This is a genomic window from Thalassospira permensis NBRC 106175 (assembly GCF_000714555.1).
Classification (GTDB): domain Bacteria; phylum Pseudomonadota; class Alphaproteobacteria; order Rhodospirillales; family Thalassospiraceae; genus Thalassospira; species Thalassospira xiamenensis.
In genome coordinates this window covers 1-57671 of the sequence record NZ_AUNC01000006.1, presented here as the reverse complement: position 1 = coordinate 57671, position 57671 = coordinate 1, and the positions used below count along the sequence as shown (strand labels likewise).

Annotated in this window: 53 protein-coding genes (1 of these 53 running past the window's edge); 26 read left to right on the top strand and 27 right to left on the bottom strand. The window is 53.6% G+C overall.

Annotated elements, in window-relative coordinates:
- The 3 genes from SMB34_RS04790 to SMB34_RS04780 form a co-directional block, all read left to right on the top strand.
- A protein-coding gene (locus SMB34_RS04790; RefSeq protein WP_037988037.1) for a M48 family metalloprotease crosses the window boundary here: on the top strand, positions 1-439 show its final stretch. It extends 908 nt beyond the left edge of the window; 439 of the gene's 1347 nt are visible here — the last part of the coding sequence; its start codon lies off the left edge, out of view; the stop codon is at positions 437-439.
- Between the two features lie 35 nt (positions 440-474).
- Positions 475-1125, top strand: a complete 651-nt coding sequence (locus SMB34_RS04785; protein ID WP_240478748.1) for a hypothetical protein — start codon at positions 475-477, stop codon at positions 1123-1125.
- An 87-nt stretch (positions 1126-1212) separates the two neighbouring features.
- Positions 1213-1974 (top strand): DsbA family protein, encoded by a 762-nt coding sequence (locus SMB34_RS04780; protein WP_051682129.1) that lies wholly within the window; start codon positions 1213-1215, stop codon positions 1972-1974.
- 112 nt (positions 1975-2086) lie between these two features.
- Here the strand turns inward: SMB34_RS04780 and thiS are convergent, their stop codons facing one another.
- The gene (thiS, locus tag SMB34_RS04775) at positions 2087-3082 is read right to left on the bottom strand and encodes a sulfur carrier protein ThiS (RefSeq protein ID WP_037988034.1); all 996 of its coding nucleotides are present in this window, start codon (positions 3080-3082) and stop codon (positions 2087-2089) included.
- Between the two features lie 243 nt (positions 3083-3325).
- On the opposite strand from thiS, the gene aroQ reads away from it, so the two are divergent.
- Genes aroQ through accC form a run of 3 tightly spaced genes read left to right on the top strand, consistent with a single transcriptional unit; the run spans position 3326 to position 5591 of the window.
- Positions 3326-3772, top strand: a complete 447-nt coding sequence (aroQ, locus tag SMB34_RS04770) for a type II 3-dehydroquinate dehydratase (protein WP_037988093.1) — start codon at positions 3326-3328, stop codon at positions 3770-3772.
- An 11-nt stretch (positions 3773-3783) separates the two neighbouring features.
- Entirely contained in the window at positions 3784-4230 is a 447-nt protein-coding gene (gene accB / locus SMB34_RS04765; protein ID WP_007090289.1) for an acetyl-CoA carboxylase biotin carboxyl carrier protein, read from the top strand.
- Between the two features lie 17 nt (positions 4231-4247).
- Positions 4248-5591 carry an acetyl-CoA carboxylase biotin carboxylase subunit gene (accC, locus tag SMB34_RS04760; RefSeq protein ID WP_007090290.1) on the top strand — a complete coding sequence of 448 codons (1344 nt, stop codon included), beginning with the start codon at positions 4248-4250 and terminating at the stop codon, positions 5589-5591.
- 84 nt (positions 5592-5675) lie between these two features.
- Here the strand turns inward: accC and SMB34_RS04755 are convergent, their stop codons facing one another.
- Entirely contained in the window at positions 5676-6290 is a 615-nt protein-coding gene (locus SMB34_RS04755; RefSeq protein ID WP_037988032.1) for a LysE family translocator, read from the bottom strand.
- A gap of 156 nt (positions 6291-6446) precedes the next feature.
- Here SMB34_RS04755 and aat point away from each other — a divergent pair, with 156 nt between their 5' ends.
- Entirely contained in the window at positions 6447-7094 is a 648-nt protein-coding gene (aat, locus tag SMB34_RS04750; protein WP_007090292.1) for a leucyl/phenylalanyl-tRNA--protein transferase, read from the top strand.
- Between the two features lie 68 nt (positions 7095-7162).
- Complete coding sequence (locus SMB34_RS04745; RefSeq protein WP_037988029.1) at positions 7163-7645, top strand: GNAT family N-acetyltransferase; 483 nt, start codon at positions 7163-7165, stop codon at positions 7643-7645.
- 67 nt (positions 7646-7712) lie between these two features.
- Here the strand turns inward: SMB34_RS04745 and serA are convergent, their stop codons facing one another.
- Positions 7713-8954 carry a phosphoglycerate dehydrogenase gene (gene serA, locus SMB34_RS04740; protein WP_007090294.1) on the bottom strand — a complete coding sequence of 414 codons (1242 nt, stop codon included), beginning with the start codon at positions 8952-8954 and terminating at the stop codon, positions 7713-7715.
- Between the two features lie 228 nt (positions 8955-9182).
- Between serA and SMB34_RS04735 the strand changes: the two genes are divergently transcribed.
- Positions 9183-10331 (top strand): GNAT family N-acetyltransferase, encoded by a 1149-nt coding sequence (locus SMB34_RS04735; RefSeq protein WP_037988026.1) that lies wholly within the window; start codon positions 9183-9185, stop codon positions 10329-10331.
- Between the two features lie 82 nt (positions 10332-10413).
- Here the strand turns inward: SMB34_RS04735 and SMB34_RS04730 are convergent, their stop codons facing one another.
- From SMB34_RS04730 to SMB34_RS04700, 7 genes are all read right to left on the bottom strand, one after another.
- Positions 10414-12096 carry a methyl-accepting chemotaxis protein gene (locus tag SMB34_RS04730; protein ID WP_037988022.1) on the bottom strand — a complete coding sequence of 561 codons (1683 nt, stop codon included), beginning with the start codon at positions 12094-12096 and terminating at the stop codon, positions 10414-10416.
- 12 nt (positions 12097-12108) lie between these two features.
- A complete protein-coding gene (locus SMB34_RS04725) occupies positions 12109-12726 on the bottom strand; it encodes a hypothetical protein (protein ID WP_007090297.1) in 618 nt (205 codons plus the stop codon).
- A gap of 506 nt (positions 12727-13232) precedes the next feature.
- Positions 13233-13787: a hypothetical protein gene (locus SMB34_RS04720; protein WP_007090298.1), complete on the bottom strand. Its 555-nt coding sequence runs from the start codon at positions 13785-13787 to the stop codon at positions 13233-13235.
- A gap of 101 nt (positions 13788-13888) precedes the next feature.
- Entirely contained in the window at positions 13889-16210 is a 2322-nt protein-coding gene (clpA, locus tag SMB34_RS04715; RefSeq protein WP_037988020.1) for an ATP-dependent Clp protease ATP-binding subunit ClpA, read from the bottom strand.
- Positions 16211-16213: 3 nt separating this feature from the next.
- A complete protein-coding gene (gene clpS, locus SMB34_RS04710; protein ID WP_037988091.1) occupies positions 16214-16540 on the bottom strand; it encodes an ATP-dependent Clp protease adapter ClpS in 327 nt (108 codons plus the stop codon).
- A 261-nt stretch (positions 16541-16801) separates the two neighbouring features.
- Positions 16802-18010, bottom strand: coding sequence for a phasin family protein (locus tag SMB34_RS20850; RefSeq protein ID WP_167332734.1), 1209 nt, complete (start codon positions 18008-18010; stop codon positions 16802-16804).
- Between the two features lie 304 nt (positions 18011-18314).
- Positions 18315-18977 (bottom strand): hypothetical protein, encoded by a 663-nt coding sequence (locus SMB34_RS04700; RefSeq protein ID WP_037988017.1) that lies wholly within the window; start codon positions 18975-18977, stop codon positions 18315-18317.
- A gap of 262 nt (positions 18978-19239) precedes the next feature.
- Here SMB34_RS04700 and SMB34_RS04695 point away from each other — a divergent pair, with 262 nt between their 5' ends.
- The gene (locus SMB34_RS04695; protein WP_240478747.1) at positions 19240-20550 is read left to right on the top strand and encodes a D-alanyl-D-alanine carboxypeptidase; all 1311 of its coding nucleotides are present in this window, start codon (positions 19240-19242) and stop codon (positions 20548-20550) included.
- 72 nt (positions 20551-20622) lie between these two features.
- Here the strand turns inward: SMB34_RS04695 and pgmG are convergent, their stop codons facing one another.
- The 6 genes from pgmG to SMB34_RS04665 all read right to left on the bottom strand — a co-directional run bounded on the left by pgmG (position 20623) and on the right by SMB34_RS04665 (position 26963).
- On the bottom strand, positions 20623-22038 hold the full coding sequence (gene pgmG / locus SMB34_RS04690) for a phosphoglucomutase/phosphomannomutase PgmG (RefSeq protein WP_037988015.1): 1416 nt from the start codon (positions 22036-22038) through the stop codon (positions 20623-20625).
- Between the two features lie 9 nt (positions 22039-22047).
- Complete coding sequence (locus SMB34_RS04685) at positions 22048-23364, bottom strand: UDP-glucose dehydrogenase family protein (RefSeq protein WP_007090305.1); 1317 nt, start codon at positions 23362-23364, stop codon at positions 22048-22050.
- Positions 23365-23438: 74 nt separating this feature from the next.
- Positions 23439-24326, bottom strand: coding sequence for a UTP--glucose-1-phosphate uridylyltransferase GalU (gene galU, locus SMB34_RS04680; protein WP_007090306.1), 888 nt, complete (start codon positions 24324-24326; stop codon positions 23439-23441).
- A gap of 114 nt (positions 24327-24440) precedes the next feature.
- Complete coding sequence (locus tag SMB34_RS04675; RefSeq protein WP_007090307.1) at positions 24441-25151, bottom strand: DnaJ domain-containing protein; 711 nt, start codon at positions 25149-25151, stop codon at positions 24441-24443.
- A 98-nt stretch (positions 25152-25249) separates the two neighbouring features.
- On the bottom strand, positions 25250-26011 hold the full coding sequence (locus tag SMB34_RS04670) for a VWA domain-containing protein (RefSeq protein ID WP_240478746.1): 762 nt from the start codon (positions 26009-26011) through the stop codon (positions 25250-25252).
- 52 nt (positions 26012-26063) lie between these two features.
- Positions 26064-26963 (bottom strand): division plane positioning ATPase MipZ, encoded by a 900-nt coding sequence (locus SMB34_RS04665; RefSeq protein ID WP_007090309.1) that lies wholly within the window; start codon positions 26961-26963, stop codon positions 26064-26066.
- 209 nt (positions 26964-27172) lie between these two features.
- Between SMB34_RS04665 and SMB34_RS04660 the strand changes: the two genes are divergently transcribed.
- The 4 genes from SMB34_RS04660 (at position 27173) to SMB34_RS04645 (ending at position 31283) form a co-directional block, all read left to right on the top strand.
- The gene (locus SMB34_RS04660) at positions 27173-28207 is read left to right on the top strand and encodes a hypothetical protein (protein ID WP_233421760.1); all 1035 of its coding nucleotides are present in this window, start codon (positions 27173-27175) and stop codon (positions 28205-28207) included.
- Between the two features lie 21 nt (positions 28208-28228).
- On the top strand, positions 28229-29362 hold the full coding sequence (locus SMB34_RS04655; RefSeq protein ID WP_007090311.1) for an NAD(P)/FAD-dependent oxidoreductase: 1134 nt from the start codon (positions 28229-28231) through the stop codon (positions 29360-29362).
- Positions 29359-30549, top strand: a complete 1191-nt coding sequence (locus SMB34_RS04650; protein WP_240478745.1) for a hypothetical protein — start codon at positions 29359-29361, stop codon at positions 30547-30549. Before SMB34_RS04655 ends, SMB34_RS04650 begins: the two co-directional genes overlap by 4 nt.
- A gap of 140 nt (positions 30550-30689) precedes the next feature.
- Positions 30690-31283, top strand: a complete 594-nt coding sequence (locus tag SMB34_RS04645) for a 2-hydroxychromene-2-carboxylate isomerase (RefSeq protein ID WP_007090313.1) — start codon at positions 30690-30692, stop codon at positions 31281-31283.
- A gap of 89 nt (positions 31284-31372) precedes the next feature.
- Here SMB34_RS04645 and SMB34_RS04640 read toward each other — a convergent pair whose 3' ends face one another.
- A complete protein-coding gene (locus SMB34_RS04640) occupies positions 31373-31606 on the bottom strand; it encodes a hypothetical protein (RefSeq protein ID WP_007090314.1) in 234 nt (77 codons plus the stop codon).
- 576 nt (positions 31607-32182) lie between these two features.
- Between SMB34_RS04640 and SMB34_RS04635 the strand changes: the two genes are divergently transcribed.
- Positions 32183-33229, top strand: a complete 1047-nt coding sequence (locus SMB34_RS04635) for a Glu/Leu/Phe/Val dehydrogenase dimerization domain-containing protein (protein WP_007090315.1) — start codon at positions 32183-32185, stop codon at positions 33227-33229.
- A 109-nt stretch (positions 33230-33338) separates the two neighbouring features.
- On the opposite strand, the gene SMB34_RS04630 is transcribed toward SMB34_RS04635, so the two are convergent.
- The 3 genes from SMB34_RS04630 to putA form a co-directional block, all read right to left on the bottom strand.
- Entirely contained in the window at positions 33339-33572 is a 234-nt protein-coding gene (locus tag SMB34_RS04630) for a (2Fe-2S)-binding protein (RefSeq protein WP_037988009.1), read from the bottom strand.
- 157 nt (positions 33573-33729) lie between these two features.
- Positions 33730-34359 carry a BON domain-containing protein gene (locus SMB34_RS04625; RefSeq protein ID WP_037988008.1) on the bottom strand — a complete coding sequence of 210 codons (630 nt, stop codon included), beginning with the start codon at positions 34357-34359 and terminating at the stop codon, positions 33730-33732.
- A 264-nt stretch (positions 34360-34623) separates the two neighbouring features.
- Entirely contained in the window at positions 34624-38433 is a 3810-nt protein-coding gene (gene putA, locus SMB34_RS04620; protein ID WP_037988007.1) for a bifunctional proline dehydrogenase/L-glutamate gamma-semialdehyde dehydrogenase PutA, read from the bottom strand.
- Between the two features lie 185 nt (positions 38434-38618).
- Between putA and SMB34_RS04615 the strand changes: the two genes are divergently transcribed.
- The 7 genes from SMB34_RS04615 to SMB34_RS04585 all read left to right on the top strand — a co-directional run bounded on the left by SMB34_RS04615 (position 38619) and on the right by SMB34_RS04585 (position 45973).
- Positions 38619-39092 carry an Lrp/AsnC ligand binding domain-containing protein gene (locus SMB34_RS04615; RefSeq protein WP_007090318.1) on the top strand — a complete coding sequence of 158 codons (474 nt, stop codon included), beginning with the start codon at positions 38619-38621 and terminating at the stop codon, positions 39090-39092.
- A 126-nt stretch (positions 39093-39218) separates the two neighbouring features.
- Entirely contained in the window at positions 39219-39827 is a 609-nt protein-coding gene (locus SMB34_RS04610) for a 2-hydroxychromene-2-carboxylate isomerase (RefSeq protein ID WP_037988082.1), read from the top strand.
- A gap of 261 nt (positions 39828-40088) precedes the next feature.
- On the top strand, positions 40089-41699 hold the full coding sequence (locus SMB34_RS04605; RefSeq protein WP_037988006.1) for a carboxyl transferase domain-containing protein: 1611 nt from the start codon (positions 40089-40091) through the stop codon (positions 41697-41699).
- A gap of 7 nt (positions 41700-41706) precedes the next feature.
- The gene (locus SMB34_RS04600) at positions 41707-42528 is read left to right on the top strand and encodes an enoyl-CoA hydratase/isomerase family protein (protein ID WP_037988004.1); all 822 of its coding nucleotides are present in this window, start codon (positions 41707-41709) and stop codon (positions 42526-42528) included.
- Positions 42529-42530: 2 nt separating this feature from the next.
- Positions 42531-44534, top strand: coding sequence for an acetyl/propionyl/methylcrotonyl-CoA carboxylase subunit alpha (locus SMB34_RS04595; RefSeq protein WP_037988002.1), 2004 nt, complete (start codon positions 42531-42533; stop codon positions 44532-44534).
- Between the two features lies 1 nt (position 44535).
- Positions 44536-45465, top strand: coding sequence for a hydroxymethylglutaryl-CoA lyase (locus SMB34_RS04590; protein ID WP_037988001.1), 930 nt, complete (start codon positions 44536-44538; stop codon positions 45463-45465).
- 58 nt (positions 45466-45523) lie between these two features.
- Positions 45524-45973 carry a GNAT family N-acetyltransferase gene (locus tag SMB34_RS04585; protein WP_223305140.1) on the top strand — a complete coding sequence of 150 codons (450 nt, stop codon included), beginning with the start codon at positions 45524-45526 and terminating at the stop codon, positions 45971-45973.
- Here SMB34_RS04585 and SMB34_RS04580 read toward each other — a convergent pair.
- From SMB34_RS04580 to SMB34_RS04555, 6 genes are all read right to left on the bottom strand, one after another.
- Complete coding sequence (locus tag SMB34_RS04580; RefSeq protein WP_037987997.1) at positions 45970-47637, bottom strand: methyl-accepting chemotaxis protein; 1668 nt, start codon at positions 47635-47637, stop codon at positions 45970-45972. The two genes, SMB34_RS04585 and SMB34_RS04580, sit on opposite strands and share 4 nt — an antisense overlap.
- A gap of 149 nt (positions 47638-47786) precedes the next feature.
- A complete protein-coding gene (locus SMB34_RS04575; RefSeq protein ID WP_240478744.1) occupies positions 47787-49166 on the bottom strand; it encodes an MATE family efflux transporter in 1380 nt (459 codons plus the stop codon).
- Positions 49167-49200: 34 nt separating this feature from the next.
- Complete coding sequence (locus tag SMB34_RS04570) at positions 49201-50550, bottom strand: hypothetical protein (protein ID WP_037987993.1); 1350 nt, start codon at positions 50548-50550, stop codon at positions 49201-49203.
- A gap of 456 nt (positions 50551-51006) precedes the next feature.
- Positions 51007-51531 carry a DUF934 domain-containing protein gene (locus tag SMB34_RS04565; protein WP_037987991.1) on the bottom strand — a complete coding sequence of 175 codons (525 nt, stop codon included), beginning with the start codon at positions 51529-51531 and terminating at the stop codon, positions 51007-51009.
- Positions 51518-53173 carry a nitrite/sulfite reductase gene (locus tag SMB34_RS04560; protein ID WP_037987989.1) on the bottom strand — a complete coding sequence of 552 codons (1656 nt, stop codon included), beginning with the start codon at positions 53171-53173 and terminating at the stop codon, positions 51518-51520. Before SMB34_RS04560 ends, SMB34_RS04565 begins: the two co-directional genes overlap by 14 nt.
- A gap of 14 nt (positions 53174-53187) precedes the next feature.
- Complete coding sequence (locus tag SMB34_RS04555) at positions 53188-53481, bottom strand: DUF2849 domain-containing protein (RefSeq protein ID WP_037987987.1); 294 nt, start codon at positions 53479-53481, stop codon at positions 53188-53190.
- Positions 53482-53551: 70 nt separating this feature from the next.
- Here SMB34_RS04555 and SMB34_RS04550 point away from each other — a divergent pair, with 70 nt between their 5' ends.
- Positions 53552-54115, top strand: a complete 564-nt coding sequence (locus SMB34_RS04550) for a DUF1489 family protein (protein ID WP_240478743.1) — start codon at positions 53552-53554, stop codon at positions 54113-54115.
- Between the two features lie 6 nt (positions 54116-54121).
- Here SMB34_RS04550 and SMB34_RS04545 read toward each other — a convergent pair whose 3' ends face one another.
- Complete coding sequence (locus SMB34_RS04545) at positions 54122-55087, bottom strand: transcriptional regulator GcvA (protein WP_037987983.1); 966 nt, start codon at positions 55085-55087, stop codon at positions 54122-54124.
- Positions 55088-55226: 139 nt separating this feature from the next.
- Between SMB34_RS04545 and SMB34_RS04540 the strand changes: the two genes are divergently transcribed.
- The 3 genes from SMB34_RS04540 to SMB34_RS04530 all read left to right on the top strand — a co-directional run bounded on the left by SMB34_RS04540 (position 55227) and on the right by SMB34_RS04530 (position 57617).
- Complete coding sequence (locus SMB34_RS04540; protein ID WP_007090335.1) at positions 55227-55460, top strand: DUF1127 domain-containing protein; 234 nt, start codon at positions 55227-55229, stop codon at positions 55458-55460.
- 132 nt (positions 55461-55592) lie between these two features.
- Positions 55593-56630 carry a polyphosphate kinase 2 gene (ppk2, locus tag SMB34_RS04535; RefSeq protein WP_037987980.1) on the top strand — a complete coding sequence of 346 codons (1038 nt, stop codon included), beginning with the start codon at positions 55593-55595 and terminating at the stop codon, positions 56628-56630.
- A 117-nt stretch (positions 56631-56747) separates the two neighbouring features.
- On the top strand, positions 56748-57617 hold the full coding sequence (locus SMB34_RS04530; RefSeq protein ID WP_037987979.1) for an NAD(P)-dependent oxidoreductase: 870 nt from the start codon (positions 56748-56750) through the stop codon (positions 57615-57617).
- Positions 57618-57671: the final 54 nt, after the last annotated feature.

Here is a 57671-nt window from a genome sequence, read left to right as displayed (position 1 = left end):
CCCGTATTTCGAGGAGCTTAAGGGTCAGGTCCTGCTGGAATTCGGCAAGGCCAGGGAAGCCACCGATCCGCTGCGCAAATCGGTCGAATTGTCCAATGGTGCCCCTTTGATCCGCCTTCTGCTGGCGCATGCCCTGATTGAAAGCGGCGATGATGCGGTTCTGGGCGAAGCCAAGGAAAACCTTCTGGGGGTTCTTTCGGTGGAACGTGGCAATGCATCGGCATGGCGTTTCCGGGCGATCATTGAAAACCGTCTTGGCAATGAGGGCGAAGCATCGCTGTCGCAGGCGGAATACAGCCTTTTGACCGGGGATCGGGAAGCGGCGAAATATCATGCTGTGCAGGCCGACCGGAAACTTGAAAAAGGTACTGCAACCTGGCAGCGCGCACAGGACATCATCCGGGCGACCGACCCGGAAGGCAAGGACAAGCCCAATTGATATCGGTTCTGTCGCCGCGGGCGGGCGTCATTTCGATGATGTCTCGCCGTCTGGGCGTTGCTTTTATGGCGGTTTACGTCCTGGCCGGATGCAGCCTGCCCGATGCCGGGGTCAGCGTCGAGGGAGACCTGAAGCTTCTTTACGCCCCCTTCTCGCTTGGCAATCCGCCGCGCTACTGGCATTACGCCGACAGCCCGGCAAAGCTTGATCAGGGTGAACAGTCAAAGGCCAACAGCCTTTACTGGGACGATATTGATGGGCGCATCGCCCTTGCCATGCGCCCGGCCATTGCCCCGTTTGAACTTGGCCGTCGAACCAATATTTCGGTTCTTGCATCCCCCTATCTATCTTTTGACTGGTTGATGAACGCATTCGCCCTGCCCGGCGATACCGAGCTTGTGCTTGGTTTCCGGTCGGAGTCACAAGGGGATTGGGGCGAAAGTGATCTGGGGGTTGGCAAGCCGCCGATTGATCATGTAATCCGCCTGCCGATCGGGGGCGATATTTCGGGCACTGTCGGCTGGCAGCGGGATTATTTCGATCTTTCGACCCTGCATCGACGATACTGGCCCGACACAGACACTGTCGATGTTCGTCTGGTATGGATCGGCGTCGCATCGTCACATGATCAGCGCCCCGATGTGGCCGGTGTCACATATCTCTCGCATATTTTACTTTCCCGTTAGGGTGCCCGTCTCGTATCAATGATCTAGAGAAATCAGGTCCTGCGCGATGTCAGAAACATCCGGGACGAAGACAACAAGGGATTTTCGATGAATTCGCATATGATCAAACGCCTTCTGGGCGGTGCCGCCATCATGCTTTCGCTGGGTTTTGCCATGGGGGTCCCGGCACAGGCAGCAGACCTTAGCGACGCGCAGAAGGCCGAGATCGAAGGCGTGATCGAGCAGTATCTGATGGAAAACCCGGATGTTCTGTTGCGCGCCATCCAGAATGTTCAGGTCTGGCAGACAACCGAACAGGCCCGTCAGCAGGCCGAAGCCATTCAGCCGGTATGGGATGCGCTGGTTGCTGACAGCTCCGTGCCATCGGTTGGCCCGCTTGATGCACCGGTTACCGTGATCGAATTTTTTGATTATCACTGCGGTTATTGCAAACGCGCCTTTGACGGCGTGAAGGAACTTGCGGAAAATTCCGACGGCAAAATCCGCACCATGTTTGTTGAATTCCCGATCCTGCGCGAAGAAAGTGCCATTGCGGCACGTGCCGCACTGGCCGCTGCCAAGCAGGGCAAATACATGAAAATCCACGCGGCCTTCATGGAAAGCCGTGGTGTGCTTGACGAAGCACAGATCAATAAGCTGGCCGAAGATGCCGGTGTTGACGTTGATCAGATGCGCAAGGACATGCAGTCGCCGGAAATCAACGGCATGTTGCAGCAATATTCCGCCATGGCGCGCAGCATCGGGGTTAATGGCACCCCCGCCTTCCTGATCAATGGTCAGATGGTGTCGGGGGCTGATATGGAACGGGTCAATGCGCTGGTCAAAGCCGGACTTGAAGAAGCGTCCTGATTTTTAAATCACCTGCGACTACGGATGCAGTCAATCCGTTTCGCAGCCTTAATAAAACAAAAGCCCCCGTTTCGGTATCGAAACGGGGGCTTTTTATCGGGCGTTTGCGCGATCAGATCAAACCGGCCAGCGGCGAGGACGGATCGGCATATTTTTTCTTGGGCATACGACCGGCAAGGAAAGATTCCCGACCGGCGATGATTGCGTGTTTCATGGCGCGCGCCATACGGATCGGGTCCTTGGCACCGGCAATCGCAGTATTCATCAGAACACCGTCACAGCCCAGTTCCATGGCAAATGCCGCATCGGATGCGGTGCCGACACCGGCATCGACGATCACGGGCACCTTGGCGTTTTCCTTGATGAGTGCGATATTGACCGGGTTCAGAATCCCCATGCCCGATCCGATCAGGGAGCCCAGCGGCATGATCGCGACACAGCCCATATCTTCAAGCATCTTGGCCTGAATGGGATCGTCGCTGCAATAAACCATCACGTCGAAACCGTCCTTGATCAGGGCTTCGGCCGCCTTGAGGGTTTCGGGCATGTTGGGATACAGCGTTTTCTGATCGCCCAGAACTTCAAGCTTCACCAGGTTCCAGCCGCCGGCTTCGCGGGCCAGACGCAGGGTGCGAACCGAATCATCGGCCGTAAAGCAACCCGCCGTATTGGGCAGATAAACGTATTTTTTCGGATCGACATAATCGACCAGCATTGGCTGCGACGGGTCGGTCAGGTTAACACGACGCACCGCAACCGTAACCATTTCGGCTCCCGAGGCATCAATCGCGATACGGGTTTCTTCGAAATCCTTGTATTTGCCGGTACCGACGATCAGACGCGACTTGAATTTATGGCCCGCGACGACAAAGCCCGCGTCATCGGCCGATGCAAGATCGGCACCCGATGAACCGCCACCAATGAAATGAACGATTTCAAGTTTATCGCCATCGGCAAGGGCGGTATCGCCATAGGCCGTTTTCGGCACGATTTCGAGATTGCGTTCCACCGCGACCTTGGTCGCCGTGATCCCGAGTTCGCCGAGAAGATCGGCAACGGTTGCTGCGGTATCGATGGTGCGGTCTTCACCGTTGATGGTCAGGCGCATCTGTTCGTCTTGTCCTTGTGGTATCAAAATATTCATCTATTGGCGCGCAGTATGCGCAGCTGCCGGGCGAGAGGCAAGCTGTGATCGGCGGATTCTGCCATGCGGGGCACACAAAGCTGTCCCGATGGCGATGATGCCAGCATGATCTTGCGGCTACAGTCATAGCCTCGTCCGAATGCAACGTTGCGTCAGACTTTGGTCGTGCTATAAACGCATCACTATATGTTGGGCATGTGGGAACGGATGACAAAACCCGTCTACATTCTGAATGGGCCGAATTTGAACCTGCTGGGACAGCGTCAGCCGGAAATTTACGGTTCGACCACCTTGCGGGATATCGACAGCATGTGTTCGGCACATGGGTCGCAAATAGGCCTGCCCGTCGTCTTTCGCCAAAGCAATCATGAAGGCGAACTGGTTGACTGGATTCAGGAAGCCCGGCAAGAAGCTGCTGGTATTATTATCAATGCTGGGGCATATACGCACACATCGGTTGCGATCCTTGACGCCTTGCTGGCATCCGATTTGCCGGTCGTCGAGGTGCATCTTTCAAATATTCATCAGCGGGACGCATTCAGACATCATTCTTACGTCTCAAAAGCTGCAAAAGGCATGATCTGTGGTTTTGGCGCGCAGGGTTACATTCTTGGCCTTGATGCCATCAGATCACTGATCCACACACCATCATAAAAGATATCGAAATGAGCAAGTTCAACATCGACAACGATACCATTCGCCAGCTCGCCGAGCTGCTGGACGAGACCAACCTGACCGAGATCGAAGTTGCCGCAGGCGACAATCGCATTCGCGTCGCCCGTCAGGGCACCATGGTTGCAGCCGCTCCGGCTGCTGCACCGGTTGCGGCTCCTGCTGCGGCGGCTGCTCCGGCGGCACCTGCTGATGCAGGTTCCCATCCGGGTGCTGTAAAATCGCCGATGGTTGGCGTGGTCTATTTCGCACCGGAACCCGGCGCTGCACCGTTTATTTCGGTCGGTTCCAGCGTTTCCGAAGGCCAGACCCTGATGCTGATCGAAGCAATGAAGACCTTCAACCCGATCCGCGCGCCGAAATCTGGCAAAATCAGCCAGATCATCGCAACCGACGGCCATCCGGTCGAGTATGACGAGCCGCTGGTCATTATTGAATAAGCCGGGGTAAACACCGCATGTTCGACAAACTACTGATTGCCAACCGTGGCGAAATCGCGCTGCGTATTCAGCGCGCCTGCCGCGAAATGGGCATCAAAACTGTCGCGGTGCATTCCACCGCCGATGCAGATGCCATGCATGTCCGCCTGGCAGACGAAGCCGTCTGCATCGGCCCGGCAGCATCGAAAGACAGCTATCTGAATATTCCGGCGATCCTGTCGGCGGCCGAAATCACCGGGGCGGAAGCCATCCATCCGGGTTACGGCTTCCTGTCGGAAAATGCCGACTTTGCCGCCATGGTCGAAGAACACGGCTTTGCCTTTGTCGGTCCGTCGGCGGAACATATCCGCATGATGGGTGACAAGATCACCGCCAAACTGACCGCAGCAAAACTGGGCATTCCGGTTGTTCCGGGGTCGGACGGGGAAATCACCACCGTTGCCGAGGCGCAGAAATGCGCCAAGGAAATCGGCTATCCGGTCCTGATCAAGGCATCGGGCGGCGGCGGCGGTCGCGGCATGAAAGTGGTCGAGCGCGACGAAGACCTTGCCGAAGCCTTTTCCATGACCCGCAAGGAAGCATTGCAGAACTTTGGCAATGCCGCGGTTTATATGGAAAAGTACCTTGGCAAACCGCGCCATATCGAACTTCAGGTTATCGGCGATTCCCACGGAAATGCCGTCCATCTGTTCGAACGTGACTGTTCGTTGCAGCGCCGTCACCAGAAAGTGCTTGAAGAAGCCCCTTCGCCGACGCTGACACCGGAAGAACGCGAACGGATCGGATCGACCGTTGCCAACGCGATGCGTGGCATGGGATATCGCAATGCCGGTACGATTGAATTCCTGTATGAAAATGGCGAGTTCTATTTCATTGAAATGAACACCCGCCTGCAGGTCGAACATCCGGTGACCGAAGCCATTTCGGGCGTTGACCTTGTGCGTGAACAGATTCGCGTTGCCGCAGGCCTTGAACTGTCCTTTACACAGGAAGATCTGGAAATTCACGGCCATGCGATTGAATGCCGCATCAATGCCGAAGATCCGGAAACCTTTGTGCCGTCACCGGGCAAGATCAAGGAATATCATGCACCGGGCGGTTTGGGCGTTCGTGTCGATAGCGGTATCTATACCGGTTATTCGATCCCGCCTTATTACGACAGCATGATTGCAAAGCTGATCGTGCATGGACGTGACCGCGAAGAATGCATGATGCGCCTGCGCCGCGCCTTGGCCGAATATGCGATTGGCGGGATCAAAACCACCATTCCGCTGCATCAGAAGCTTTTGGCGCAGCCCGATATCCAGAAAGGTGATTACGACATTCACTGGCTGGAAAAATTCATGGGCATGAAGAAGTAACCTTCTTTATCCCGATCAAAAAACGGGGCTTCCTTTCGGGAGCCCCGTTTTTGTTTGGGAATTTCCGTTAGCCCAGCAACGTCCCTAGCGAGAGGCGATGGCAACCGCCGCCCCGGCCATCACCGTTGCACTGGTGCGGTTGGCGATTTTCATAGCACGTCGGCTGCGGATCAGATGACGCAGACGCGACGCCATGAAAACCCATGTCAGGTCAACCGCGACCAGAACCACCATCAAGGCGACGGAAAGTTCGAACCAGCCAAACAGCGACACGGATGCCAGATCAATCACGGTTGGAACCAGCGCCATATAGAACAGCATGATTTTCGGATTGCCCATAGTCACCGTCATGCCCGCGATGAACATCCGGACACCGGATTTTGTATCGGGGATGGCTTCAGCATCGACATCAACAGGCGCGTGCCACATCTTCCACGCCAGATACAGAAGATAGACCACACCAACATATTTGATGATGGTGAACAGAAGATGGAAGCTGTTTGCGATGGCCGACAGGCCAAGTACGGCAAAGCTGAGCCAGATCAGTTCGCCAATCCACAATGCGGCCAGAAACGGCAGGATATCCCGGTATCCGCGTGCAAGAACCCGGGCCACCAGTGCCGCAACACTTGGTCCCGGCGATCCCGATGCCACCAGCAACGCCCCGGCAAAAATAATCAGCGAAGAAATTTCGAGCATTTTACAATTCCGGCGCGAAAGAATTAATCATACATTTCGATTATCATGCCAAACATAGTCGATGGACTGCAAGCTGCTATCTTGTCAGAACAGTGCGCGTTCACATATGTAAACAGACGATTTGCAAACAGGACCGAAACCATTATCACCGCGATCATGTCGAACCAACTGACCCCTGATCTGTTGATCCGTGCCTATTCGGTCGGCCTGTTTCCCATGGCCGAAAGCCATGATGACCCGACCCTTTACTGGATTGACCCGGAATGGCGTGGCGTATTGCCGCTTGACGGCTTCCACGTGCCCAGAAGCCTGCGCAAAGCGGTGCGCAAGGGGACATTCAAGGTCCATGTAAACAAAGCCTTTCCCGATGTCATTCGTGCCTGTGCGGAGCCAACAGACAGCCGGGATGATACCTGGATCAATGACAATATCCTTGATGCCTATTGCGCGCTTCACAAGATGGGGTGCGCCCATTCGATCGAGGCATGGCTGGATGGCAAGCTGGTTGGCGGTCTTTATGGCGTCAGCCTGGGTCAGGCGTTTTTTGGCGAAAGCATGTTTTCGCGTGCGACCAATGCATCAAAGGTGGCATTGGTGCATCTTGTCGCCCTTTTGCGGCAAGGCGGCTATACCCTGCTTGATACCCAGTTCGTCAATGATCACTTAAAACAGTTCGGGGTGGTCGAAATCCCACGGGAACGTTATCGTTCCGAACTTGCCCGCGCGCTTGCCGGACGGGCGAGTCTGCCGTTTGAAGCGGACCCCGAATTTATCGAACAGGTCTTGCAACAGGGCGACCGCTAACACCTGCCCGCGCCGTGTTATCCCCTGCCCCGCGCGGGCTTGTCCCCCACGAAAGACTGATCGTTACAATGCAGATACGCACCGCCACCCAGAATGATGTCGCGAAAATCCTTGAAATCGTTGCACCGGTCCTTCGGGCCGGTGAAACCTATGTCATGCCCACCGACATGACCGACACGGAAGTGTTGGCCTATTGGATGGGCGCGGACAGGGAAACCTTCGTTGCCGAGGAAGACGGCCAGATTGTTGGCACCTATTACCTGAGGGCCAATCAGCCGGGCAATGGTGCCCATGTCGCCAATTGCGGCTATATGACCGCCCCCGATGCGGGCGGGCGCGGGATTGCGCGGCGAATGTGCGAAGACTCGCTGATCCGTGCAAGGGATCGGGGCTTCAAGGCAATGCAGTTCAATTTCGTCATCGCCAGCAACAAGGCCGCGGTGCATCTTTGGCCGCAGCTTGGCTTTGAAATTGTCGGGCGTTTACCCGGTGCCTATATGCACCCGACCCACGGCGAAACCGACGCACTGATCATGTATCGCAAACTATAAGAAAAGGGCGGAAACAATGATGTTTCCGCCCTTCTCAGTTTGATTGCATTGCGCAACTATAGATAGATCAGAACAGGAAGCGAACCCGAAGCGTACCGTCGATGGCTTCGAGTTCCTTGCGGATGCCAAGCCCCGGCTGGATTTCCTCGTCGACTTCGACAACCACGTAACCCACGCCGCCTTCGGAACGCAGATACTGACCGCTGATATTCATGCCGCGCGTTGCAAACACGTCGTTGATTTTCGACAGAACGCCCGGAACGTTGCGGTGAATATGCATGAAGCGGGTGTGCTTGCGATCCTTGACCGGCAGCGAAACTTCCGGGAAGTTGACCGCGCCCAGCGTCGACCCGTTATCGGAATAGGTGATCAGCTTGTCGGCAACTTCGACACCGATATTTTCCTGTGCTTCCTGGGTGGAACCACCGATATGCGGGGTCAGGATCACGTTCGGCATGCCGCGAAGCGGGCTCTGGAATTCCTCGTCCTTGCCAGCAGGCTCGACCGGGAACACGTCAAGGGCTGCACCGGCCAGATGGCCGCGTTCCAAGGCCGCAGCAAGGTCTTCGATCACGATGACATTGCCACGTGCCGCGTTGATCAGATGCGCGCCCGGCTTCATCTTGGCGATTTCGGTCGCGGTGATCATGTTTTTGGTCTGTTCGTTGGCCGGAACATGCAACGAAACGACATCGGATTTCGCCAGCAATTCATCCATCGAGCTGCACGAGGTTGCATTACCCATCGCAAGCTTGTTGATCACATCATAATAAATGACGTTCATGCCAAGCGATTCCGCCAGAACCGACAGCTGCGATCCGATATGACCATAGCCGATGATGCCCAAAGTCTTGCCGCGCGCCTCGTACGAGCCCTTGGCATTTTTAAGCCAGCCACCGGCATGGGCAGCCTTGTCACGCTGCGGGATACCGCGCATCAGCATGATGATCTGACCCAGAACCAGTTCGGCGACCGAACGGGTATTGGAATAAGGCGCATTGAAGACCGGAATACCGCGCATCGCAGCGGCTTTCAGATCAACCTGATTGGTGCCGATACAGAAACAACCAATAGAGGTCAGCTTGGGTGCAGCGTCGATGACTTCTTCGGTCAGTTTGGTGCGGGAACGGATGCCCAGAAAATGCGCTTCGGAGACGACGGATTTCAGTTCATCCGCATCCAGAGCAGCAGGGTAGTGGTCGACATTTGAGTAGCCGGCCTCTTTGAACATCTTTACAGCGTTTTCATGGATACCTTCGAGCAGGACGATCTTGATCTTGTCCTTCTCCAACGAAAGCTTGCTGTTCACGGCGCACCATCCTTTTCTTTGCGAGGGCGACACGGGCATTTCCCGAGCCGTAGGGCCGTAACGTTACGCGCCCTTGGCCCAATGAAATAGGGCTTAAGGCAACGTCCGTCAAAGGCTTTCCCTTGCGCAAACATGCAATGCGCCTATCTTCTGAACGCATATACCGGCTATTGCGTATAGAATGCAGGCCCGAACGGCGACCAAGGATTGAACACAGGGGACCCCATCTTGCCTGCCGAGATAAGAACCGTTACCGATATCCATGAAATCGGCGAAGCCGACTGGGACAAATGCGCAGGCACGGCGAACCCGTTTGTCAGCTTTGCCTTTCTTTCCGCAATGGAAGATAGTGGCTCGGCCAATGCCGATACCGGCTGGCAACCGTTTCATCTGGTGGTTACCGATGATGACGATACGGTTGCCGGGATTGTGCCGCTTTATGTCAAATCGCATTCCTATGGCGAATATGTCTTCGACTGGAGCTGGGCGGAAGCCTATGAGCGGGCGGGTGGACGGTATTATCCGAAATTACAGGCCGCCGTACCCTTTTCACCGGTTCCGGGCCCACGGCTTCTGATACGGTCCGATCATCCAGCCCCTGAGCGCGTTCGCACACTTCTGATTGGTGCGCTTTGTGCCCTGCCCGAACGGCTTGGCATTGCCAGCCTGCATGTAACGTTTTGCAGTGGCGATGAAAGCCGGGCGATGGAAGATGCCGGATTTCTTCCGCGAACCGGCATTCAATATCACTGGTACAATCGTGGTTACGACAGTTTTGACGATTTCCTTGGCGCGCTGAATTCGCGCAAACGCAAAAATCTGCGCAAGGAACGCAAACAGGTGCGCGATGCGGGATACAGCTTTGAAGTTCTATCGGGTGATGACCTTAAAGCCGCCCATTGGGACCGGTTTTATGCCTTTTATCACGACACATCGGATCGCAAATGGGGCCAGGCCTATTTAACGCGGGAGTTCTTTGATCTTCTGCATGAACGGGTCCGGGACCGGACCGTTTTGGTGGCTGCCTTTCGTGACGGCGACATGGTTGCCGGGGCGCTCAACCTGATCGGCACGGAAACCTTATACGGACGCAACTGGGGCACTGTTGACCGGACCCCGCTTTTGCATTTCGAGACCTGTTACTATCAGGCGATCGATATCGCGATTGAACGCGGCCTTAAAACGGTTGAGGCCGGGGCACAGGGTGAGCATAAAATCCAGCGTGGCTATGAACCGGTTTTGACCCATTCGGCACATCTGATTGTCGATGCCGGTTTACGCAATGCCGTGGCCCGTTTTCTGGATCAGGAACGCCATCATATCGCGCAGGACCGCGAATTTATCGTCGCCGAACACAGCCCGTTCAAACAGGAATGAACCGGCCAGCTCCGCCAAGCAAAAAGGAGCACGATGCATCAGCATCGCGCCCCTTCCTGACTGCCCAACCAACTCAGTATTTTTAGACGGCTCTGACGTCGTTCAGGAAGCCATTTACATGGCTTCTAAGCTCATCATTGGCGGCCGCAAGACGGCCGACACAGTCAAGCTGACCATTCGAAAGATCACCGCTTTCGGTTGTGGCCAAGGCAACACTTTTCACCGCATTTGAAATCGCGACGTTGCCATTGGCAGCCCCTTCGACACTGCGTGAAATTTCTTCGGTTGCAGCGCCCTGCTCTTCCACCGCACTGGCAACAACCGACATCAGTTCATCAATTTGATGAATGGTTTCGGCAAAGCCGCGAACGGCTTCGGCGGCGGCACCGGTTTCACCCTGCATTTCGGTAATTTTCGCAGTGATCTGTTCGGTTGCCTTCACCGTCTGGGCAGCAAGGTTTTTGACTTCCCCCGCCACCACAGCAAAGCCCTTGCCTGCATCGCCGGCACGTGCGGATTCAATTGTCGCGTTAAGTGCCAGCAGGTTTGTCTGATCGGCAATGTCGCTGATCAGGCTGACAACTTCACCAACACTTTGCGCCGCTTCATTCAGCATTTCGACACGCTGATTGGTGCGTTCGGTTTCCGCAACGGCATGCTGGGTGATTTCTGTAACACGTGCGATCTGCGATGCGATTTCGGAAATCGACGCGGAAAGCTGTGCGGTTGCCGATGCAACGGTTTCGATGTCTCCCGATGATTCTTCGGCCTGCTCTGCCACACTTTTCGCATCCTGATTGGCGCGAACCGAATGTGACGAAAGCGTTTCCGATGCACTGCGGACTTCGTCCAGCGCAACATTAACCGCCGAAAGAACTTCCTGGATTTTATGATCGAAACCGGCAGTCAGTGTACCCATACGCTTGCTGCGTTCGATCTGGCGTTCGGCTTCAATCCGTTCCTGTTCGGCCATCCGGGCACGTTCACGGGCGTTTTCACGGAACACTTCAAGCGATTTGGCCATCGCCCCCACTTCGTCGGCGCGCTTCATATCAAGGATTTCGATATCAAGGTTGCCAGATGCCAGGCTTCCCATCGCATCCGTCATCTTGCGGATCGGTGTCGCAATAAGGCGCGACAACGTGCCACCAAACAATGCCGCCATGGCGATCAGCAAAACAACACCAATGCCCAGTGTGGTCTGAAACAGCATCATGGCCCGTTCGACACGGTTTTCGACATCCAGGTTCATCTGGTCGATATTTTCTGCCAGTTCCAGGGCAATCTTCGATACGCTGTCGGACAGTTCGCGCGGTTCGCCGGAAGCTTCAATCGCACGCGCATGGTTGACGGTCAGATAATGACGCATCAGTTTCGCCTGTTCGCTGGCGATCTCTTCCCAGCGATCAATTGCGCTGTCCATCTGTTCGATAAGATCGGCAATTGTCGGGTTAATCGTCGCGTAGGCTTTCAGAACATCGGTGCGGGTATCGATTTCAGCCAGCGATTCCTGATAACTTTCAAGTCCGGTCCGGTCACCGGTTGTCAGGAAATAAACCAGTTCCTGACGCGCCATCAGATAAGAGCGGTCCAGGTTGCGATAGTCGCGTTCGAAATCAGAAAGATAATCACGTTGATCATTGGCAGACTTGACCTGGAAAGTCGCAAACATCCCGGCACCCGCAACCATCAGGATGACCACAATCATCACAGCAAAGCAGGTCGTCAGCTTGGCTGGTATGGAAAGGTTTTTGAAGAAGTTCATTGTCCGTCTCCCTTACAACTGCTGACGACGCGCGAGTTCATTAAGATTGACCTCGATCGTGACGGCACCGATTGGTGCCCCTTGCTGATCGCTCATGGTCATATTGAGCTGCGAACGCCAGGTGTCGGATTCTTCGTTATATTCAGCTTCATCAATGAAGACGGCGTTGGCTCCGTTGGGGAAGGTGTTTTTGAACTTGGCCTCGTCCCCCTGCCAGAAATCGGAAGTGATCGAGCTTTGCCCGACATTGAGGCCGACAGCGTCCATGACAAATATTTCGGCAAACAATCCGCCGGAACGCGCCTGGATCTGCGTCAGATAACTGGAAAGAGGATTGGTCAGAATGGCTGCGACCAGCGGCTGGTCCTCGGCTTCGCGTTCCGCCACCCATTGTTTGTCGGCAGCATCAATCTGATCCTGCGTCATACCTTTGCGCAACCGGTTCTGCGACGAGATTGAAAGTTCGACCACCGGATTTGCAAGCCATTCCCGAACATCACGGATCGTGTCATCCGTAATCAACTGGTCCGGTGCCCCGGGCAAATCTGACTTGGCATTGGCGGCAGTGACACCAAACGAAGTGCCAATCATCAGACCCGTCACCAGAACAAGGTGTTTTGTTATTTTCATAACTCTTCCTACCCCTCCGTATGTAAATACTATCCCTTGGTATAGATTATACAGAGAAAAATCTGTTCATCAACTACTTTTAGACGCAGGAAAATATATACAAACACGCATACATTATCCGATATCCCCATATGGGGATGCCAGTTAAGCCATTGGAGGGCTGGATGATAAGAAAAGGGGGACAAAAGAAAAAAGCGGCGGAAAAACCGCCGCTGAGTTTGGTTGGGACACGAGCAAACTGCAGAAGATTACGTTGTTCCAGGCGCAAGATGCGCCCCTGCAAAGAACAACTGTCCGATCACACATATGCATAGGGTGTGCCAGTTTTTGGCATCATCTTAAAATCGCAGAATTTGGCCGATTATTGATTGAAAAAACTCTGATAAGACAACTACTTCAAAATTAATTCGCAATTTGCGACAGAAATATTCGCAAAATGCGATAGCCATTCTTTGCATTTTGCAAAACGCAATTTAAGTCAAATGACAGCAGGATTGATCTGCAGATCAACCGGCGTTGCGGCGTGCCGGCTTACGCTTTTTCCGATTTCCGAAATTCAGCAAAGCAGGAGCGTTTTCAATGATTTCCTGAAGAATTTCCTTGGCAATCTCAAGATCATCCTTGGCACCTTCATCAAGGTGGCTGATATATCGCGGATTGGAAATCATGCGCTCTGCCTCATAAAGCGTGCGAAGCTCGCTTTGAAACATCTCTCGCGCACCAAGCGGCAGAACCGGCTTGGCACTCATCACAAAGAAGAATTTCAGGCTGGTTTTGATCACGATGCGCAGCATCAGAATCTGCAATTTATGGAATTGCTCTTCAAGCTCGTCCTTTTTCGGATGCTTTTCAAGCTTTGCAAGGCGGTCGGTGATCACCAGCGAAAGCGCTTTGAAATTATCGACTTCCTCGCGGAAAGGCCGGTAACCTGTCACTTCCGTTGTATCGACCGTCTTCTCGATCACATCTGCCAAAGCCACAAGCCTGCGCGCCTGCGATTCAAGTTTGGACAGAAACTTCTCGACCTCATCACGGTATTTTCGCTGTGTCGCCTGGTTCATTGTTTTTATATGCCACCAAAAGCAATTGCCCGAAACAACTGTTCCGGGCAATCACAATAACGCGCCAAAACTTAATGACAAGGTAATCGATCACAGGGCAATCAGTTTGCCATTTCCGGATCTTTTTCCTTTTTCGACCCGCCACCATTTTCTTCCGGATAACGGAAGATAACGGCATCGTCTTCGATATCGACCAGAACGGCCCCGCCCTTTTCGAGTTTGCCAAACAGCAATTCCTCGGCCAGCGGCTTTTTGACGTGTTCCTGAATGACACGTCCCAATGGACGCGCCCCAAAGGCCGCATCATAGCCCCGTTCGCCCAGCCAAGTCCGCGCTGCTTCGGTCAGTTCGATCGAAACATTGCGATCTGCAAGCTGGACTTCAAGCTGCAGTATGAACTTGTCCACCACCATCTTGACGACCTCCGGCTTGAGGTTTTCAAACGGAATGACCGCGTCCAGACGATTACGGAATTCCGGCGAGAAAGTTCGCTTGATCGCCTCTGCATCCTCGCCGGTACGCATTTCACGTTTGAAACCGATGGGCGGCTTTGCCATATCCGATGCGCCCGCGTTGGTCGTCATCACCAGCACAATATTACGGAAATCAACGGTCTTGCCGTTATTATCCGTAAGCTTGCCGTGGTCCATCACCTGCAAAAGAATATTGAACAGGTCCGGATGGGCTTTCTCGATCTCGTCAAGCAGGACAACCGCATGCGGATGCTGATCGACGGAATCGGTCAGAAGCCCTCCCTGATCGAAACCGACATAGCCGGGCGGCGCACCAATCAGGCGAGAAACGCTGTGGCGTTCCATATATTCGGACATGTCGAACCGTATGAATTCGATCCCCATGACATGCGCCAGCTGCTTGGTCACCTCGGTCTTGCCAACACCTGTCGGGCCGGAGAACAGATAGCTGCCAATCGGCTTTTCCGGTTCGCGCAGACCGGCACGTGCGAGCTTGATCGCGCTGGCAACAGCCTCAATCGCCTTGTCCTGCCCAAACACAACGGTCTTGAGGTCACGTTCCAGATTGGCCAATGCCTTACGGTCATCCGTCGACACCGATTTTGGTGGTATGCGGGCAATCTTGGCGACGATTTCCTCGACATCGCGTTTGGAAATCGTGCGCTTGCGCTTGCTTGGTGCCACCAGCATCCGGGATGCCCCGACTTCGTCAATCACATCAATCGCGCTATCGGGACGTTTGCGGTCATTGATATAGCGTGATGCCAGCTCGACCGCAGACCGAATGGCCTCGTTGGTGTATTTGACGTGATGATGTTCCTCGTAATAGGGCTTGAGCCCCTTGAGGATTTTAATGGTATCTTCGGGAGACGGTTCTTCAACATCGATTTTCTGGAAACGACGCACAAGGGCGCGGTCCTTTTCGAAATGACCGCGGAATTCCTTGTAAGTCGTGGAACCGATGCATCGAAGCGAACCGCTGGCCAAGGCCGGTTTCAACAGGTTCGAGGCATCCATTGCCCCGCCCGATGTCGCGCCCGCGCCAATCACCGTGTGAATTTCATCAATGAACAGAACCGCGCCATCAAACTCTTCAAGTTCCTTGACGACCGCCTTCAGGCGCTCTTCGAAGTCACCACGATACCGTGTCCCGGCCAGAAGCGCACCCATATCAAGAGAGAAAATGGTGGCATCCGCAAGAACCTCGGGGACATCACCATCAACAATGCGACGCGCCAAGCCTTCGGCGATGGCGGTTTTACCAACCCCCGGATCGCCAACATAAAGCGGGTTGTTCTTGGTGCGACGGCACAGGACCTGAATGGTGCGTTCAATTTCGCTTTGGCGACCGATCAACGGATCAATCTTGCCATTCTGCGCCTTGACATTAAGGTTCACGCAATAAGCCTTGAGCGCCTCGCCCTCGCCAGCGGCGGCACCTTCTTCAGCGTCGGTTGTCGCACCGGGTGCAACTTCTTCTTCGGCACCACGCGGAATGCGGCGTTCGTTCAGTTCGGGCGCCTTGGCAATTCCATGGGAAATGTAATTGACCGCATCCAGACGGGTCATGTCCTGCAATTGCAGGTAATAGACCGCGTGCGATTCACGTTCGGAGAACAGTGCAACCAGCACATTCGCCCCCGTTACCTCTTCTCGCCCGGAAGACTGAACATGAATGGCTGCGCGCTGTATCACGCGCTGGAAACCAGCCGTCGGTTTGGGGTCCACCAGACGCGCACTGATCAGGCCGGAAAGCTCGCTATCAGCAAACTCCAGCAGATCCGAACGCAGACGATCAACGTCCACCCGGCACGCTTTCAGAACAGACAACGCGTCCTGATCTTCGGTCAATGACAACAGAAGATGTTCCAGCGTTGCATATTCATGACGCCGCTCAGAGGCATATGCCAGCGCACGATGTAAGCTTTCTTCAAGGTTACGTGAGAGCATGTTTCACTCCTTCTCTAACGTGCACTGCAGCGGATGCTGATTTTGCCGCGCCAGATCCATGACCTGGTTGACCTTGGTTTCCGCGATCTCGTAGGTGAAAACCCCACAAATTCCGACCCCCTTTCGGTGGACCTGAAGCATGATCGCGGTCGCCTCTTCCCGGCCCTTTTCAAAGAACCGTTCAAGCACATGGACAACGAATTCCATGGGTGTGTAGTCGTCATTTAGCAACAACACCTTGTACATGGACGGCTTCTTCGTCTTTGGCCGTGTCTTCGTTACGATCCCCGTATTCGGGAGACCACCACCGTCATTGTCCTGATCACTCATAATCTGCTTACCGGAACCCTTTTGTTCTGCATTGTCTCCATGATAGGTCATTGAACATCTGTTTCAAAGTCCGCAGCGACAAAACGTTTCTAACCTCATCCCAAATTCATGTAGGCCGAGAATGCCGTGCTGCAAGATCATTGACCAAACTTCGTCATCTTTGCCGTAAATATCGGTACAAAAAATAAAAACGGACATGGCTGCCAGCCATGTCCGTCCCGATACATTCATTACGGCAAAATCCTAAGTGCGTCGGGTTGCTTACTTGAGCGGAACACCAGCAGCCTTGGACATTGCAGCAAATCCGTCCGTGAAAGCAGCGAACATCATTTTCTGAATTTTTTCGCCTTCGGACATGCCGGACTCGACATAGCGCTTCAATATACGCTCGTTCAGCTCCTGCAGTTCAGAAAGGCTTTCGACCTTTGAAAGCGCTTCGAAATCAGCTTGGGATGCATCAACTTCCCGCTGCGCCCAGGATGCCAGCTCAGCACCGAAGGAACCGCTTTTTTCCATCAGTTCAGATGAAACCTGCCATACGCCTTCGAAACTTTTTTGCTGCGTTTCGATCAGTTCTTCGTATCTGGCCATCATTTGCGTTCCAGCATCGGAGAATATGTCTGCCTGCTCGGTAATCTTTTCTGTCACCTGAGCAAGAACATCATTGACCGCCGTTAGACTTCCTTCGAGAGCATTCTGGGTTGCTGCAACCATGGTATCGACTTCCGGTGCTTTCCAAAGCTCTGTGAACGGTTCAAGGCTGACCGCACCAAACGCAGCCACATCACCGGCGGCTGTCGGCTGGGCTGCAACCTTAACCTCGACATCAGTTTTTTGGGTGTCTTTAGCTTTCGTCTCGGCCTTCGCCGCCACTGTCACTTTGGCCGGAGCAGCCGCTTTCTCTTGCTCTGTCACGATGGAAGCCTTCTTTGCTGGGGGGGGCGTTTCGGAAATCGCACCAGATGCCTTATCGCTGGAAACCGAAACTTTGGGTTCGCTGACGGCTTTGGAGGCAGGCATAACCGTATTCTTTTTAGATGTGGTTGCCGCCTTCGGACGACTTGCCGGTTTGGGGCCTGCCGTTGTCTTCTCTCTGGCTTGTTCGGGCGCAGGCTTGCTTTTCGCTGCTTCTGCTTTTACCGGGTCATCAGCCTTGGCCGGAGCCTCAGCCCCTTTAGCGGCAACAGGTTCTTTCTTCGCCTCCGGTACTACAGCATCCGGTTTTGATAGCTCCGCAGGAGGATGACGCAATGCCTCTGCTTCAAGCGCGCTTGCGGTTGTGACGACACGCTTCGGCCGCTCTGTTGCAGCCTCGGAAATTTCAGCTGTCGCGGCCTTTGCCGGGGAAGCAGCCGACTTTTTACCGCCATCAGAAGCTGTTTTTTGAGTCACCGCCTTTGGGCGAGAAGAGACCTTCGCCGGATTAGCATTTGTTGAAGCGGGCGCAGATTTTTTGCGAGGAGTCACCATGTGCCGACCTCCTTGAATTGGGCTTGGCATTCAGAAATTATGCTGCATCGCAACATAACCCTAGATGGAATAGCGGCGCGCCGTCAAGGTTGCTTTGGTGACATTTTAAAAGTCGTGAATGGGTCAAGCACGCCCGGGAGAACGGATTATCTTGATTCCCGGAAACCGATTGTAAAAAACCGGCATACGTTCAACCGCTTAGGCGGGAAATTACGTTAATCCTGATATTCAGGACGCTAAAAAAACAAAAATGGCACGGGTTATACCGTGCCATTTTCATCGAAGATTCCTGAAACGGATCAGCTTATTTCAGCTGATTTCCGCGCACGGTGCGATAGAAATGGCGAGACTCGGCTTTCTTGTCATTCTTGCTGAAAAACGGATCAGGCTGCTTTGGCGCACCGAAAGCTGGCGGCTGTGGAAGTGTTTTTTCCAAACCTGACAGGTTTTCGAGCACATTCGGGAAAGTCAAAGCGCGCAGATCATCCTTGGTAGATGTCCAGGCGGCAAGCGTGATGCTTTGCGATGAACAGCCAATCGCAACCCAGTAATAATCGTCAGAATGCAGGCGCAATCCGTCGCGGCTTTGATATCCGAAACCATCGGCCTGAAGCGCATCGGTCAGTGCAAGATATTGTCCGCGCGACAGGGTTTCCCGCGATTCCGTCCCGCCGAAAGCACCAAGGGGGGCTGTGACCTCAACATTGACCTCGCTTACGTCAAGCGGACCAAATATCCGCGACACCATCTCAAACTGCTCTGCACCGTTCCTGGGAATAAGGTCGTAACTGCGCGTTTCTTTATAATAATCAGCATTATAGACGATGCGAATCCGTCCTTCTGCATCCCCGGCAGAACATGCGGTTCGAATGTCATCCGCATTGATAAACGAGAACCAGCTACCCTTGCGCACCAGTGGATTTTCGATATCGCTTGTACCGGTAAAACTGCATGCAGAAAGCGCCATCAAACCTGCGGCACACAGTGCGCCACCACTTAAAATTGATGATTTTGTTCTTATGTTACTGACAACAGACATTATTTTTTTACGCATTCGATCCTCGATTTTTAACCTTCTGGCGGATATAAATTGAGTCTGACGAAAAAATGAGACCGCAACAAGGCGGCAACTCAGATTATCTGAACAAGCGTTAAGCATTTTTTTAATGCCGCGATGAGACACTGACCATATTTCGTCTTGGGGATCACCGTAAAGCCGAGCCCGTCAAATGCGTTTTAAGACCCGTCTTGGGCCAAAAGCGATGGCCACCGTTAGTACTGATCAAAGTCGACCGATGTGGCAATCGCAGGGTCGCAGGATTTACTGCGTCCTGTCCGTGATGCTGCTGATCATCGCTGCTGTTGTATTCACAACACCGGCAGCAATGGCGCGCACCTATACAGCGATGGTTATCGACGCCGAAACCGGCGATGTCCTTCATGAATATCGCGCCGACCACAAAGTTTACCCTGCGTCACTGACCAAGATCATGACGCTTTACATGCTGTTTGATGCGCTGGATTCCGGTAAGGTATCGCTTTCGACACGTATGGAAGTTTCCAAACGCGCCTGGGGACAGGCCCCTTCGAAATTAGGCCTTCAGCCTGGTGAAAAGATTTCGGTCGAGGATGCCATTCTGGCACTCGTTACGAAATCGGCAAACGACATTGCCGTTGTGGTCGCCGAGCATCTTGGCGGAACCGAGGTGAAATTCGCGCAGATGATGACCGCGAAAGCGCGCCAGATCGGCATGAAGAACACCACCTTTCGCAATGCATCAGGCCTTCCGAACCGTGGCCAGTTGACCACAGCCCGCGATATGATCCGGCTTGCGGTTTCGCTGCGCAAGGATTACGGCAACTACTACCATTATTTCAGCACCCAGAAGTTCCGCTATGGTAAGCGCACCTATGGCAACCATAACAATCTTCTGGCGTCCTATTACGGCACGGACGGCATCAAGACCGGCTATATCAATGCGTCGGGCTTTAACCTTGTCGCATCGGTCAACCGCAATGGTCGCCGTTTGATCGGCGTTGTCTTTGGTGGCCGGACAGCGCGGTCACGCGATGACCAGATGAAAAAGCTTCTTGATCAGGCCTATCTTGAACTGAAAAAAGACGGCGAAATCATCGCGCCACGTCCGCGCATCAGCCCGGATGGCAAAATTCTTCCGGCTGATACCCAGCTTCTGATGGCCAAGCAGAACAACGCCAATGAAGTCGAACAGCCCGGCCGCATTGATACCGAAACCGTTGTCGCCCGCCTGTCGCCGGAAACCGGCGGATGGGGCATTCAGGTTGGCGCGTTCAGCGATCAGCGTCGTGCACAGGAAGCCGTCCTTGCCGCAGCACGCACAGCGCCGGAAGTCCTTCGGCTGACCCGTGCCGCTGTCGAGCAGCAAAGCAACGGATCGGGTGTTGTTTATCGTGCCCGCCTGCTTGGGTTTGGTGGTGAACAGGAAGCACGCAGTGCCTGTGCTGCGCTGCGCAAGGAAAAGGTCGCCTGTATCCCGGTTAATGCCGGTGATGCCGGGTAAACAGCCTGCCTCAAATCAAAAAAGCCCGCTGAAGCAATTCAGCGGGCTTTTTTGTACCTTCCAGAAAACGGCCTAGTGACCGCCACCGGGTGCAAAGAAATCATTCGAAGTCAGACCGCTTTTTTGCAGCTGTGCGGTTACCTGTGCTTTCAACCGCAACAAACCGCTTTCATCAGCGGCCTCGCAACGGGCCACGATCGCAGGCTGGGTATTGGAAGCACGCAGCAACCACCAGCCGTCATCCGTGCTGACACGCACACCATCAATTCCACTGACTTCAGCACCAGCTTCGGACAAACGACCACGTACTTCTTCGATCAGGGCGAACTTGCGGTCATCCGGGCAGTCGATGCGGGTTTCCGGGGTATTAACGGCCACCGGCATCGCATCACGCCAGTCATCAAGGCTTTTGCCACTCTGAACCAGAATGCGATACAGCCGGACCGCGGCATACATTGCATCGTCATAGCCATAGTAGCGTTCGGCAAAGAAGATATGACCGCTCATTTCACCGGCAATCGGTGCCTTTGACTCAACCATTTTGGTCTTGATCAGCGAATGGCCGGTTTTCCACATGATGGCATTGCCGCCAAGACGGGTGACCTCGTCAAACAGCGTCTGGCTGGCTTTGACATCGGCAATGATCGATGCTCCCGGCAGACGCCCGAGAACGTCGGCAGCATAAATCTGCAGCAGCTGATCGCCCCACAAGACACGTCCCTGCCCGTCAACAACACCGATACGATCACCATCGCCGTCAAAGGCAACACCCCAGTCGGCATTCAGCGATGCCACCTTGGCCTTGAGATCGACCAGATTGGCCTCGACCGTCGGGTCCGGGTGATGATTTGGGAAAGTGCCATCGATCTCGTCAAACAGCAGGTGGTGGTTGCCCGGAAGCTTTGCAGTCAGTTTGCGAACCACATCGCCTGCGGCACCATTGCCGCAGTCCCATACAATCGTCATCGGCTTGGCAACATCACAATCAAGTTCGGTCAGCAACCGTTCGACATAGTGGTCTTCGATATCAATGTCGGTAACCGAACCAGTACCGGTTTCGAAATCACCCGATGCAGCAATACGGCCCAGCTCCTGAATGGCTTCGCCAAACACCGACTTTCCGGCATTGAGCATCTTGAAGCCGTTATAGTCAGACGGGTTGTGCGACCCGGTGACCATGATGCCAGCATCGGTTTTCTGGTCATAAACCGTGAAATAGAGCATCGGAGTTGGCCCACGCCCGATCCGGACAACATCACAACCGGTCGAAACGATCCCTTCGACAAGCGCACTTGCCAGTTCGGGCGAACTCAGCCGTCCGTCCCGGCCAACGGCAACCCGTTTTCCGCCAGACTGGCGCACTTTCGTACCGAATGCCTTGCCAAGAGCAAGCGCATCGACCGCATGCAGGGTTTTGCCCACGATACCGCGCACATCATATTCGCGCAGCACGGAAGGATCAAAATTGTGTCCGGCAGAGATGGTCATAGTTCTAACTTAGCCTCCGATTGATCCACGCCCGATGCAGGAATAGCTGAAACCCTGTTCTGCCATCTCGCCGGGGTCATATACATTTCGCAAATCCACCACGATCGGGTGTTTCAGCGCAGATTTGATGCGATCCAGATCCATCCCGCGGAACTCGTTCCATTCGGTCAGAACCACCATCGCATCGGCACCTTCAAGGGTGTCAAAGGCGGTATCGCAATAAATTATGTCTTCAAGAAGCTTTTTTGCTTCTGTCATGGCTTCCGGGTCATAGGCCTTGACCGTTGCGCCCGCCGCAATCAGGGCTGGCACGATATCAAGGCTTGGCGCATCGCGCATATCATCGGTATTAGGTTTGAACGCCAGCCCGAGGATACCGATGGTTTTGCCCGAAACCGAGCCACCACAGGCCGAAATGATGCGATCAGCCATGGCCTTTTTGCGCTGCGCATTTACATCGACCACAGTTTCAATAATGCGCAGCGGGCTGTTATGTTCCTGTGCGGTGCGTACCAGCGCCAAAGTATCTTTCGGGAAGCATGACCCGCCATAACCCGGCCCGGGATGCAGGAATTTCTTTCCGATACGTCCGTCAAGCCCGATACCGCGCGCAACATCATGAACGTCGGCACCAACCTTTTCACAAAGATCGGCGATTTCGTTGATGAAGGTGATTTTGGCTGCAAGGAAGGTATTGGCCGCGTATTTGATCATTTCCGACGTTTCGCGCGAGGTGAAGACAATCGGTGTTTCAATCAGATAAAGCGGACGATAAAGATCACGCATCACGTCACGGGCGCGTTCGTCGGTCGTTCCGATCACAACACGATCCGGCCGCATGAAATCACCAATTGCGGACCCTTCGCGCAGGAATTCGGGGTTGGAAACCACCGCAAATTCCGCATCCGGTCGCCGTTCACGAATAATGCGTTCGACTTCGCGCCCCGTGCCGACCGGTACGGTCGATTTGGTCACGATGACGGTAAAGCCTTCCATTGCGTCTGCAATTTCTTCGGCTGCGGCATAAACGTAGCTGAGATCGGCGTGACCATCACCACGACGGGTCGGCGTGCCAACGGCAATAAAGATCGCCTCGGCACCTTTCACGCCTTCCTTAAGGTCGGTCGTGAATGTCAGACGCCCCGCCTTGACGTTATTTTCAACAAGAACATCAAGGCCCGGTTCGTAGATCGGCATGATGCCGTCTTCAAGACGGGCAATCTTTGCTTCGTCCTTATCAACACAGATAACGTCAGTGCCAAATTCCGAGAAGCAGGCACCAGAAACTAGGCCCACATATCCGGTCCCAATCATTGCTATACGCATTAATACATAACCCCAGTCGATGTTTCGGCAGGAGTCTGTCCCGGCTCCTGCCAAAATACATTAAGTGAATTCTATTATTCCGCAGCTTCGCCGGCGGCGAATTCGTGAATAAGATTGCGAACGTCATCACGCATGTCTTCGCGTGCCAGCGCGAAAGACATGGTGGCCTTCAGGAAACCGATCTTGTTGCCGCAGTCAAAACGACGGCCTTCGAAGCGATAGCCGTAAAACGGAACTTTTCCAATCATGGCCGCAAGCGCATCCGTAAGCTGGATTTCATTGCCCGCACCGCGCGGAATATTCTCAAGGACTTCAAAGATACCCGGATCAAGGATGTAGCGGCCAATCGCCGACAAGGTCGATGGCGCGTCTTCGGGCTTGGGCTTTTCAACCATGCCGCAGGCGCTGACCAGTCGGCCATTGGTGCCTTCGACTTCAAGCACGCCGTAACGCTGGGTTTCCTCGCGCGGGACGTCCATAACGGCAACCATATTGCCACCCGTCCGGCCATAGCTTTCGACCATCTGCTTCATGCAAGGCACTTTTGACTGGATCAGGTCATCGGCCAGAAGAACGACGAATGGCTCGTCACCGACAAGAGATTTGGCGCACAATACGGCATGACCAAGCCCCAGAGGATTGCCCTGACGGGTATAGGTCACACGACCATTTTCCGGGATCATCGCAAGCGAGGTTTCAAGCGCATCATGTTTGCCGCGCTCCATCAGGATCGCTTCGAGTTCGGCAGAACGGTCGAAATGGTCTTCGATTGCGGTTTTGCCACGACCGGTTACGAAGATGAATTCTTCGATGCCCGCCGCGATTGCCTCTTCAACAGCATATTGAATAAGCGGCTTGTCTACCACTGGCAGCATTTCCTTAGGCATTGCCTTGGTTGCTGGCAAAAAACGGGTTCCCATACCCGCAACCGGGAATACAGCCTTTTTGATTCGCTTCGACATGCCTTTTTTCCTCTGTTTTGACCGCGTCATACCCGCCTCATTCGCATTCGGCCAATCTTATGCTTCTGCCACATTTCAAGAACGCGGATCAAGCGAGTGCGCTGTTTGTTCAGTTCAATCTTTAAAAAGCTGTAACAGGAGGCTCCGGGCCGCATTGATTTTGGATGCAAGATAATCTGATCCGCCATGATCCGGGTGAACTGCCTTGATCAGGACCTGATAGGCCCGATTAATCTCCTCGCGGGTCGCCTGTTCGGAAACACCAAGGATTCTTCGGGCCTCACCTGCATTCATCTCTCCGCTGCGAAATCCACTGTCAGCTTGCTCGTAATCGTTTCCGGCACGGCCGTTTCCATTATCATTTTCATCCCGGGACGCCTGCCAGTTCTGCCATCCTGAACAATCCGGTCGGCGTTCCAGATAGGTTTCCAGAACAGTCTGGCTTTGATCTTGTGCGCCGCAACATTCAACATAAAGCACGCGCATCTCGTCAACCCCGAGCGTATCCAGATCCCGCCCAATCATCGAGCCGCGCACGATTGTGCCAGCCAGTTGACCGCTGTCGTGATCAAGATACATGCGCAGATAATCCGTTTTTATCTCCGATACCCGTCCTGAACCGGCAGACGCACGCCCGGAAGGCCTGCCGCCGCCAGAGCGGGCAAAACCGAACATCCTGCGCAATAATGGCCACAATAAGCCAATTTTGAGGATTCTAGAGAGGAAGGGTATGGCAGCAACAAGGGCGGCAACCATGGCCGCAAGCTTTCCGGTCAGAAGCAACCACGCTGCCAGCACGCCCAGCGACAGAACGGCGACCCACATCCCGATCTTTCTGACGTGCTTTGGCTCGGCTGACGATAACCATCTGATGATAAATCCGGCAGCAACGAAAAGCCCTATCCCCAACAAGAACCATTGCATTATCGGGGTTTCCGCAGTTGGGAGCCCAGCAGTTTGACATCCTGCGATGATGTTTTATGGCCGTATTCCTCGAGCGCGTTGATCCCGCCAACCGCATAACTTGCAACCGCGCCAAGCAAATCGCGTAAACGGTCTGCTGCGCTGGCATCAAAACGGGCAAAAGCACCACCGGTGATCCGGGCAATTTCGCGGAAGGCAGTCTCGGCTTTCACGTCATATCCTTCCTGAAACATGAATGCCTTGATCCCCTTTAACGCCAGCTGCCCCGCCAGCCCGGCAAGATTATAGATATCTTCCTCGAGGCAATCCCCGACATAAATCAAGGCGTTGATCTTTTTATCCTTCGCCTGACTTTCAACATGGCCAAGCACCCGGGCAAGCTGTGTATGCCCCGCACGACAGGTGACTTTTGTCATGGAGTCACGCAACCTTGCCGCATCCCGATACCAGGCACTGGCCTTGCATTCCGAAATACCACGGAAGAAAACAAGCTGAATATCCAGTGTGCTGCCAATGCCTGCGACGGCATCAAACATTTCAGCCTGCAGAACCGCAGCACTGTCCCAGCTTGGCTGACGGCTGGCCGTTGCATCCATCGCAAAGATCAAACGCCCCTGCGCAGGCCCAGAAGCCGGTGCAACAGCCGCCAAAGTGCGCGCCTGCTTCACAAAGGCGGTCACGTCTGTATGGTTTGAGACATCAGACGCAACATGGCTTTGCTGTTTGGCTTTTGTTTCGGGTGTCGATTTGTTTCCGGGCACGGCCACCAACCATTTTTCAGGGCACTATCACCCTGATATAGGGGCGCTTATATCAGATCGGCAACTCTTCGCCATCTGCCGGTGTGAAGCCGATTATTTCAAGCAACGCACGAACTTCCTGCCGGGCTGCCATGTGCGACATGCTAAGCGGGATTCCTACCCCCTTCTCGCGAAGGTCAAGCAGGGTCAGACCTTTCAGGAACAATTCCCGGTAGATCACGCGTTCGCCAAAGCCGGGCGCCACACGGAACCGGATACGCGCTGCCAGCTTGTCGACGATTTCGGCGATATCACGTTTGTTGCGTGCATCAAGGTGTGACAGACGATTACGCATGACGATCCAGTCAATCGTACCGCCATCTACCGCTGCACGGCGTTTACGTGCATCCCAGACCATTTCGGCATAGATACTGGGTCCTTTGATATCAAGGGTGTCCGGATCGATCCGGGCGAGCATATCAAGATCAATATAGCTGTCATTAATCGGGGTTACCAGCGTATCGGCGCAGGAATGCGCAAGACGCGACAGGTAATTGTCACTGCCCGGGCAATCCATCACCACAAAATTGCAGCCCATCACCAGTTCGCCAAGGGCATTGGTGAAACGCTCCCGCTCGTCAAGCTTGGCGGCATTGCCATCATCAAGCTCGCTGCGGTAAATCGGACGATGATCCGGAACAGGCAGTTTCAGCTTTTTCTGTTCGTTAAATGAAATCCGGTTTTCAACATATCGGGTCAGTGTCCCCTGACGGGCGTCAATATCGAGCGAACCAACGGAAAATCCCATTTTCATCAACGATACGATCAAATGCATCGCCGTTGTCGACTTTCCGGATCCACCTTTTTCGTTGCCAATCACGATCACATGGGCGCGCTTCGCGCCTGGCTGCTTGGCGGTAGCGATCTGCTGGCCTGCGCTTTCCCCGGTTGCGCTGGTCTCGTGCACCGTCATTGAAGTTTGCTCCGTTATTCAGGCAATTTTCTGTCCCCAGGGCCGAAACCCTGCTTCCAATGAGCGTCTTTGCCCGTAAAAATCAAGAACAAAGAATTTCATTGAAGGCAAGTTGTCTACTGGCCCCTAGCCAATCTATCACCGTACAGGTAAAGATAGGAGTAGGGAAAAATGATTTCACCAGCAATAACATGAAGGAAGGACGCAAAGTGACCAATCGGGGGGCCCTTTGGGGTGGCGTAATTGCCGGCACTTTGATGATGACCGGAATGTCGTCTGCGAACGCGCAGGATGTTGGCGGGTTTGAGCAGATTCCAGCGGATCAGAGCCCGCTTTCACTTAAATCCGATATACCGGTTACAACGGTCTTTCTGCGCCAATATCGCGAAAACAGCACCGTTTTTGTTGGTCGCTGGCTGTCGCCTGCGGCGGAAGGCAGTATCAAAGGCGCAAGCGATGATCTGTTTGTTGAAAGCGTTTTTTCGACTTCCGCCCCGGGCTTTGCCTTTAACAATGAAATGTCGTCCGAACAGCTTTTGGAGATGTTTGACGGATTACGCGGACGAAGTACCACCAATGGCATGAATTTCATGCAAGATACCCGATACGGGCCGATTGCAATGACCCCCTTCATTCGCGCCGGTTCACAATGCGTGTCGTTTGTCGGTCAATGGAACCCGGATAAACCAACGGTGCGTGGCAGTCGCCTGCTTGGTTACTATTGTGACCCGGTCGCGCGCCAGACCATGACAGATTTCACAGCCCCGCCTAAACAGCTTGATGCGGTTGATGCCCAGCTGTTCGGGGCTAATTTCTTTGCACGGTTTGACGTGCAGCTTCCCGACGGTGTCGTGATCCCGTCAACGCAAGTAACCCCGGAAGTTGTCGAAACACCGTCACCAGCGGCACTTCCAGATAGCAATACGACAGACACACCGTCCGAAGGATTACCGATCAGCACCAACTGGCAAGGATCACGCGGACAGGGAATGCTGAAATTTGATCAGCCCTCCGGCGAAGGCACGATGATTATTGATAGTGACCTTCGCCATTGTGAAGGCATATGGCGGCATGATGGCGGCGCTTATCAAAGCAACACATTGCCGTTTGGCAGCTGGTATGTGTTCTGTGACGACGGGGCATCTGCACGTGGCCATTACACAAGCGAAGACCCCGGCAGTGTGACCGGCGAAGGTCAGGACAATCAGGGCCAGGCCGTTTATTTCCGTCAGATCAACTCTTAAGCCCCGGACAATTTTTTCAACATGACCACCGATATTCAAACCGTCATTATCGGCGCCGGCGTTGTCGGCCTTGCCTGCGCACGCGCCTTGGCCAAAGCCGGCCGGGAAGTTCTGATTATCGAACGTCACGATGCAATCGGAACCGAGACCAGCGCACGCAATAGCGAAGTCATCCATGCCGGCATTTACTATCCGAAAAACAGTCTGAAGGCGAGGTTCTGCGTGGCAGGACGCGATATGCTGTATCGCTATTGCGCAGAAAACGGCATTGATCATAAACGAACCGGCAAACTGATTGTCGCAACCCACGACGATCAGATACCCGCCCTGCGCGACATTGAAAAACGGGCACATGAAAATGGGATCCATGACCTTGTCTGGCTTGACGGACATGACGCGATTGCGCGCGAACCGGCCCTGAATTGCGTGGCAGCCCTTGAAAGTCCGTCAACCGGCATTGTTGATTCCCATCAGCTGATGGTGACCCTATTGGGCGAGGCAGAGGCAAACGGGGCAACTTTGGCACTTAATACCGATGTTGTGGCCGCGAAATTTGAAAATGGCATTTTTGCCATCGAAACGCGTGACCGCGACGGTCAGGAAATGAGCCTGACCTGTGCCGAGCTTCTGATCGCCGGGGGCCTGCATAGTCAGACATTGGCGCATAATTTTACCGGCCTGCCAGACCAGAGCATTCCGCCACAGCATTATGCACGCGGATGCTATTTCACGCTTTCGGGCAAGGCCCCCTTCTCCACCCTGATTTATCCGGCCCCCGAACAGGCGGGGCTTGGCATTCATCTGACCCTTGATCTGGGGGGACAGGCGCGTTTTGGCCCGGATGTGACCTGGGTTGAAGAACCGAACTATGACGTGCCCGAAGAAAAACGTGCGGGATTTGCAGCTGCCATTCGCAAATACTATCCGGCACTGGACGAAAATGCCCTTCAAACCGGTTATGCCGGCGTCCGACCAAAAATTCAGGCACCGGGCGAAGCCGCCCGCGACTTTCTGATTTCGGATCGCGAAGCCCATGGCATTGATGGTCTGGTGATACTCTATGGCATTGAATCACCGGGATTGACGGCATGCCTTGCAATAGCGGACCATGTCGAAAATGTCCTTTCACGACCGCAGGCAAAGGCAGCGTCATGATGGCAGAAGCAAACTGGCAAAAAGTACGCGATTTGAGCCGGGGAAAAGTTTCGGGCAAATTGACCAGCAATCCGCAAAGCAGATTTCGCTGGAAACGCAGCCTTGTCGCCTTTGGTTTGGTAGTTGGCAGCCTTTGCGCGCCTGTCACGTTGACAGCTCCGGTAAACGCCCAGCAGTTGGAGCCTTTCGTTCCGCCCCCCAACAGTCTTAGTTCACCGAGCAAGCGAAGCGAGGCAACCGGAACGGAAAAGCCGGATGTTCAGTTTGCCGATGAAATGCGAAATTTCGTCATTCAGCTTAGCCGGTGGGCGAAATCCTATCGCAGCGATTTTTCGATCATTGCCCTTAATGGTCTGGAACTGACGGAATATCTTGAAACCACGCTGTTTGCATCGCGCGGGACGGCAGAGCCTGCACGCAATTATCTGCGTGCGCTTGACGGTATCATGATCGAAGCCCCGTTTTACGGTTTCGATAAATATGGCGAGCCCACAGATAGCGAGGAAACCAAATATATCCTTGGCTATCTGGATCGTCTGAAATCATCCGGGCTTGAATATTTCGCGCTGGACTACACCGATAAAAGCGATGCACAGCAGGCCGCACGCCAGAAGTTGCGGGACCTTAACGCACTTTATTACGCGGCTCCGCCGCCCGATAAGCAGCTTTCGACATTGGCGAAGGTACCGCGCACACCAATTGGCGCGAACCCGCATATCATCGATAATATTCGCGAAGCCAAAAATTACGCGATCGTGCTCGACAGCTCACCTTATGGAACCAAGGACGCGTTTATCGACGCAATGATCGACACCAATTACGATGTCCTGATCATTGATCCGTTCCATCGCGGCACGATCCCGCTGACCTATGACGACATGAAGCGTCTGCGTTATAAAAAAGTCGGCACGCCGCGCACCATCCTTGCCTATCTGAATATCGGAACGGCTGAAACATATCGCTACTACTGGCAGAATAACTGGCGTGCGGGCAGCCCTGAATTCATCGGCGAAGGCAACCTTGATGCGCGCTGGGGGCAGGAACACCATGTCTATTACTGGTCACAGGCATGGCAGAATATTCTGTTCGGCAGCGAAAACAGCTATCTGGGCGGTATCATGAAGCTTGGGTTTGATGGTGTGGTGCTGGGCGGGCTGAATGAATATAGCTGGTGGCTGGATTACTAGATCCTGATCATGGCCACCTGCGAATTCATCACAAATCCGGGATATGCCGTCAGACCATTTGACGGTGACAGAGCAGATCGGGCAATCTTGCATCATTCCAAAACAATATGCCGCTGACAGGCAGCCCCCGGAGGTTTTGAATGTCTACGCCCATCATCCATTATTTCTTTGTTCAGTCCCCCTGGTCGTTCTTCGGGTTCAACCGCGTTGTCGAAATCGCACGCAAACATGATACACCGATCATCCATAAGCCATGCCGGGCAGCGGATGTCTGGCAACATGGCGGCGGTGTTCCCTTGGCGCAACGCCCCAAACCGCGCCAGGAATATCGCATGGTCGAAATGAAGCGCTGGGCAGACTTTTTGAACATTCCGGTCAATCTGAACCCTGCCGCGTTTCCGGTGGACGAAACACTGGCCGCGCGCACCATTATCGCGGTTCAGGACGAAGGCAAGGACCCGACCGGACTGATCCATACGCTGATGGGGGATGTCTGGCTTCGAGATCGCAATATTGCCGAGCCACAAGTCGTCCGCGAGGCGCTTGTGACGAACGGATTGTCGGGCGAATACATCGAACATGCCGATTATCCGGCGATTGCCAAAATTTATGATGCCAACAGCGAAGCTGCAAAAGCAGACAATATCTTTGGCGTTCCAACATATTTTGCCAATGGCGAAATGTTCTGGGGACAGGACCGGCTCGATTTTCTTGATCGCGCACTTGCGAAGTAAAGCATTCCGGTCATAACAGAAAACAACAAGGGCGGGTTGAAACCCGCCCTTGTTGTTTTGGCCGCTGGCCGGAAATCCCGTTGTGCCGGTTAGTCACGGCGTTTGACGTGATCGACAACAAAACCGTCGCAAGACGGATAGGTGTTTTCGATCATGGCAAGTGCCTTGTATTCGTCCTTGGCAGCAACTTCGTGGGTCTGCACATCGGCCCAGCGATCATCAAAAACCTCGTGGGAACGATTCTCTTTGACGCATTCACGAACGGCCTGGTTGTGCAGTTCAACCTGATAAACGGTTTGGCGTGGGTCTGTGAAAGCAGACATGTCCACCCGGTCTCCTTACTTTTGCCTGCGGCGCCCGCCCGACGCCGCCTGTGTCCTGAACCGGGAATTTCATAAACATGAAACGCCCAACCACGAGTGTGGAACAAGTGGCTTAACGAGCCGTAAATCATCCGGCTGGATTCCATATTTAAATGAATTGATCCGGATTGAAGTGTGACGGTTTTGCATGGCTGGGTCCAAAATGGCGTAATTCTGCGGTGCAGCACGAATTCCTATCGCAGCGCAACTTGTCTCTTTCAGTTTATCCTTATGTCTGGATTTCGACCTTTCAAGCGCCGTTTGAACAACAAAAACGGGATCGCGACGCGCAACGACAAATGCACAAGATAACCATAAATCGCAAAATACGCATTTCAGTACGCGAAAGATTATTTCAAAGCACCCTCCTCACGATCACAAAATTCCATCTTTTGTCGCGCGTTTTACCGAAACGGTCTTTTTTAACCCAAAGGTGATTTTGAAATTGATCAGAAGCCCGAAGCATCAAACATAAAGGAATAACCAAGGGACCGACCCTTGCAGAATAACGAGCTTGCGCCAGGAGGCGACACCAGGATGAACGTTTTTTCCGACACCGCATTTGACGGCCATGAACAGGTTGTTTTCGCCAGTGATCCCGACACCGGCCTCAAGGCCATTATTGCCGTGCACAATACCAATCTTGGCCCGTCGCTGGGCGGATGCCGTATGTGGCCTTATGCGTCGGAACAGGAAGCCATTCACGATGTGCTGCGACTGTCCCGTGGCATGACCTATAAATCAGCGCTTGCAAACCTGCCGCTTGGTGGCGGCAAATCGGTTATTATCGGTGATCCGCGCAGTCAGAAAACGCCCGAGCTGTTTCGCGCAGTAGGTCGGGCTGTTGAACGGGTTGGCGGTCGCTACATCGTCGCCGAAGATGTTGGCACCAGTCCGGCTGACATGGAACAGATCGCCAGCCAGACCAAGCATGTCGGTGGTATTAATGACGGCAAAGATCCAGCACGGACCGGTGATCCATCCCCCTTCACCGCCTACGGCGTTTTTATCGGCCTGAAAGAAGCGGTTCGCTTTAAAAACGGTCATGACGATCTTGCGGGGTTACGCGTTGCCGTTCAGGGGCTTGGCAATGTCGGCTATCACCTGTGTCGCATGCTGCATTCGGCGGGTGCACGACTGGTTGTGTCGGACCTGAATGCCAACAGCGTTAACCGGGCGGTCGAAGAATTCGGCGCTACTGCGGTTTCAACCGACGAAATCCTGTTCATTGATGCCGATATTCTGGCCCCCTGCGCGTTGGGGGGTGTCGTTAACGACCGCAGCATCGATAAAATCCGCGCCCGCATCATTGCCGGTGCCGCTAACAACCAGCTTGAAGCCGACCGAGACGGCGAAATGCTGCGCGAGGCGGGCATTCTTTATGCGCCGGATTATGTGATCAATGCGGGTGGCGTTGTCGAAGTCTATTATTGCCGCGAAGGCAGGCCGGTGAGCGAAACCAACAAGCATATCGAAGGTATCGCCGCCACCGTGCGCGAAATCTTTGAACGTGCAGACCGCCAAAACCTGTCGACCGGTTTTGTTGCGGACCGCCTGGCCGAGGAACGGTTCGGGAAGCGCTGATTTTCAAACCTGCCTGCATTCCCGGAACGCAGGCAGGTTTCCGGGTCTGAAAACAACAAAGCCCCCGCTTGCGGAGGCTTCATCAAAATTTCCCGATCTATATTGGAGCTTATTCGGCGGCAATCGGAGCCACATTTGCGGTGACAGCGGCCGCATCATCGCAATCGCAATTGCCGCATGTTTTCGCCTGAAGCAATTCCGCACGCATGTGGCAGGCGCATTTCCCGCATTGCGGGGCACAGCCATGAAAACGGAATACGTCCGCAGGGCGCGTTGCACCACCTTCCTCTGCGGCACGACGAACATCGCGTTCTTTTATGGCGTTACAAATGCAAACATACATCGGCGTAATTGCAATCAGTTATTAATGACAGCAACCTACCTGTAATCCACATGCGAATAGTTTTCAAACACTTTTGCAACACGCAGATAAAAAAAGATCCCCCGCAAACTGGCAGATTTGCAGGGGATCGCGAGAAAATCTTTTAATCACAAGGTGATCAGACAGTTGCGATATGGCTGACGACGCGCTTGACACCCTTGATACGACGAACGATTGACAGCACTTTGTCGAGCTCTTCGCTGCTTTGGGCATCCCCCATGATGTAGACGATATTGTTCACGGACTGCCAACGGTAGTTCACCGAACTGACACCTTTTTCGGCCAATAACAATGCCTTGATCTGGCTTTCGATCCAAACGTCTGAACCTGTCTGGGTCGCCGAATCCGCCGGCACGGCATTTTTGCCATATTCGTCTTCTGCCTTGTGATAGGCCTCGATGGTTGCCGCATCGGCGACTTCAAGATGGTCATAGACAGTCTTGATGCGGCTGTCCTGTTTGACCAGCGACATCACATCAAAATATTTGCCTTTGGAATCGACCATGCCGGTGACCATCACCTGCTGTTTCCAGATATCGACATTCACGTCGATAAGGTAGGTATGGTCTACCTTAGAGAACTCGCCAAGGATGCCTGACTTGATCTGGGTATCAAGCCACTGGTCATTCCCGGTCCGGTCTTCCAGCGGCATCTGTAACGGCTCACAGGCCGCAAGCGGCGTCGCCAGCAAGGCACATACCGAAACAGCCTTCATCGCGTTGCGCCAGCCTCGGGAAATCGTGATCATCTTTGAGCTCCTTCTCATGCCGATGGATCGACATATCCAAATTCTTTCGAACCACTAATACAGCAGATCGCAATAAAGCTTTAACGCCCTGAACTGCCCGTGGTTCCGGCACATCTTGTGGCAGGCGATTATGACGAAAAAAAGCCCGCGCACAATTGCCTGGGCATGTTTCGTCGCAACACAAAGGCACAATATCGCCCCCCAAAGAAAAAGACCGGGGTATATCGCCCCGGTCTCTGGTGACGGATATAGCGATCCGTAAGATCAGTTTTCTTCCATCGACATCAGCGACGCGTTACCGCCCGCCGCCGTCGTATTGATGGTAATGGTTTTTTCGGTCGCAAAACGATGCAGGAATGTTTCGTCAGGCAACGCACCGTCATCGTCAGCACCGCTATCGGAAATCAGCGACAGGATCGCGCCGTCACGTTTTGCCAGAAGCTGCTTGAACGCCGTTACACGATCAAGGGGCGCAATACAGGATACACCGGCGACATCGCCATCATACATCACGGCAACGCCGACCTTAGATGACACAACGCCGATAAGCTTTATCGGGAGGCCTGCTTCGAGCGCAAATACCGGAAGATCACCAAGCCATTTCTGATCGCCTGCCACAATTACCGCATTGCCCGCAGCAAGGGCTGCGGCGATATGACGGATAATCCGGGATGGCTCGGCATCCTTTTCGGCCTGAACCAGATAGACACCACGTCCCAGCATATAAAGGTCGTTGGTTTCACCGGTCGGCCCGGGCATCCGGGTCGGCGCAACAAAGCCGTTTTCCGAAATTGCGGCAAAATTCGCGATCAGTTCGGCATTTTCCGACAATTCGCTGACCGGGGCGGCTGCCAGTTTGGTCGCGAAATTTTCCAGAAGACGAACACGTTCATTGCCATCCGTCGCCTGCCATTTGACCTGTGCTGCCTGCAGGAAGCGGTATTCCTCGTCTGCCAGCGATGCCTTGATCACGATTGGCGAACGGTCATCGGCAATGGCAGCACTACCAGCGGCCTTTTGACCGGCTTCAGTCACCGGCTTGGCAAAGCGTTCGACATAGTGCGGACCGCCTGCTTTCGGGCCGGTACCAGATTTACCCTGACCGCCGAACGGCTGCACGCCAACAACAGCCCCAATCATGTTGCGGTTCACATAGCAGTTGCCAACACGCAGCTTTTGCGAAATCTGGCGCACGGTGCTGTCGATACGCGAATGGATGCCCATGGTCAGGCCATAACCGGACGCATTGATCTGATCGAGAACCTTGTCCAGATCGCGCGCCTTGTAGCGAACAACGTGAACAACCGGGCCAAACACCTCACGTTCAAGAACATCAAGCGACGGAATTTCGAAGCAATGAGGGGCAAAGAACGTGCCGTCCTTGCATTCGGGCAAGATGTCACAGGCATGCAGCAGCTTGGCTTCCTTGGTCATGCGTTCGGCATGCGCGACAAGGGTTTTGCGCGATTTTTCGTCAATCACCGGTCCGACGTCGATATCAAGGAATTTCGGGTCACCAACGCGCAGTTCCTTCATCGCCCCGACCAGCATGTGGCAAAGTTTATCGGCGATGTCTTCCTGAACGAACAGGACGCGCAGGGCCGAGCAACGCTGCCCGGCGGACTGGAATCCGGAAATGATCGCATCCTGAACAACCTGTTCCGGCAATGCGGTTGAATCGACAATCATCGCATTCTGGCCACCGGTTTCGGCGATCAAAGGCAACGGAACACCCGGGCGCTTTGCCAGCGCCTGATTTATGACCTGCGCCGTTTCAGTCGAACCGGTAAATGCCACCCCCGCAATACGCGGGTCATTGATCAGGATGTTGCCAATCCCCCGGCCCGGCCCCGGCAACAGCGTGAATGCCGCCCCCGGCACGCCCGCAGCAAGAATAAGTTCGGCGGCCTTAGCCGCGACAAGCGACGTCTGTTCGGCCGGTTTGGCAATCACGGCATTCCCGGCGGCAAGTGCAGCACTGACCTGGCCCAGGAAAATCGCAAGCGGGAAGTTCCACGGACTGATGCAGACGAAAATGCCGCGCCCTTCAAGGATGCTGCCCTCGCGGAAGCTTTCTTCTGCCCTGTTGGCATAATAACGGCAGAAATCGACAGCTTCGCGTACTTCGGCAACACCGTCGGAATAGAGCTTTCCTGCTTCGCGCTGACAGAGCGCGATGAATTCGTCCATGTTGTCTTCAAGAAGATCACCAAGACGGCGCAGGCACGCGGCACGCTCAGTCGCCGCGGTCTTGTTCCAGATTTCATAACCTTTGGCGGCGGCAACAATCGCGGCCTCGACATCGGCTTCACCGGCCTGAACCAGTTCGCCGACTTTTTCGTTCCGGTTTGACGGATTGAGGACATCAATAGCCTCGCCAGAGACAAGCTTGCCATCAATCAGCGGCGCAGCATGCCAGATTTTACCCTGAATCGAGGCCAACTTTTCCGCCAGCGGCAGAAGCTTGGTCGTATCGGTCAGATCAATGCCCTTGGAATTGACGCGCCCCACACCATAAAGATCAATCGGTGCCGGAATTTTCGGATGGGCCTTGCGTGGCAGGGCGGCCATCTTTTCCACCGGGTCGGCAATCATTTCCTCAATCGGGAGCTGCTCGTCCTGAATGCGGTTTACAAAGCTGGTATTGGCACCATTTTCAAGCAAACGGCGGACGAGATAGGCCAGCAAATCCTCGTGGGTGCCAACCGGTGCATAAACACGGCACGGCACGTTTTCACCGTTTCTATCGACGATCTGTTCGTAAAGGGCTTCGCCCATGCCGTGCAGCCGCTGGAATTCAAATGTCCGGTCATTGCCGGCCATTTCCAGAACCGATGCCACCGTGTGGGCATTGTGGCTGGCGAACTGGCAATAAAATGCATCACGACGCGACAGCATGAAACGCGCGCACGCCAGATAGGAAACATCGGTTGCTGCCTTGCGGGTAAAGACCGGATAACCTTCGAATCCGTTTTCCTGACTGTTTTTGACTTCGGTATCCCAATAGGCCCCTTTGACAAGGCGCACCATCATTTTGCGGCCAACCTTGACCGACAGGTCGGCAAGCCATTCAAGCACGTGATACGCCCGTTTTTGATAGGCCTGCACCGCCAAACCATAGCCTTCCCAGCCATCAAGATCAGGGTCGGCAAAGACCGCCCCGATCACATCAAGTGACAGGTCCAGGCGGTTGGATTCCTCGGCATCGACGGTGAAACCGATGTCATATTTCTTGGCCAGTAGCGCAAGCTGTTTGAGGCGCGGCACAAGTTCATTCATGACACGGTCATAATTGGCGAAATCGTAACGCGGATGGATCGCGGAAAGTTTTACCGAAATACCCGGGCTGTTGATCGGGCCACGGTTATTGGCGACCTTGCCAATATCGTTGATCGCATCAACATAGGATTTGAAATAGCGATCAGCATCTTCCATGGTGCGGGCGGCCTCGCCCAGCATGTCATAGGAATAACGATAGCCTTTTTCTTCGTTTGCTTTTGCCCGTTCGGCGGCCTCTGCGATTGTGCGGCCCATAACGAACTGACGCCCCATAATGCGCATGGCATGGTTGAATGCCTTACGGATGACCGGTTCACCCGAACGTGCGATCATGCGCTTAAGCAATGCGCCCGGATCGGCCTTTTCCGCCTTGCCGAACTTGATCACCTTCCCCGTCAGCATCAGCCCCCAGGTCGATGCATTGACAAAGAAGCTGTCGGAATGGCCCAGATGGCTTTGCCAGTTGGCGTCAAACAGCTTGTCCTGAATAAGTTTATCAGCGGTCACCGCATCGGGAACGCGCAAAAGTGCCTCTGCAAGGCACATCAGGATGACGCCTTCCTTGCTGGATAGCTCATATTCATGAAGCAGTGCATCGATGCCGCTTTTGCCATTGTCGGCTTTGCGGACACGGGCGACCAACTGATAGGCGCGATCCTGAACACGGGCTGACTGCTCGGGTGCCAGTCGGGCGGCATTGATCATGCGCTCGACAACGGCATCTTCGTCAGTGCGGTAGGTTTCGCGAATTTTGGCGCGGATTTCGTTAGCCTGGGGCATATCAATGCGAAACATGGCGATGGCTTCTCCCTGCAAATGCGATCCTCCGGTTCCTTATGGGAACGCAGAGCTTTCTCCTCATGTGGCCACAGACAATATATATGCACTCAAAAAATGTGCTGCCATTTTCGCTAAAAATACGATATATCATCCACAGAAAAACTTTTAGTGCAGTCATTATCACTGGTTAATAGATAGAAATGCAGAAGAATCATAAAAGCCTGGACAAGATCGACAAACAGATCCTGCGCGAACTTCAAAACGACGGACGCATGTCGAATGTCGAACTGTCACGCCGCGTCAATCTTAGCCCGACACCTTGCCTTGAACGTGTCCGTCGTCTTGAACAACACGGCTTCATCACCGGCTATATGGCCCTGCTCGATCCCCGTAAGCTTAACCAGTCGCTGGTGGTTTTCGTCGAAATCACGCTTGATCGAACAACCCCGGACGTGTTTGACGTTTTCGCAACCGCGATCCGCAAATTGCCGGAAATCGAAGAATGCCACATGGTAGCAGGTGGTTTTGATTACCTGATGAAACTGCGGGTTGCTGATATGTATGCCTATCGTGAATTCCTTGAACGCCTGTCTTCGGTTCAGGGCGTGAGCCAGACTCATACATATGTCGTCATGGAAGAAGTAAAAGTCCGCCCCGGCATAACGATCCCGTAAATTCCATCATTTTGATTGCAATACAAATGCTTAGTGGCACACTATGACCAAGCCATCCTGCCGATGGCTTTGCCGGTATCGCAACGTGGCACACAGTTTCGCGTCATTATTTACGGGCCCCACAACATGTCGGAAGTCACTTTCTATTTCGATTTCTCGTCACCTTACGGTTACCTTGCGGCGGAACGCATAGAGGCCTTTGAGACCAGAACCGGCGTTACGGTCAATTGGTATCCATTCATGATCGGGGCAGCCTTCAAGCAAACCGGACAAAGCCCGCTGCTGGACCAGCCAATCCGCGGCGACTATTTCAGGCACGACATGGAACGCTGTGCAAAGATGCAGAACACGCCGTTCTGCATCCCCGAAAAATTCCCCTATGCCGCACTGGTCCCGACCCGCGCCTATTACTGGATTGCATCAACCAAGCCCGCATTGGCGATCAAGTTCGCCAAGGATGTCTATCGCGGATATTTTGCCGACGGGCTTGATATGTCGGACCCGGAAGTTGTCTTTGCCACAGCCACCCGGCACTCCATCAATGCCGGAGAAATCCGCGCAGCCGTCGAAAATCCGAAATGGAAACAACACGTCCGCGAAGTTACCGACGAAGCCATCGCACGCGGTGCCTTCGGGTCGCCGTTCTTTTTCTATGAAGACGAGGCATTTTTTGGCAATGACCGGCTTGAACATCTTGAACGCTGGATCAAACTGCGCAAGCAGATCGACGACTGATCCGATCAGAAAACGTGCCCATCGAAAATCCATAACCAATTAAAATATATACGAATTTTGCGACACTTTCCCTCACTCGAAATATCATTTCGCGATCCCAGTATACTGTCCATTTTTGATATACGTAAATTCGGTACTGGATTACCTATTTAATCTTGACGTTTACGTAAACTTCCACCATAACAGCAGTCATAAACGCCATTCACCACGGGGCCGTTTCCTTGCATAAACAGCCCCGGCAACAAACGGTGTCAATTGACGATGACGGTTCTGAAATCTGCGATAAATCCCCGCTCGGAAGATTTCCGCAACAATGCCGAACAGATGGAAAAACTGGTTGCCGATCTTCGTGATCAGATCACGCAGATCAAACTTGGCGGCGGTGAACGCGCGCGCGACCGGCACACAGGGCGCGGCAAACTTCTGCCCCGTGAACGTATCCGTCAATTGCTGGATATCGGGTCCCCGTTCCTTGAACTGTCACAGCTTGCCGCCTATGGCATGTATGAGGATGAAGACGTTCCTGCTGCGGGCATCATCACCGGGATTGGTCGGGTTTCAGGCGTTGAATGCGTCATCGTTGCTAATGATGCCACGGTCAAAGGCGGCTCCTATTATCCGATGACGGTGAAGAAGCATCTTCGCGCGCAGGAAATCGCGCTCGAAAACAATCTGCCCTGCATTTATCTGGTCGATAGCGGCGGGGCGAACCTGCCACGGCAGGATGATGTTTTCCCGGATCGCGACCATTTCGGCCGCATCTTTTTCAATCAGGCAACCATGTCATCAAAGGGCATTCCGCAAATCGCGGTTGTCATGGGGTCCTGTACGGCGGGTGGCGCCTATGTACCGGCCATGTCCGATGAAAGCATTATCGTTCGTAAACAGGGCACGATCTTTTTGGGAGGCCCACCCCTGGTGAAGGCCGCAACCGGCGAAGTTGTCTCGGCCGAGGACCTTGGCGGTGCCGATGTTCATTGCAAGACATCGGGCGTGACCGATCACTATGCACAGGACGATGCCCACGCATTGTCGATTGCGCGCAATATCGTCAAGAACCTGAACTGGACGAAAAATCCCGGTTTGACCCTGACCACCCCGCGCGACCCCGCCTATGACCCGCGCGAAATTTATGGCGTTATTCCAAGCGATTCCAAGAAACCCTATGACGTGCGCGAAGTCATTGCCCGCATCGTAGACGGATCAGACTTTGACGAGTTCAAGGCCCAGTATGGTACAACACTGGTTACCGGCTTTGCCCGCATTTTCGGCTATCCGGTCGGGATCATTGCCAATAACGGCATCCTGTTTTCCGAGAGTGCACTTAAAGGTGCACACTTCATTGAACTCTGTTGCCAACGCAGTATTCCACTCGTGTTCTTGCAAAACATCACCGGTTTCATGATCGGGCGCAAATATGAAAGTGGCGGCATTGCCAAGGATGGTGCAAAGCTTGTGACCGCCGTTGCGACCGCCAAGGTTCCCAAATTTACCGTCCTGATCGGTGGATCATTTGGTGCGGGCAACTATGGCATGTGTGGCCGTGCTTATAGCCCCCGCTTCCTTTGGATGTGGCCAAATGCAAGAATTTCAGTCATGGGCGGGGAACAGGCGGCAAATGTTTTGACCCAAATCCGCGCAGATGCACAAGAAAAGCGCGGTGAAACATGGCCCATAGAAGAACAGGAAGCCTTCAAAGGCCCGATCCGCGACCAGTACGAAGAACAGGGTCATCCCTATTACGCGTCTGCGCGACTTTGGGACGATGGGGTGATTGATCCGGCCGATACCCGCATGGTTCTTGGGCTTGGTCTTTCGGCAGCACTTAACAAACCGGTCGAGGAAACGCGCTTTGGCGTGTTCCGGATGTGAGGCTGGCATGAGCAATGTAAACACCGATAACACCAATCCATCAACCGATGCCGTGATGTGCCAGATCAGCGCATCGGGCGTTGCCCGCATCACGCTGAACCGTCCGGAAATCCACAACGCGTTTGACGATATCCTGATCGGCGATCTGACGGCCAAGCTGGAATCGCTGAATGCCGATCCGCTTGTGCGGGTAATCATTCTGTCCGGCGCTGGCAAAAGCTTTTCTGCCGGGGCCGACCTGAATTGGATGAAGCGCATGGCCGGTTACAGCCATGACGAAAATCTTGAAGATTCCCGCAAGCTTGCAAAACTGATGAAGGTTTTGAACTTTGCGTCAAAACCAACCATCGGGCTCATCAACGGGGCGGCCTTTGGTGGTGGGGTTGGGCTGGCAGCATGTTGTGACATTGTGATTGCGTCTGATCGCGCCAGTTTCTGCCTGTCGGAGGTCAAACTGGGCCTGATCCCAGCGGTTATTTCTCCCTATGTGGTTGAGGCCATTGGCGTCTCGCACGCCCGTCGTTATTTTATGACAGCGGAGCGTTTTGACGCCGCGACCGCCCACGCCATCGGATTGGTCCATGAAATTGTTTCAGGTGACGATCTGATAGCGCGTGGCGACGCCATGGCAAAGCTTTTGCTGGCGAATGGCCCGGGTGCCATGGATGCAGCAAAATCGCTGATTTATGCGGTTGCCAACAAACCGATTGACGATGATGTCCTTGACGATACCGCACGACGTATTGCCGATCAGCGCGCAAGTTCCGAAGGCTGTGAAGGTGTCAGTGCATTTCTTGAAAAACGCCCCGCGAAGTGGAGTGAGAATTAATCATGCTGCGCAAAATACTGATCGCCAACCGTGGTGAAATTGCCTGCCGCGTGATTGAAACCGCACGCTGCATGGGCATCCAGACCGTCGCGGTTTATTCCGACGCGGATGCCAATGCCCTGCATGTCCGACGGGCCGACGAGGCCTATCACATCGGCGGTCCAGCCCCGAAAGACAGCTATTTGCGCGTTGATCGTTTGCTTGATGTCATTGCACAATCGGGGGCAGATGCGGTTCACCCGGGTTATGGTTTCCTGTCGGAAAATGCAGGGTTTGCAGATGCCCTTGAAAAAGCGGGCTGTGTCTTTGTTGGCCCACCGGCAAGTGCGATCCGCGCGATGGGATCGAAATCCGAAGCCAAGAAAATCATGGGCAAGGCGGGTGTTCCGCTGGTTCCCGGTTATCACGGCGAAGATCAGGACCCGGATCTTCTGGCCGCAGAAGCAGACAAGATCGGATATCCGGTTCTGATCAAGGCATCGGCGGGCGGCGGCGGCAAAGGCATGCGGGCGGTTGAAAAACCCGCCGATTTCAAGGATGCCCTTGTCAGTTGCAAACGAGAAGCCGCCAGCAGCTTTGGCGACGATCATTGCCTGATTGAAAAGCTGATCGTCAAGCCGCGCCATGTTGAAATTCAGGTCTTTGCCGATAGTCATGGCAATGCGGTTTATCTGTTTGAACGCGACTGTTCTCTGCAACGTCGCCACCAGAAAGTCATTGAAGAGGCCCCGGCCCCGAACATGCCCGAAGATCTTCGGGCACAGATGGGCAAGGCCGCCGTTGATGCCGCAAAGGCGATTGGCTATCAGGGGGCTGGTACGGTCGAATTCCTGCTAGATGCGTCTGGTGCATTCTATTTCATGGAAATGAACACACGCCTTCAGGTAGAACATCCAGTGACCGAGATGATCACCGGAGAGGACCTTGTCGAATGGCAATTGCGTGTTGCTGACGGTGAAAAGCTGCCCAAGGCACAGGAAGAACTGACCATTAACGGCCATGCCTTCGAAGTCCGACTGTATGCCGAAGACCCGCATAATGATTTCCTGCCCGCCACCGGCACACTTGTGCATATGCGCATGCCCGCAGCCAATGGTCACGTGCGAGTAGATACCGGCGTTTACGAAGGCGGCGAGGTTTCCATTCATTATGACCCGATGATCGCAAAGCTGATCACCTGGGATACGGATCGCATATCGGCACTGCGCCGGATGGCAACCGCACTTAACGATGTACAGATTGTCGGCGTAACAACCAATACCGGTTTTCTTGCCAATATTGCGCGTCATCCGGCCTTTGAACGCGGCGAAGTCGAAACCGGTTTCATCGGCCAGTATCTTGACGATCTGATCCCTGCCCCTGCGGTGCCTGATAATGACGCATTGGCCTTTGCCACCCTTGATATTCTGATGCGTCGCGATGCCGAGGCCAAAAGCCATGCGGCGCAAAGCAGCGACCCCTATTCCCCGTGGCACAGCACATCGGGATGGCGGATGAATGATGACAACCACCATAATCTGATCCTGCGCCATGACGGTGCAGAACTGAAAATCAGGGTGCATTACCGCACGCACGGTTATGTCATCGATATGCCTGACGGCAATTCGGTTACGGCCCATGCCGAATTCGGCAGTGATGGGACCATTCATGCAACACTTGATCAGGTGCGCAAACGCGCAAGTGTCCTTCACGATGGCAATCGACTGACGATCTTCCGCGATGGACGTTCCGACCGGTTGGAGATTTTTGATCCGGTTGCCGCCGCAGGCGGGCAGGAAGGTGCCGGTGGCGGGTTAACAGCGCCGATGCCGGGTAAAATCATTGCCGTGCTGGCGGAACCGGGGCAATCTGTTGCCGCAGGCGACAAGCTTGTGGTGATGGAAGCAATGAAAATGGAACACACTATTTCAGCACCGGTTTCGGGCTCGGTCCGCGAGATATTCTTTGCCGTTGGCGATCAGGTTGATGATGGCGCGGAATTGATCGCCATAGAGGAGGCCGAATAGAATGCCCCGCCTTTCGGTTTTGCCCGCGCGTGTCAAAATCGTCGAAGTCGGTCCGCGTGACGGGTTGCAGAACGAAAAGGCGATGGTTGCGACCGACATCAAGGTCGAACTGATACACCGCCTTTGCAATGCAGGCCTTTCGGTGATCGAAGCCACCGCCTTTGTCAGCTCGAAATGGGTCCCGCAAATGGCCGATGCATCCGACGTCATGGCCCGTATTTTGCGTAAACCGGGCGTCACCTATCCGGTTCTGGCCCCCAACCTCAAAGGGCTTGAAGCCGCCATCGAAGCAGGTGCAACCGAAGTTGCAGTTTTTGGTGCGGCATCGGAGAGCTTTTCGCAGAAGAATATCAATTGTTCCATCGCTGAGAGCCTTGATCGGTTCCGTCCGGTGGTCGCCGCAGCGCGTGATGCCAACATCGCCGTGCGCGGGTATGTTTCCTGTGTTCTTGGATGCCCTTACGAGGGTGAAATTGCCCCACAGAAGGTTACAGACGTCGCCAAAGCCCTGTTTGATATGGGGGCTTATGAAATCAGTCTGGGCGATACCATCGGCACTGGCACACCCGGCAAAGCACAGGCCATGATCGAAGCCGTTGCAAATCAGGTTGCCATCGAAAAACTTGCCGCCCACTTCCATGATACATATGGCCAGGCATTGGCAAATCTTCTGGCCGTATTGCAGATGGGGGTTGCCACGATTGATAGCTCCGTCGCCGGTCTTGGCGGATGCCCCTATGCCAAAGGGGCCAGTGGCAATGTTGCGACCGAAGACGTCGTCTATATGCTGAACGGTCTTGGCATCGAAACCGGTGTCGACCTTGAAAAGCTTGCAGAAACAGGTAGCTGGATTACCGGAAAAATCGGCCGCCAGTCCGGATCAAAGGCCAATCTGGCGCTTGCCGCCAAACGCGACACTGTCGGGATCTGATCGCATGGCCGCCGCCGAGACATATCGTTTCCGGCGGGCCGTCCCCAGCGATTTGCCCATGATACGACGCTGGTTGCGGGTACCCGAAGTGGCGCGATGGTGGGGTGCACCGGACGAGCAGATCGAACTGATCACCGAAGATATCGAGCTGCCGGAAATGGCAACGCTGATTGTATCCTATCGCAATCGACCATTTGCCTTTGCCCAGCATTATGACGCGCATCAGTGGCCGCAGCCCCATTTTGCTCACCTTCCCAAGGGCACACGATGCATTGATGCCTTCATTGGCGTGCCCGACATGATGGGATGCGGCCACGGCAAAATGTTTTTGCGATTATTGGCGCAAATGCTGATCGAACGCGGCGCACCAATGGTCGCGATTGACCCGGATCCGGAAAATGTGCGGGCGCGAAAAAGTTACGAGGCCGCCGGTTTCATCGGTAATACCGAATATGAAACCGGCGATGGTCCGTGTGTGTTGATGCAGTTTAAACAAAACGAAGATTAAGCTGCCTTGACCGCTGTCAGGAAAGATTCAACTTTCAGACGCAAGGTTTCTGCCTGCTCAGACAGCTCACCCGATGCATTCAACACTTGCTCGGCAGCGGCACCGGTTGATGTCGCCGCCTCGTTAACACCATGAATGTTTTCGGTTACCTCGCTTGTTCCGGCTGACGCCTGCTGAACATTTCGGGTGATTTCTTCGGTGGCAGCCCCCTGCTGTTCCACAGCACTTGCAATCGTTGCTGCAATTTCGCTGATCTCAGCAATCGTACCGCCAATAGAGTCAATCGCAACCACCGCACCTTCTGTTTCCGCCTGAATTCCTGTGATCTGGGCAGTAATCTCTTCGGTTGCTTTTGATGTCGCGTTTGCGAGATTTTTGACCTCGGCAGCAACAACAGCAAAACCTTTCCCTGCCTCACCTGCCCGCGCAGCTTCAATCGTTGCATTCAATGCCAAAAGGTTGGTCTGCGCAGCAATATCGCTAATCAACCCGACCACATCACCAATCTTCTGGGCAGCTTCCGCAAGGCCGCGTACCTGAGCGTTGGTATTTTCCGCCTCGGAAACAGCCTTGTTTGCGACTTGCGATGATTGATTGACCTGATGACTGATCTCCGAAATCGAAGCACTCAATTCCTCGGATGCACTCGCAACGGTTTGAACATTGTTGGATGCCTGTTCAGCCGCCGCTGCAACCACAGTTGACTGACGATTGGTTTCTTCTGCCGTTGCTGTCATCGATGAAGCTGTTGCCTGCATTTCTGTTGCCGCAGATGATACGCTTTTCAGCACCAGAGACATGTCGGCATCGAAATCATTGGTAAGCTTCTCGATGACTTTCACGCGGGCTTCTCTTCGCTTTTGTGCCTCGGCCTCCTGTGCGGCAAGCTGTTCAGCCCGGATCATGTTTTCTTTGAAAACCAGCACGGCTTTGGCCATATCGCCGATTTCATCCTTATGATCCTGCCCGGGGATTGGTGTTTCTTTATCGCCGGCGGCAAGAACCGTCATGGCTTCCGTAATATTCCGGATAGGATTGGATATTCCCGTCCCAATCAGCCAAGCAGCACCAATACCGCAAACCACCGCAGCAACTGAAATTGACGTCACAAGCATGATGGTATTCTGGATATCCTCGGTAACCATCGGCCCGAGCTTATCCTGCTCTTGCCTGATTTCAAGTTTCAGGTTTTCAAGATTGGATGCAACCTCTGGACCGATACGGTCCAGACCTTCAATAACAAGCTGGTCTCTTTGAGGATCACCAGCCGGAATTTTGACAACTGATTGAAAGACTTGAAGATAGTCAGCCAAATCATCGTTCGTTTCCTCGATCAGGGCTTTTCGCGCACCCTGATCAACCAGCGTGCCGAGTTTTTCATTCAATTCAGATGCTGTTTGCAGACGCGTAAGCACAGTGCTGATGGCTGTCTGCCGCCCGGTCAGCAGATAGTCCCTAACGCCAACCCTGGCTTCGAGCATGTTGGCCTGTACCCGGCCTGCCTCGTTAGACTGTATTGCAATAGATCGGTATCTATCAAAATCGCTACCTATCCCGGTTAACGTGACGAACCCCAGTATGGATATCGACACCAGAAGCAAAAGAACGAGCCCGAAGCCACCAAAGATTTTAGGCGCTATTTTAAGTCTTTTTAAAATCGACATGTTCCCTCAAAAGATGCAAACGCACTCCTTTATGTTGTTTGGCAGGGAATAAATTCAACCAGAACAGTTGTATTCAGACAGCAATAGAAAACCGCACTTTAGCGGGCCATTTTCAGGGCATTGAGCGCCGTCAGCGGAATATTCTTTGGTTATAAAATCTTAGAACTACCATAAGCTGTCTGCAAGCCACCCTCCCTATCAGATGCCCCCATCCGGCGGGCCAGACGGTAACTGACAATTCCGGTAATGGTTCCAAAAAGAACAATTCCGGCGGCCTGCCCGAACAAAACACCGGTTGCCCCCAAATAATAACTGCCAAGCCATACCAGCGGGATCACCCCCAGCAGTTCCTTCGCAAGATCGAAGATCATCGCGAGATTGGGGCGCCCGGTAACGTTAAAAAAGGTATGTGATGAAAATTGCAGACCGAGGAACATATAAAAGGATGCTGTAAAACTGCAAAAAATCGATAGATACGCCGTTGTTTGATCGGTCGCGCTGAAAAGCTCCGCAATCTGGCTTTGAAACAGGAACAGGGCAGCGCAGACAATAACCCCGTAAACCACCACCAGTGCCCAGACATTATGCCAGATGCGGCGCACTCGTTCGGCCTTTGCCGCAGCAAAATTCTGGCCGATGATCGGGCCGATTGCCTGGGGTAACGCCATGTAGCCAACAAAGACGAATGGCGCGATACGTTCAATGATCGCCATGGCGGCCACCGCATCGGGCCCATATTTTGCCATGCTGGACATGATAAAGGCGCTGGCAATTGGCGGGCCAACCTTTGCCAATCCGACTGGTACGGTTACACGGGCAATATCGCGGATGTCCTTGCGGAAAAGATTCGCATCAAACAGGCCAAGCATGTGATGAACGTTTCGAACACCGTAAAAGGCAACTGCCATGATTACGATCCGTGACACGACGGTTGCCCATGCTGCCCCTTCGACTCCCCAATCAAAACCAAAGATGAAAATCGGATCGAGGACTGCATTGACCGCCGCCCCGGCCATTTTCGACCACATGGCACGCTGCTTTGCCCCGATGGCACGCAACAACGCGCCCGATGACATGCTAAGCACCAGAACCGGCAAGCACAAGATCACGATCTGTACATAAGTGATGCCGATATCACGGGCCTTGCCGGTCGCCCCGAACATATCAAGCATCCAAGGTGCCGATAGCCACAAGACGACCGTCATCACGACCGATAGCACAAGACCGAATACCATAACATGCGTGGCATAGACTTTTGCCCTGTCCCGATCACCAAGCCCCTCGGCACGGGAAACAAGTGCTGTCATTGCGGTCGATATGCCAAGCGACACGGCAAGTGTGAAAAAGATAATCGGCCAGGCAAAGCCAAGACCGGCAATGATTTCCACATCCCTTAGAAGGCTCAGGAAAAACAGATCAAGCGCATCAACCAGAACCATCGCCACCAGCGCAAGCATGCTGGTATGCGCCATTGAAAAGATGTGACGCAGGATTGAACCCGAGACAAAATATTGCGACTGCATAGCCATCGAATTTCACACTGTGCAGAGCTGAAAAGCGCGTTCAGCCATCATTATTTGGCCGCAGGATAAATTCGAATTCGCGTTCTTCGGTGGTTGCACAATCATCCCCGGAAAGCAGCGGCATGCGTGAAAGTCCTTCGCGGTTCACTGACGATGCCGATATTCTGGCGGCATCCGGGCCGATTTTCCATTTGGCGGCAATCACGCTGGGATTTTCGGCATCGAACTCGTCCAGCTTGCGCCCGATGCGAGACTGCAAAACCGGCGCATAAGGAAATTTCTGCTGGGTCCAGAAACGTTTAGAAGGCTGAAAATATCCAACTTCGTCCAGAAACGAGACACCAAAATAATAACAGGACTCAAGCGAGTTATAGAAACGACTGTCAGGGACGAAGCTGCCATCGCGCTTAAGGGAATGCCCAACACACCAGTCAAGCATGGCGGCAATCTGTTCGCTCGCCAAGGCCCGTTCTACCGACTGCATATGCGGCCACCCATAGCGAAAGATTTTCGCGACATCATAGTTGTTGTGATTATTAAATTCACCGCGGCTGAGCCATCCTTGCGGATATTCCATCTGGCGGCTTTCAAGAGTGGTGCGGATGATATCGGACCAATGTCCGACGCGCCCCTTGCGATATGACACGATATGAAAAGTATAGCTGAGATCATCATAACGATGGGTTTTGCCATCCGAAATGTACCAAGGGCCCCAGTAACCGGTTTCGGGGTTCTGGATTTCATCAAGGAAGTTGCGGAAGGCATCAACATAGTTTTGATCAAGATCGATGCCGCGCACATGTTTCTGCGCATAGCGTCGCAAGGACGGCTTGAAACAAAGCTGCGCCAGACAGCAGATCACACTGCCGAATTCATCGCGCTGATTGCGCCCGGTGGTGGCAATATCGGAAACAAGAAGCTTTTCCAGATAGTTTCGCATTGCCGGAGCCGTTGCAATCGGTTCCAGGAAATGCAGCGGATAACGCGGCGCGCGGCCTTCATTGGACAATTCATGCAAACGCACAATGGTTGCATCAAATTTGTGGTGGAATTCGTTATATTTCCACCCCCACGAACCATCAACCGAAGACTGAGTTGCGACATAGCTTTGGTCAACATCGTCAAAGCTGTTTTCCAGTCTGTCGACAAGTTGGTCAAGTTCCGGCCAGTATGCCGTGTATCGCGCCAACCATTTGGCGTAGATATACAATTGCTGGGACGCCAGCATTGTCCGGCTATATTCGGAAAATTTACGCAACGCCAGCGATAGCGCCCCCAGATAATCGATATATTTGAGCGCCTTGTCCTGATAGCCGTGATCGTAACGCGTAAAATCCCGCGTAATCACGCAGCTATCACCAATCCCTGTCAGGCTTTGCTCAATCGACATTGGTTGCCTTTTCCTGTTGAACCCAGAAATGCGAACCTGCTTCCTTGCATCGGCCGTTACCGATGCCAACTGTCAGGAGATGCGTGAATTCCCCAATCCGCTTGGCAGGATTGCATCCTGTTGTTGGGACTGATGTTTTCGGGCTCTCCTTTTTAGCCCGAAGGACAACCAAGCATTTTACAATGGTTGCCACGCAAAGGCACTTAAACAGCTAATAAGTGTATAGCTTGAAACCGATCACAACACCACTCTAAAGGTGAACTCTGGACGGATTTTCATATACAAAAGAATAATCATTGAGCCGACGATATCAATTCCCTACCCAGAAATGACAACTGGGGTACCGCTATCACTGACAGAAAATACCGGCATTATAAGGGCAAAAGAAAAGACGCCCGCAACGGGCACCTTAACGGAAATGCTATTTAAAGCCTGGCTTGATCAAACCAGATGAAATCAGGACGCCGATTTAAGAGCCGCCCGACGCCGTTCACGAAGCGATGCAGCTGTAACCCGCCCATCCCCTGTCGGTTGATAATAAACCGTCATTTCCTTTAATGCGGCGCGCACTTTTGTCAGCGATACATCGTCGTCATTTTTCAACTCATATGCGTCAAATCCGCAGCGATGCATGTAAAGAATCTGGTCGCGCAACACGTCACCAATTGCACGAAGTTCACCCTTGAAACCAAGACGTTCGCGCAGAACTCGCGCATAGGAATATCCACGCCCGTCGGTATAGGCCGGGAAATTGACGGTGACGATCGAAAGACGATCCAGATCGTTTGCCAGATCTTCCGGCGCATCGCCGGGGTTAAGCTGCACGCCAAGACCACCATTGCGGCCGATCAGCGTTTCGCGTTCTTCCTTAAAACGCGCGAGCGGCACGATAATGTTTTCCTCGCCCGGCGGCAGGTCGGCTTCGGCGTCAAGCGTGATCCATTCCTGATCAATCACACTGTCATTCTTAACGATCGCCATAAAGCACCTCCTTGAACGGGTCCATGCCGACACGGCGATAGGTATCGATAAAACGTTCGCCGGTTTCGCGAATGCCAAGATATTTGGTTACCAGACTTTCAATGGCATCAACGACTTCGGCCTCGGAGAAACCGGCACCGGCGATTTTACCGATTTCGGCATTCTCACTGGCGTCGCCGCCAAGGGTGATCTGATAGAATTCCTTGCCACGTTTATCGAGGCCCAGAATACCGATATGACCAACATGGTGATGTCCGCAGGCATTGATACAACCGGAAATCTTGATCTTGAGTTCGCCAATATCATGCTGGCGATCCAGATCGGAAAAACGTTCCGAAATGCGCTGTGACAGGGGGATCGAACGCGCCGTTGCCAGCGCACAATAATCCAGCCCCGGGCAGGAAATGATGTCGGTAACATAGCCAAGGTTTGCCGTCGCCAGATTGGCATTTTTCAGCTCCGCCCAAAGCGAGAACAAATCGGCTTTTTTCACGTGCGGCAAAACCAGATTCTGTTCGTGGGTTACACGGACATCACCAAAACTGTACTGCTCCGACAGATCGGCAACCAGTTCCATCTGGGTATCGGTTGCATCGCCCGGAATACCACCAATCGGCTTCAGCGATACGTTGACAATCGCATAACCAGGTTGCTTATGCGCAATGACGTTCGAACGCACCCAGTTGGAGAATTCCCGGTTTTCGGCCTTGCGGCGTTCAAACTCGGCATCATCGTCGGAAAGTGTTTCAAATGCCGGCGGTGCAAACTGTTCGATGTAATGCGCAATTTCGGCATCATCAACGCGCAGCGATCCGTCCTTGATCTGTGCCCATTCTTCCTCGACCAGACGCTGCATTTCCTCGCCCCCGATTTCATGGACGAGGATTTTGATGCGTGCCTTGTACTTATTGTCACGACGGCCAAAGCGGTTATAAACCCGCAGGATCGCCTCAAGATATGAAAACAGATCGTTCTTGCCGATAAAGTCACGCACGGTTTTACCGACGAATGGCGTGCGACCAAGACCACCGCCCACGATGACCTCGAACCCGACCTCGCCCGCATCATTCTGATGCATGCGAAGTCCGATATCATGGACCTTTACTGCGGCACGGTCATTTGGCGACCCGGTCACCGCGATTTTGAATTTGCGCGGCAGATAGGTGAATTCCGGATGGAACGTTGACCACTGGCGGATCAGTTCGCAATAGGGCCGCGGATCTTCGATCTCGTCGGCGGCAGCCCCTGCGTACTGGTCGGTTGTCGTGTTGCGGATGCAGTTGCCCGATGTTTGAATCGCATGCATTTCGACCTTGGCAAGATCAAGCAATGCATCGGGAATTTCATCAAGTTTTGGCCAGTTATACTGGATATTCTGCCGGGTCGTGAAATGTCCGTATCCCTTGTCATAACGACGCGCGATATAGCCAAGCTGGCGCAATTGATCCGCGCGCAATGTTCCATAGGGAACAGCAACGCGCAGCATGTAGGCATGCAGTTGAAGGTAAACACCGTTCATCAGGCGCAGTGGGCGAAACTGGTCTTCGGTAATATCGCCCGAAAGACGACGTTTTACCTGTTCACGGAACTGCTCGGTACGTTCCAGCACCAGTTGGCGGTCAAAATCATCATAGCGATACATGACGTATCCTCTCCTTACCCGGCCTGATAGCCGAGATCCTGCCGCACACTGGGACCCTTGGTGCGCAGAACTTCACGGTATTTTGTCGGAACCAGTCCACCGTCCTGTTGTTCCACCTCAATCAGATAAGGTCCGACAATGACAGTATCGAGCTCAGGTGCACTGGCCTCTGCCAGCAAGGCGTCACCCGCCTCTTTTCCGTCGGCAACGCGAGACTGATTGATGTCTTCACTCCAACCGCCTTCCGCGGTCAGGAAAACCACCAACCCGTCACCAAGACGGTTTGCCGTGACAACTTGCAGGGACATTCGGTTCTCTCAGCCTGTAAATCTCTCTGGTGATGTCCTGTCTATGGACATTTTCTGCACCAGAATTTGGATGATTACCGACTATTGGTCAAGTTTTTTTGTGAAATACATAAAAATACAAATTATTAATGTTATTAATACTCAGCACTTGACCAAATTCCCCATGACTTCTAGGTCAGATAACATCCTATCTCGCCTGAAAGAACATGACCAAACCATGCCCCTCCATCTGATCAAACTAAGTGTTGGTACGGAAAGCCCCGAAACCCTGCGCCAATGGCAGGCCTATTTCGGGAACCTTCATGGACGAATTTATCATACCACCCGAATGACTCCGAAACGCAAAGCGGAAATACTGGCCGGCGGATCGATCTATTGGGTGATCAAGGGGGCAATTCGCGCACGTCAGCGCATTGTCGATCTGGAAGAATTCATTGACGATGAAGGCATCAAGCATTGCCGCATCGTCCTGGACCCAGAACTTTTCGAAACTCGCACATGGCCGCACCGCGCCTTTCAGGGGTGGCGTTACCTTTCAGAAGACAAATGTCCGCCGGATGAAAAGCAGGCCGGTGGCGCAGAAGCACTTCCCGAAGACATGGCAGATGAATTGCGCGAGCTCGGCCTTCTCTGAGCCGGATTACGATTTTCCCGGATCGGGGGTGATGACAGTCAAGGCCGGCTGGTTTTCCTCGATATCCTTGAGGGTTGCGGCAACTTCGTCCTTCAGCCAGCGAATAAAGGATTGTACACGCGGCCGGTTCAGGTTTTCCTCGGGACAGGTCAGATAATAGGCGTAACTTGACGCAACAGTTTGCGGAAATGGGCGAACAAGCAAACCGGCTTTCAGGTCCTGCGCGGCAAGACTGGTTCGCGCCATGCCAACCCCGTGCCCCATCAGGGCTGCCTGAATGACCATGTCGCCGGAATTGAAACGAAGCCCGCGTCGCAAATCAATTCCCTTAACCCCGACACCTTCCAGCCAGAATTGCCAATCCGCAGCGCGCGGTTGCTCAATATGCGATGTGGCGTCATGCAGAAGCTGATGACCGGCAATATCCGCAGGCCGGTTCAGCGACGGACTTGATGCCAGATAATCCGGGCTGCAAACCGGGAAAACTTCATCACGCATCAGCAGTTCGGTATAAAGATTGGGATACCGGCCTCGGCCGAAACGAACAGCAAGATCAATACCTTCATTGCGGAAATCAACCAATCGATCATCAGCGTGGATGCGAACATCAATATCAGGATGTGCTTCACGAAAATGCCCAAGCCGCGGCACCAGCCATTTGACAGCGAAAGATTGCAATACGCTGACGGTAACAACACCGGCTTCTTCCACAGCGCGAAGGCTGTCGATTTCGCCTGCGATGCGTGAAAAGCCTTCAAACGTTGCCCGCGCCAGACGATCCCCCTCCTCGGTCAGTTGCAACCGCCTTGGCAAACGGAAAAACAAACGAAATCCAAGATATTCTTCGAGCTGACGGATCTGCTGACTGATCGCCCCTTGGGTAACAAAAAGTTCCTCGGCAGCGCGGGTAAAGTTCAAATGTCGCGCAGCGGCATCGAAGGCACGCAAAGACTGCAATGGGGGTAAGCGCATGTTCGCCTCAAATCCACAATCATTAGATAATCTAATACATAACCCGAGAAATACTCGTTTGTCACCTACCTGATTTAAGAGGAGTATGGCTTCAACAAACGTAACCTCCATTAGAAGAACTCAATTCAGGAGAACGATTATGGCACATGCATATTGCCAGACGCCTTCTGGCCACACCAACACCAGAGCCACAAACCCGCCAACCACATCGCTGCAAAACGTTATCAACACAGTATTCAGCACAATCGCGGATACGCTTGCCAAACGCGCACAGCGCCGTGCTCTCATGCGGCTAAGTGACGCCCAGCTTTCTGATATCGGTCTGTCGCGAAGTGATGCCGAGGCCGAATACCGGAAATCCTATCCGCTTTGACATTGCCCCACCTGCGCCATGATCGAAATCCTATCCGTGAACCGGATTTGATCTACCTCCTTGCGCCCCCTTTCGATCATGGCGCATTTATGTCACTGTAATTTCCCATTAAAGTTGCAGGGCATCTACAGTATGGCGGCGAAACAGAAAGACAACCCGACGAAAAAGACGGAAAGCGGTGACAATTCGATCCGCAAGGCGGTGAAAAATACGGCGCGCAGCCGCAGGGCTTCGAAACAGCATCCCGATCTTTCCAGTCTTGATAGCGAAGCCCGCGATCGTTTTTTACTTGATGCTGAAAGCATGACGATGGATCGCCTTGATGATCGCCCGTCAAAGAAAAGCATTTCCCCGGAATCAGATACCCCCGGAGACTATGTCCCGCCTGACATCGACGCCGATCCCAAAGCACGCGTGAAAAAGATGCATGGCAAACAGTATCTTGAACTCATTGCGCCATTGCATATCGAACTTCTGAAGCTGCAAAACTGGGTTAAGGCTGAGAACATCAAATCACTGGTGATTTTCGAAGGCCGCGATGCCGCTGGAAAAGGTGGCACGATAAAACGCTTCACAGAACATCTGAACCCGCGTGGCGCACGTGTGGTTGCGCTCGGGAAACCGAATGACCGGGAACTGACTCAATGGTATTTCCAGCGCTACGTTGAACATCTGCCATCTGGCGGCGAAATCGTCCTGTTTGACCGGTCCTGGTATAACCGGGCGATGGTTGAACGTGTCATGGGATTCTGCAACATGTTCGAAGTCAGCGAATTCCTGCAATCGGTCCCGGCGCTCGAGCGCATGCTGATCCGTTCCGACATTCACATGACCAAGTTCTATTTTTCGGTCAGTAAAAAAGAACAGGCGCGCCGGTTTGATCAGCGCAAACAAGACCCGCTTAAACAATGGAAACTAAGCCCGGTTGATCTGGCATCGCAAAATCTTTGGGATGCCTACACCGAAGCAAAGACCGAGATGTTTTTCCATACCTCGACCACCGACAGTCCTTGGATCATTGTCAAATCCGATGACAAGAAACGTGCGCGCGTCAATGCCATCCGGTATTACCTGTCCCAGTTCGAATATCCGGGGAAACGATCAGAACTTCTGACCTATGATCGCCGGATCATCCACACCGTAAGCGAGGAACTGGCACTCGACGACTGAGATATGACCGATATGTATTCCGGATCGTGGAAACATTGTCTCCGTGACATTCCCTTGCATTGACATTCGCAAGGTGGCCTCCTTTACTGGTAACACCAATTACACGGGAGGCACGAAATGGCAAAATGTGCATTTATTGGGCTGGGCGTCATGGGCTATCCCATGGCCGGCCACCTGCAAAAGGCAGGGCACGACGTTACTGTTTTCAACCGCACCGCCGCAAAAGCAGATAAATGGGCGGGCGAATATGGCGGAAAATCCGCCCCTACCCCGGCCGAAGCCGCTAACGGGGCAGAATTTGTTTTTATATGCGTTGGCAATGACGACGATCTGCGAAGCGTCGTCCTCGGCGATACCGGAGCTCTTGCCGGGGCGGCAAAAAATGCTGTGATGATTGACAACACAACAGCATCAGCCGATGTCGCCCGCGAACTATATGCGGCCGCCAAAGATGCTGGTGTTTCCTTTATCGATGCCCCCGTATCGGGCGGACAGGCGGGTGCTGAAAACGGCATTCTTACCGTCATGTGCGGCGGTGATCAGGCGGCATTTGACCGCGCGGCACCGGTTATTGACGCGTTTGCCCGCTCCTGCAAGCTGATGGGTGGAAGCGGATCGGGCCAACTGACCAAGATGGTGAATCAGATTTGCATCGCAGGCCTTGTTCAGGGTCTTTCCGAAGGTGTGAATTTCGGTCGCAAGGCTGGCCTTGATATGGAAAAGGTTCTTGATGTGATTTCGAAAGGTGCCGCTGGCAGCTGGCAGATGGAAAACCGAGGCAAGACAATGGTCGAAGACAAGTTTGACTTTGGCTTTGCCGTTGACTGGATGCGTAAAGATCTTGGGATCTGCCTTGAAGAATCGAAGCGCAATGGCGCGCGCCTGCCAGTAACCGCGCTTGTTGATCAATTCTATGCGCAGGTTCAGGAGCGTGGAGGAAACCGTTGGGATACATCCAGCCTGATTGATCTTCTGGCGCGTGGATAAGCAGCACCGCAGACCTTTCAAAACACAAAAAAAACGCGGCCTTTTGCAGGGCCG

What these genes read in the sequence shown, in the direction of transcription:
- SMB34_RS04785 (WP_240478748.1), top strand. Translation starts at nt 475, where the DNA reads ATGATGTCTCGCCGTCTGGGCGTTGCTTTTATGGCGGTTTACGTCCTG.
- SMB34_RS04780 (WP_051682129.1), top strand. Translation starts at nt 1,213, where the DNA reads ATGAATTCGCATATGATCAAACGCCTTCTGGGCGGTGCCGCCATCATG.
- thiS (WP_037988034.1), bottom strand. Translation starts at nt 3,082, where the DNA reads ATGCGCCTGACCATCAACGGTGAAGACCGCACCATCGATACCGCAGCA.
- aroQ (WP_037988093.1), top strand. Translation starts at nt 3,326, where the DNA reads ATGACAAAACCCGTCTACATTCTGAATGGGCCGAATTTGAACCTGCTG.
- accB (WP_007090289.1), top strand. Translation starts at nt 3,784, where the DNA reads ATGAGCAAGTTCAACATCGACAACGATACCATTCGCCAGCTCGCCGAG.
- accC (WP_007090290.1), top strand. Translation starts at nt 4,248, where the DNA reads ATGTTCGACAAACTACTGATTGCCAACCGTGGCGAAATCGCGCTGCGT.
- SMB34_RS04755 (WP_037988032.1), bottom strand. Translation starts at nt 6,290, where the DNA reads ATGCTCGAAATTTCTTCGCTGATTATTTTTGCCGGGGCGTTGCTGGTG.
- aat (WP_007090292.1), top strand. Translation starts at nt 6,447, where the DNA reads ATGTCGAACCAACTGACCCCTGATCTGTTGATCCGTGCCTATTCGGTC.
- SMB34_RS04745 (WP_037988029.1), top strand. Translation starts at nt 7,163, where the DNA reads ATGCAGATACGCACCGCCACCCAGAATGATGTCGCGAAAATCCTTGAA.
- SMB34_RS04730 (WP_037988022.1), bottom strand. Translation starts at nt 12,096, where the DNA reads ATGAACTTCTTCAAAAACCTTTCCATACCAGCCAAGCTGACGACCTGC.
- SMB34_RS04725 (WP_007090297.1), bottom strand. Translation starts at nt 12,726, where the DNA reads ATGAAAATAACAAAACACCTTGTTCTGGTGACGGGTCTGATGATTGGC.
- SMB34_RS04720 (WP_007090298.1), bottom strand. Translation starts at nt 13,787, where the DNA reads ATGAACCAGGCGACACAGCGAAAATACCGTGATGAGGTCGAGAAGTTT.
- clpA (WP_037988020.1), bottom strand. Translation starts at nt 16,210, where the DNA reads ATGCTCTCACGTAACCTTGAAGAAAGCTTACATCGTGCGCTGGCATAT.
- clpS (WP_037988091.1), bottom strand. Translation starts at nt 16,540, where the DNA reads ATGAGTGATCAGGACAATGACGGTGGTGGTCTCCCGAATACGGGGATC.
- SMB34_RS20850 (WP_167332734.1), bottom strand. Translation starts at nt 18,010, where the DNA reads ATGGTGACTCCTCGCAAAAAATCTGCGCCCGCTTCAACAAATGCTAAT.
- SMB34_RS04700 (WP_037988017.1), bottom strand. Translation starts at nt 18,977, where the DNA reads ATGGCGCTTTCTGCATGCAGTTTTACCGGTACAAGCGATATCGAAAAT.
- SMB34_RS04695 (WP_240478747.1), top strand. Translation starts at nt 19,240, where the DNA reads ATGCGTTTTAAGACCCGTCTTGGGCCAAAAGCGATGGCCACCGTTAGT.
- pgmG (WP_037988015.1), bottom strand. Translation starts at nt 22,038, where the DNA reads ATGACCATCTCTGCCGGACACAATTTTGATCCTTCCGTGCTGCGCGAA.
- SMB34_RS04685 (WP_007090305.1), bottom strand. Translation starts at nt 23,364, where the DNA reads ATGCGTATAGCAATGATTGGGACCGGATATGTGGGCCTAGTTTCTGGT.
- galU (WP_007090306.1), bottom strand. Translation starts at nt 24,326, where the DNA reads ATGTCGAAGCGAATCAAAAAGGCTGTATTCCCGGTTGCGGGTATGGGA.
- SMB34_RS04675 (WP_007090307.1), bottom strand. Translation starts at nt 25,151, where the DNA reads ATGTGGGTCGCCGTTCTGTCGCTGGGCGTGCTGGCAGCGTGGTTGCTT.
- SMB34_RS04665 (WP_007090309.1), bottom strand. Translation starts at nt 26,963, where the DNA reads ATGACGGTGCACGAGACCAGCGCAACCGGGGAAAGCGCAGGCCAGCAG.
- SMB34_RS04655 (WP_007090311.1), top strand. Translation starts at nt 28,229, where the DNA reads ATGACCACCGATATTCAAACCGTCATTATCGGCGCCGGCGTTGTCGGC.
- SMB34_RS04650 (WP_240478745.1), top strand. Translation starts at nt 29,359, where the DNA reads ATGATGGCAGAAGCAAACTGGCAAAAAGTACGCGATTTGAGCCGGGGA.
- SMB34_RS04645 (WP_007090313.1), top strand. Translation starts at nt 30,690, where the DNA reads ATGTCTACGCCCATCATCCATTATTTCTTTGTTCAGTCCCCCTGGTCG.
- SMB34_RS04640 (WP_007090314.1), bottom strand. Translation starts at nt 31,606, where the DNA reads ATGTCTGCTTTCACAGACCCACGCCAAACCGTTTATCAGGTTGAACTG.
- SMB34_RS04635 (WP_007090315.1), top strand. Translation starts at nt 32,183, where the DNA reads ATGAACGTTTTTTCCGACACCGCATTTGACGGCCATGAACAGGTTGTT.
- SMB34_RS04630 (WP_037988009.1), bottom strand. Translation starts at nt 33,572, where the DNA reads ATGTATGTTTGCATTTGTAACGCCATAAAAGAACGCGATGTTCGTCGT.
- SMB34_RS04625 (WP_037988008.1), bottom strand. Translation starts at nt 34,359, where the DNA reads ATGATCACGATTTCCCGAGGCTGGCGCAACGCGATGAAGGCTGTTTCG.
- putA (WP_037988007.1), bottom strand. Translation starts at nt 38,433, where the DNA reads ATGTTTCGCATTGATATGCCCCAGGCTAACGAAATCCGCGCCAAAATT.
- SMB34_RS04615 (WP_007090318.1), top strand. Translation starts at nt 38,619, where the DNA reads ATGCAGAAGAATCATAAAAGCCTGGACAAGATCGACAAACAGATCCTG.
- SMB34_RS04610 (WP_037988082.1), top strand. Translation starts at nt 39,219, where the DNA reads ATGTCGGAAGTCACTTTCTATTTCGATTTCTCGTCACCTTACGGTTAC.
- SMB34_RS04605 (WP_037988006.1), top strand. Translation starts at nt 40,089, where the DNA reads ATGACGGTTCTGAAATCTGCGATAAATCCCCGCTCGGAAGATTTCCGC.
- SMB34_RS04600 (WP_037988004.1), top strand. Translation starts at nt 41,707, where the DNA reads ATGAGCAATGTAAACACCGATAACACCAATCCATCAACCGATGCCGTG.
- SMB34_RS04595 (WP_037988002.1), top strand. Translation starts at nt 42,531, where the DNA reads ATGCTGCGCAAAATACTGATCGCCAACCGTGGTGAAATTGCCTGCCGC.
- SMB34_RS04590 (WP_037988001.1), top strand. Translation starts at nt 44,536, where the DNA reads ATGCCCCGCCTTTCGGTTTTGCCCGCGCGTGTCAAAATCGTCGAAGTC.
- SMB34_RS04585 (WP_223305140.1), top strand. Translation starts at nt 45,524, where the DNA reads ATGATACGACGCTGGTTGCGGGTACCCGAAGTGGCGCGATGGTGGGGT.
- SMB34_RS04580 (WP_037987997.1), bottom strand. Translation starts at nt 47,637, where the DNA reads ATGTCGATTTTAAAAAGACTTAAAATAGCGCCTAAAATCTTTGGTGGC.
- SMB34_RS04575 (WP_240478744.1), bottom strand. Translation starts at nt 49,166, where the DNA reads ATGGCTATGCAGTCGCAATATTTTGTCTCGGGTTCAATCCTGCGTCAC.
- SMB34_RS04570 (WP_037987993.1), bottom strand. Translation starts at nt 50,550, where the DNA reads ATGTCGATTGAGCAAAGCCTGACAGGGATTGGTGATAGCTGCGTGATT.
- SMB34_RS04565 (WP_037987991.1), bottom strand. Translation starts at nt 51,531, where the DNA reads ATGGCGATCGTTAAGAATGACAGTGTGATTGATCAGGAATGGATCACG.
- SMB34_RS04560 (WP_037987989.1), bottom strand. Translation starts at nt 53,173, where the DNA reads ATGTATCGCTATGATGATTTTGACCGCCAACTGGTGCTGGAACGTACC.
- SMB34_RS04555 (WP_037987987.1), bottom strand. Translation starts at nt 53,481, where the DNA reads ATGTCCCTGCAAGTTGTCACGGCAAACCGTCTTGGTGACGGGTTGGTG.
- SMB34_RS04550 (WP_240478743.1), top strand. Translation starts at nt 53,552, where the DNA reads ATGATTACCGACTATTGGTCAAGTTTTTTTGTGAAATACATAAAAATA.
- SMB34_RS04545 (WP_037987983.1), bottom strand. Translation starts at nt 55,087, where the DNA reads ATGCGCTTACCCCCATTGCAGTCTTTGCGTGCCTTCGATGCCGCTGCG.
- SMB34_RS04540 (WP_007090335.1), top strand. Translation starts at nt 55,227, where the DNA reads ATGGCACATGCATATTGCCAGACGCCTTCTGGCCACACCAACACCAGA.
- ppk2 (WP_037987980.1), top strand. Translation starts at nt 55,593, where the DNA reads ATGGCGGCGAAACAGAAAGACAACCCGACGAAAAAGACGGAAAGCGGT.
- SMB34_RS04530 (WP_037987979.1), top strand. Translation starts at nt 56,748, where the DNA reads ATGGCAAAATGTGCATTTATTGGGCTGGGCGTCATGGGCTATCCCATG.